The organism is Peribacillus sp. SIMBA_075 (assembly GCF_046534585.1).
On the sequence record NZ_JAWRYN010000020.1, the window covers coordinates 1 to 57,671 of the forward strand.

59 protein-coding genes and 6 pseudogenes are annotated in these 57,671 nt (G+C 35.3%); 45 read left to right on the top strand and 20 right to left on the bottom strand.

Features of this window, described 5'->3' with window-relative positions; all coding sequences use genetic code 11:
* Positions 1 to 344 precede the first annotated feature (344 nt).
* The 8 genes from SB775_RS15340 (at position 345) to SB775_RS15375 (ending at position 7,152) form a co-directional block, all read left to right on the top strand.
* Positions 345 to 1,298 (top strand): terminase TerL endonuclease subunit, encoded by a 954-nt coding sequence (locus SB775_RS15340; RefSeq protein WP_410862087.1) that lies wholly within the window; start codon positions 345 to 347, stop codon positions 1,296 to 1,298.
* A complete protein-coding gene (locus tag SB775_RS15345; protein ID WP_410862088.1) occupies positions 1,298 to 1,480 on the top strand; it encodes a hypothetical protein in 183 nt (60 codons plus the stop codon). The genes SB775_RS15340 and SB775_RS15345 overlap by 1 nt, the downstream gene beginning before the upstream one ends.
* Before the next feature lie 204 nt (positions 1,481 to 1,684).
* A complete protein-coding gene (locus tag SB775_RS15350) occupies positions 1,685 to 2,098 on the top strand; it encodes a hypothetical protein (protein ID WP_410862089.1) in 414 nt (137 codons plus the stop codon).
* A 132-nt stretch (positions 2,099 to 2,230) separates the two neighbouring features.
* The gene (locus SB775_RS15355) at positions 2,231 to 2,752 is read left to right on the top strand and encodes a VanZ family protein (RefSeq protein WP_410862090.1); all 522 of its coding nucleotides are present in this window, start codon (positions 2,231 to 2,233) and stop codon (positions 2,750 to 2,752) included.
* A 321-nt stretch (positions 2,753 to 3,073) separates the two neighbouring features.
* Positions 3,074 to 4,126: a phage portal protein gene (locus tag SB775_RS15360; RefSeq protein WP_410862091.1), complete on the top strand. Its 1,053-nt coding sequence runs from the start codon at positions 3,074 to 3,076 to the stop codon at positions 4,124 to 4,126.
* On the top strand, positions 4,116 to 4,559 hold the full coding sequence (locus SB775_RS15365) for a Clp protease ClpP (protein WP_410862092.1): 444 nt from the start codon (positions 4,116 to 4,118) through the stop codon (positions 4,557 to 4,559). The genes SB775_RS15360 and SB775_RS15365 overlap by 11 nt, the downstream gene beginning before the upstream one ends.
* 452 nt (positions 4,560 to 5,011) lie before the next feature.
* The gene (hemA, locus tag SB775_RS15370) at positions 5,012 to 6,244 is read left to right on the top strand and encodes a 5-aminolevulinate synthase (RefSeq protein WP_410862093.1); all 1,233 of its coding nucleotides are present in this window, start codon (positions 5,012 to 5,014) and stop codon (positions 6,242 to 6,244) included.
* Positions 6,241 to 7,152: a DMT family transporter gene (locus SB775_RS15375; RefSeq protein WP_410862094.1), complete on the top strand. Its 912-nt coding sequence runs from the start codon at positions 6,241 to 6,243 to the stop codon at positions 7,150 to 7,152. The genes hemA and SB775_RS15375 overlap by 4 nt, the downstream gene beginning before the upstream one ends.
* Positions 7,153 to 7,450: 298 nt before the next feature.
* Here SB775_RS15375 and SB775_RS15380 read toward each other — a convergent pair whose 3' ends face one another.
* Positions 7,451 to 7,663 (bottom strand): major tail protein, encoded by a 213-nt coding sequence (locus tag SB775_RS15380; protein WP_410862095.1) that lies wholly within the window; start codon positions 7,661 to 7,663, stop codon positions 7,451 to 7,453.
* 239 nt (positions 7,664 to 7,902) lie between these two features.
* Here SB775_RS15380 and SB775_RS15385 point away from each other — a divergent pair, with 239 nt between their 5' ends.
* From SB775_RS15385 to SB775_RS15405, 5 genes are all read left to right on the top strand, one after another.
* A complete protein-coding gene (locus tag SB775_RS15385) occupies positions 7,903 to 8,463 on the top strand; it encodes a LysM peptidoglycan-binding domain-containing protein (protein WP_410862096.1) in 561 nt (186 codons plus the stop codon).
* A 112-nt stretch (positions 8,464 to 8,575) separates the two neighbouring features.
* Positions 8,576 to 9,157: a cupin domain-containing protein gene (locus tag SB775_RS15390; RefSeq protein ID WP_410862097.1), complete on the top strand. Its 582-nt coding sequence runs from the start codon at positions 8,576 to 8,578 to the stop codon at positions 9,155 to 9,157.
* A gap of 459 nt (positions 9,158 to 9,616) precedes the next feature.
* Positions 9,617 to 10,192 carry an S-Ena type endospore appendage gene (locus tag SB775_RS15395; protein ID WP_410862098.1) on the top strand — a complete coding sequence of 192 codons (576 nt, stop codon included), beginning with the start codon at positions 9,617 to 9,619 and terminating at the stop codon, positions 10,190 to 10,192.
* Positions 10,193 to 10,466: 274 nt separating this feature from the next.
* A complete protein-coding gene (locus tag SB775_RS15400; protein ID WP_289337819.1) occupies positions 10,467 to 10,796 on the top strand; it encodes an S-Ena type endospore appendage in 330 nt (109 codons plus the stop codon).
* Positions 10,797 to 10,824: 28 nt separating this feature from the next.
* On the top strand, positions 10,825 to 11,166 hold the full coding sequence (locus SB775_RS15405; RefSeq protein ID WP_289320638.1) for an S-Ena type endospore appendage: 342 nt from the start codon (positions 10,825 to 10,827) through the stop codon (positions 11,164 to 11,166).
* A 154-nt stretch (positions 11,167 to 11,320) separates the two neighbouring features.
* Here SB775_RS15405 and SB775_RS15410 read toward each other — a convergent pair whose 3' ends face one another.
* The 5 genes from SB775_RS15410 to SB775_RS15430 all read right to left on the bottom strand — a co-directional run bounded on the left by SB775_RS15410 (position 11,321) and on the right by SB775_RS15430 (position 13,540).
* Positions 11,321 to 11,575, bottom strand: a complete 255-nt coding sequence (locus SB775_RS15410; protein WP_410862099.1) for a hypothetical protein — start codon at positions 11,573 to 11,575, stop codon at positions 11,321 to 11,323.
* A gap of 116 nt (positions 11,576 to 11,691) precedes the next feature.
* Entirely contained in the window at positions 11,692 to 11,943 is a 252-nt protein-coding gene (locus SB775_RS15415; RefSeq protein WP_289320636.1) for a hypothetical protein, read from the bottom strand.
* Positions 11,944 to 11,995: 52 nt separating this feature from the next.
* A complete protein-coding gene (locus SB775_RS15420; RefSeq protein WP_377387462.1) occupies positions 11,996 to 12,541 on the bottom strand; it encodes a hypothetical protein in 546 nt (181 codons plus the stop codon).
* 544 nt (positions 12,542 to 13,085) lie between these two features.
* Complete coding sequence (locus tag SB775_RS15425) at positions 13,086 to 13,322, bottom strand: hypothetical protein (RefSeq protein ID WP_410862100.1); 237 nt, start codon at positions 13,320 to 13,322, stop codon at positions 13,086 to 13,088.
* Positions 13,323 to 13,327: 5 nt separating this feature from the next.
* Positions 13,328 to 13,540, bottom strand: coding sequence for a hypothetical protein (locus SB775_RS15430; protein WP_410862101.1), 213 nt, complete (start codon positions 13,538 to 13,540; stop codon positions 13,328 to 13,330).
* A gap of 721 nt (positions 13,541 to 14,261) precedes the next feature.
* Here SB775_RS15430 and SB775_RS15435 point away from each other — a divergent pair.
* Positions 14,262 to 15,779 (top strand): COG4705 family protein, encoded by a 1,518-nt coding sequence (locus SB775_RS15435; RefSeq protein ID WP_410862102.1) that lies wholly within the window; start codon positions 14,262 to 14,264, stop codon positions 15,777 to 15,779.
* A 125-nt stretch (positions 15,780 to 15,904) separates the two neighbouring features.
* On the opposite strand, the pseudogene SB775_RS15440 reads toward SB775_RS15435, so the two are convergent.
* Positions 15,905 to 16,240: pseudogene (locus SB775_RS15440) on the bottom strand (helix-turn-helix domain-containing protein); the annotation flags it as partial.
* A gap of 1,227 nt (positions 16,241 to 17,467) precedes the next feature.
* Between SB775_RS15440 and SB775_RS15445 the strand changes: the two are divergent.
* The 3 genes and pseudogenes from SB775_RS15445 to SB775_RS15455 all read left to right on the top strand — a co-directional run bounded on the left by SB775_RS15445 (position 17,468) and on the right by SB775_RS15455 (position 19,591).
* Positions 17,468 to 18,012: pseudogene (locus tag SB775_RS15445) on the top strand (ETX/MTX2 family pore-forming toxin).
* Between the two features lie 263 nt (positions 18,013 to 18,275).
* Complete coding sequence (locus SB775_RS15450) at positions 18,276 to 18,731, top strand: hypothetical protein (protein WP_410862103.1); 456 nt, start codon at positions 18,276 to 18,278, stop codon at positions 18,729 to 18,731.
* An 86-nt stretch (positions 18,732 to 18,817) separates the two neighbouring features.
* Positions 18,818 to 19,591, top strand: coding sequence for a TraX family protein (locus SB775_RS15455; protein WP_318687969.1), 774 nt, complete (start codon positions 18,818 to 18,820; stop codon positions 19,589 to 19,591).
* A gap of 662 nt (positions 19,592 to 20,253) precedes the next feature.
* Here the strand turns inward: SB775_RS15455 and SB775_RS15460 are convergent.
* From SB775_RS15460 to SB775_RS15470, 3 genes are all read right to left on the bottom strand, one after another.
* A complete protein-coding gene (locus SB775_RS15460) occupies positions 20,254 to 20,439 on the bottom strand; it encodes a hypothetical protein (protein WP_410862104.1) in 186 nt (61 codons plus the stop codon).
* Positions 20,440 to 20,508: 69 nt separating this feature from the next.
* Positions 20,509 to 20,769, bottom strand: coding sequence for a hypothetical protein (locus SB775_RS15465; protein WP_410862105.1), 261 nt, complete (start codon positions 20,767 to 20,769; stop codon positions 20,509 to 20,511).
* 13 nt (positions 20,770 to 20,782) lie between these two features.
* Positions 20,783 to 21,409 carry a hypothetical protein gene (locus SB775_RS15470; RefSeq protein ID WP_410862140.1) on the bottom strand — a complete coding sequence of 209 codons (627 nt, stop codon included), beginning with the start codon at positions 21,407 to 21,409 and terminating at the stop codon, positions 20,783 to 20,785.
* A 1,086-nt stretch (positions 21,410 to 22,495) separates the two neighbouring features.
* Between SB775_RS15470 and SB775_RS15475 the strand changes: the two genes are divergently transcribed.
* The 6 genes and pseudogenes from SB775_RS15475 to ppsA all read left to right on the top strand — a co-directional run bounded on the left by SB775_RS15475 (position 22,496) and on the right by ppsA (position 29,130).
* The gene (locus tag SB775_RS15475) at positions 22,496 to 22,900 is read left to right on the top strand and encodes a DUF1259 domain-containing protein (protein ID WP_318687964.1); all 405 of its coding nucleotides are present in this window, start codon (positions 22,496 to 22,498) and stop codon (positions 22,898 to 22,900) included.
* 281 nt (positions 22,901 to 23,181) lie between these two features.
* Positions 23,182 to 23,337: a hypothetical protein gene (locus SB775_RS15485; RefSeq protein WP_318687962.1), complete on the top strand. Its 156-nt coding sequence runs from the start codon at positions 23,182 to 23,184 to the stop codon at positions 23,335 to 23,337.
* 195 nt (positions 23,338 to 23,532) lie between these two features.
* Positions 23,533 to 23,956: pseudogene (locus SB775_RS15490) on the top strand (terminase large subunit); the annotation flags it as partial.
* A 129-nt stretch (positions 23,957 to 24,085) separates the two neighbouring features.
* Positions 24,086 to 24,223, top strand: a complete 138-nt coding sequence (locus tag SB775_RS15495) for a hypothetical protein (protein WP_167555975.1) — start codon at positions 24,086 to 24,088, stop codon at positions 24,221 to 24,223.
* 150 nt (positions 24,224 to 24,373) lie between these two features.
* The gene (locus SB775_RS15500) at positions 24,374 to 25,717 is read left to right on the top strand and encodes an FAD-binding oxidoreductase (RefSeq protein WP_410862141.1); all 1,344 of its coding nucleotides are present in this window, start codon (positions 24,374 to 24,376) and stop codon (positions 25,715 to 25,717) included.
* Positions 25,718 to 26,514: 797 nt separating this feature from the next.
* Positions 26,515 to 29,130 carry a phosphoenolpyruvate synthase gene (gene ppsA / locus SB775_RS15510; protein WP_410862107.1) on the top strand — a complete coding sequence of 872 codons (2,616 nt, stop codon included), beginning with the start codon at positions 26,515 to 26,517 and terminating at the stop codon, positions 29,128 to 29,130.
* Positions 29,131 to 29,958: 828 nt separating this feature from the next.
* Here ppsA and SB775_RS15515 read toward each other — a convergent pair.
* Positions 29,959 to 30,450, bottom strand: coding sequence for an FUSC family protein (locus SB775_RS15515; RefSeq protein ID WP_410862108.1), 492 nt, complete (start codon positions 30,448 to 30,450; stop codon positions 29,959 to 29,961).
* A gap of 417 nt (positions 30,451 to 30,867) precedes the next feature.
* Between SB775_RS15515 and SB775_RS15520 the strand changes: the two genes are divergently transcribed.
* Positions 30,868 to 31,011, top strand: coding sequence for a hypothetical protein (locus SB775_RS15520; RefSeq protein ID WP_410862109.1), 144 nt, complete (start codon positions 30,868 to 30,870; stop codon positions 31,009 to 31,011).
* Between the two features lie 285 nt (positions 31,012 to 31,296).
* Here SB775_RS15520 and SB775_RS15525 read toward each other — a convergent pair whose 3' ends face one another.
* A complete protein-coding gene (locus SB775_RS15525; protein ID WP_176432034.1) occupies positions 31,297 to 31,440 on the bottom strand; it encodes a hypothetical protein in 144 nt (47 codons plus the stop codon).
* A 379-nt stretch (positions 31,441 to 31,819) separates the two neighbouring features.
* Between SB775_RS15525 and SB775_RS15530 the strand changes: the two genes are divergently transcribed.
* Positions 31,820 to 32,122, top strand: a complete 303-nt coding sequence (locus SB775_RS15530; protein WP_089364540.1) for a hypothetical protein — start codon at positions 31,820 to 31,822, stop codon at positions 32,120 to 32,122.
* 119 nt (positions 32,123 to 32,241) lie between these two features.
* Here SB775_RS15530 and SB775_RS15535 read toward each other — a convergent pair.
* From SB775_RS15535 to SB775_RS15555, 5 genes and pseudogenes are all read right to left on the bottom strand, one after another.
* A pseudogene (locus SB775_RS15535) lies at positions 32,242 to 33,102 on the bottom strand (amidohydrolase family protein); the annotation flags it as partial.
* Between the two features lie 13 nt (positions 33,103 to 33,115).
* Positions 33,116 to 33,709, bottom strand: a complete 594-nt coding sequence (locus tag SB775_RS15540) for an antibiotic biosynthesis monooxygenase (RefSeq protein ID WP_410862110.1) — start codon at positions 33,707 to 33,709, stop codon at positions 33,116 to 33,118.
* Positions 33,706 to 34,350 carry a hydrolase gene (locus SB775_RS15545; RefSeq protein ID WP_410862111.1) on the bottom strand — a complete coding sequence of 215 codons (645 nt, stop codon included), beginning with the start codon at positions 34,348 to 34,350 and terminating at the stop codon, positions 33,706 to 33,708. Before SB775_RS15545 ends, SB775_RS15540 begins: the two co-directional genes overlap by 4 nt.
* 194 nt (positions 34,351 to 34,544) lie before the next feature.
* Positions 34,545 to 35,189 carry an isochorismate family cysteine hydrolase YcaC gene (gene ycaC, locus SB775_RS15550; protein ID WP_410862112.1) on the bottom strand — a complete coding sequence of 215 codons (645 nt, stop codon included), beginning with the start codon at positions 35,187 to 35,189 and terminating at the stop codon, positions 34,545 to 34,547.
* 185 nt (positions 35,190 to 35,374) lie between these two features.
* Positions 35,375 to 35,935: an NADPH-dependent FMN reductase gene (locus SB775_RS15555; RefSeq protein WP_284471171.1), complete on the bottom strand. Its 561-nt coding sequence runs from the start codon at positions 35,933 to 35,935 to the stop codon at positions 35,375 to 35,377.
* A gap of 708 nt (positions 35,936 to 36,643) precedes the next feature.
* Here SB775_RS15555 and SB775_RS15560 point away from each other — a divergent pair.
* The 4 genes from SB775_RS15560 to SB775_RS15575 all read left to right on the top strand — a co-directional run bounded on the left by SB775_RS15560 (position 36,644) and on the right by SB775_RS15575 (position 40,415).
* A complete protein-coding gene (locus tag SB775_RS15560) occupies positions 36,644 to 37,585 on the top strand; it encodes a ring-cleaving dioxygenase (RefSeq protein WP_410862113.1) in 942 nt (313 codons plus the stop codon).
* A gap of 96 nt (positions 37,586 to 37,681) precedes the next feature.
* Positions 37,682 to 38,638, top strand: a complete 957-nt coding sequence (locus SB775_RS15565) for a ring-cleaving dioxygenase (RefSeq protein WP_410862142.1) — start codon at positions 37,682 to 37,684, stop codon at positions 38,636 to 38,638.
* Positions 38,635 to 39,240 carry an alpha/beta hydrolase gene (locus tag SB775_RS15570; protein ID WP_410862114.1) on the top strand — a complete coding sequence of 202 codons (606 nt, stop codon included), beginning with the start codon at positions 38,635 to 38,637 and terminating at the stop codon, positions 39,238 to 39,240. The genes SB775_RS15565 and SB775_RS15570 overlap by 4 nt, the downstream gene beginning before the upstream one ends.
* A gap of 338 nt (positions 39,241 to 39,578) precedes the next feature.
* On the top strand, positions 39,579 to 40,415 hold the full coding sequence (locus tag SB775_RS15575) for an alpha/beta fold hydrolase (protein WP_410862115.1): 837 nt from the start codon (positions 39,579 to 39,581) through the stop codon (positions 40,413 to 40,415).
* Between the two features lie 409 nt (positions 40,416 to 40,824).
* On the opposite strand, the gene SB775_RS15580 is transcribed toward SB775_RS15575, so the two are convergent.
* Positions 40,825 to 41,046 (bottom strand): hypothetical protein, encoded by a 222-nt coding sequence (locus SB775_RS15580; protein ID WP_061462561.1) that lies wholly within the window; start codon positions 41,044 to 41,046, stop codon positions 40,825 to 40,827.
* A gap of 201 nt (positions 41,047 to 41,247) precedes the next feature.
* Between SB775_RS15580 and SB775_RS15585 the strand changes: the two genes are divergently transcribed.
* From SB775_RS15585 to SB775_RS15605, 5 genes are all read left to right on the top strand, one after another.
* Entirely contained in the window at positions 41,248 to 41,616 is a 369-nt protein-coding gene (locus tag SB775_RS15585; protein ID WP_410862116.1) for a PadR family transcriptional regulator, read from the top strand.
* Entirely contained in the window at positions 41,570 to 41,884 is a 315-nt protein-coding gene (locus tag SB775_RS15590; RefSeq protein ID WP_410862117.1) for a DUF1048 domain-containing protein, read from the top strand. Before SB775_RS15585 ends, SB775_RS15590 begins: the two co-directional genes overlap by 47 nt.
* 13 nt (positions 41,885 to 41,897) lie before the next feature.
* Positions 41,898 to 42,815: an ABC transporter ATP-binding protein gene (locus SB775_RS15595; protein WP_061462564.1), complete on the top strand. Its 918-nt coding sequence runs from the start codon at positions 41,898 to 41,900 to the stop codon at positions 42,813 to 42,815.
* A gap of 5 nt (positions 42,816 to 42,820) precedes the next feature.
* Positions 42,821 to 43,588 (top strand): ABC transporter permease, encoded by a 768-nt coding sequence (locus SB775_RS15600; protein WP_410862118.1) that lies wholly within the window; start codon positions 42,821 to 42,823, stop codon positions 43,586 to 43,588.
* A gap of 519 nt (positions 43,589 to 44,107) precedes the next feature.
* Positions 44,108 to 45,775, top strand: coding sequence for a M4 family metallopeptidase (locus tag SB775_RS15605; RefSeq protein ID WP_410862119.1), 1,668 nt, complete (start codon positions 44,108 to 44,110; stop codon positions 45,773 to 45,775).
* A gap of 490 nt (positions 45,776 to 46,265) precedes the next feature.
* On the opposite strand, the gene brnQ is transcribed toward SB775_RS15605, so the two are convergent.
* Positions 46,266 to 47,615 carry a branched-chain amino acid transport system II carrier protein gene (brnQ, locus tag SB775_RS15610; RefSeq protein ID WP_410862120.1) on the bottom strand — a complete coding sequence of 450 codons (1,350 nt, stop codon included), beginning with the start codon at positions 47,613 to 47,615 and terminating at the stop codon, positions 46,266 to 46,268.
* Positions 47,616 to 48,466: 851 nt separating this feature from the next.
* Between brnQ and SB775_RS15615 the strand changes: the two genes are divergently transcribed.
* The 11 genes and pseudogenes from SB775_RS15615 to SB775_RS15665 all read left to right on the top strand — a co-directional run.
* Entirely contained in the window at positions 48,467 to 49,663 is a 1,197-nt protein-coding gene (locus SB775_RS15615) for an FAD-dependent monooxygenase (protein ID WP_410862121.1), read from the top strand.
* Positions 49,664 to 50,168: 505 nt separating this feature from the next.
* Positions 50,169 to 50,588, top strand: a complete 420-nt coding sequence (locus tag SB775_RS15620; RefSeq protein WP_410862122.1) for a sigma-70 family RNA polymerase sigma factor — start codon at positions 50,169 to 50,171, stop codon at positions 50,586 to 50,588.
* Positions 50,578 to 50,895: a DUF4179 domain-containing protein gene (locus tag SB775_RS15625; protein ID WP_410862123.1), complete on the top strand. Its 318-nt coding sequence runs from the start codon at positions 50,578 to 50,580 to the stop codon at positions 50,893 to 50,895. The genes SB775_RS15620 and SB775_RS15625 overlap by 11 nt, the downstream gene beginning before the upstream one ends.
* A 122-nt stretch (positions 50,896 to 51,017) precedes the next feature.
* Positions 51,018 to 51,620 carry a DUF4030 domain-containing protein gene (locus tag SB775_RS15630; protein ID WP_410862124.1) on the top strand — a complete coding sequence of 201 codons (603 nt, stop codon included), beginning with the start codon at positions 51,018 to 51,020 and terminating at the stop codon, positions 51,618 to 51,620.
* A 51-nt stretch (positions 51,621 to 51,671) separates the two neighbouring features.
* Positions 51,672 to 51,818, top strand: coding sequence for a hypothetical protein (locus tag SB775_RS15635; protein ID WP_167555976.1), 147 nt, complete (start codon positions 51,672 to 51,674; stop codon positions 51,816 to 51,818).
* Positions 51,819 to 52,793: 975 nt separating this feature from the next.
* On the top strand, positions 52,794 to 53,279 hold the full coding sequence (locus SB775_RS15640) for a hypothetical protein (RefSeq protein ID WP_208857050.1): 486 nt from the start codon (positions 52,794 to 52,796) through the stop codon (positions 53,277 to 53,279).
* A 758-nt stretch (positions 53,280 to 54,037) separates the two neighbouring features.
* Positions 54,038 to 54,301 (top strand): annotated as a pseudogene (locus SB775_RS15645) (SDR family oxidoreductase); the annotation flags it as partial.
* Between the two features lie 475 nt (positions 54,302 to 54,776).
* Positions 54,777 to 55,298 (top strand): GrpB family protein, encoded by a 522-nt coding sequence (locus SB775_RS15650; RefSeq protein WP_289337793.1) that lies wholly within the window; start codon positions 54,777 to 54,779, stop codon positions 55,296 to 55,298.
* Positions 55,299 to 55,422: 124 nt separating this feature from the next.
* Positions 55,423 to 55,611 (top strand): hypothetical protein, encoded by a 189-nt coding sequence (locus tag SB775_RS15655; RefSeq protein WP_410862125.1) that lies wholly within the window; start codon positions 55,423 to 55,425, stop codon positions 55,609 to 55,611.
* 9 nt (positions 55,612 to 55,620) lie between these two features.
* Positions 55,621 to 56,388: an MBL fold metallo-hydrolase gene (locus SB775_RS15660; RefSeq protein WP_410862143.1), complete on the top strand. Its 768-nt coding sequence runs from the start codon at positions 55,621 to 55,623 to the stop codon at positions 56,386 to 56,388.
* 104 nt (positions 56,389 to 56,492) lie between these two features.
* Positions 56,493 to 56,834 (top strand): annotated as a pseudogene (locus SB775_RS15665) (dihydrofolate reductase); the annotation flags it as partial.
* A 270-nt stretch (positions 56,835 to 57,104) separates the two neighbouring features.
* On the opposite strand, the gene SB775_RS15670 reads toward SB775_RS15665, so the two are convergent.
* Positions 57,105 to 57,569 carry a hypothetical protein gene (locus SB775_RS15670; RefSeq protein WP_061462576.1) on the bottom strand — a complete coding sequence of 155 codons (465 nt, stop codon included), beginning with the start codon at positions 57,567 to 57,569 and terminating at the stop codon, positions 57,105 to 57,107.
* Positions 57,570 to 57,671 lie beyond the last annotated feature (102 nt).

A 57,671-nucleotide genomic window follows, 5' to 3' on the forward strand; every position in this document is an offset into this window, starting at 1 on the left:
AACTGAACCGCCGTATACCGAACGGTACGTACGGTGGTGTGAGAGGTCGGAGGCTAGGCGCCTCCTCCTACTCGATTTATGGAACAAAAGGGGCAGGTTAGTTGAATAAGTTTTGGGGGATTTTTCTTGAAGAATAAGTTTAGAGTTCATGCTAAGATTCTCTGTAAAAGAGGTGTTTTTTTTGAACATACAAAAGTGTGAAATTTGCGGGAGTACATGGAGAGAAGTGGGAAGGAGTACTACTGCTGGTTTTGGTTATCAGCCACTTATATGCAAGAAATGCGGAACTAAACATGAAGTTACTATGTAGGTGCTTGTGATTAAAATCTACTCTAGCTGAGTTTATGTTTCGTACCTCGAACGCTGATACAAAAGATGGAGGTCGCCCTGGGTGTTTGATTTTTGATGAATGGCATATTTATGAAGATACAAAACTAATAAATAGGCTAAGCTCTGGTTTAGGGAAAGTAAAGCATAGAAGAAGAATCTATATATCCACTAACGGTTATGTCCGAAGTGGTTTTTTTGATAGATTTATTGAACAGTGTTTAGAAGTCTTAAGAGGCGGAAGTAGACGTGAAAACCGTTTTGTTTTCATTTTCAAAATGGACAGTAAGGATGAAGTTGAAAGATCAGAATTATGGGAAAAGGCAAATCCAATGTTTAGTCAGCCAAGGAGCCCATATGCTGAAGAACTGTTCGACACAATTATGGATGAATATTTGGATCTTGAAGATGACCCTTCCGGGCTACCTGAATTCATGGCCAAAAGGATGAATCTTCCTCAAGAAGATAATACGGTTAAGGTAGCATCCTGGGAAGATATCCAAGCGACTAATAAGCCTATTCCATATGATCGACTAGAAAATAAAACATGTGTAGGTGCAATTGATTTCTCATTCATAAAAGACTTTACAGCATGCGGTGTTTTATTTAAGGATGGTGAAAATTATTCATGGGAAAGCCATCAGTTTGCAAGACGTGATTTTATCAAAGAGGCAAAATTAAAACCTCCAATATTTGAGTGGGAAGAGGATGGGTTGATTACATTATTGGATGAACCCGTTATTGATATCAGTTATATGGTCAATTACTTTTGTGAAATGAGAGAGAAATACGGGTTAAATACTATTGTTGGAGATACTTTTCGTCTGGATATTGTAAAACAAGCATTAGAAGAAGCGGGTTTCAAAGTTTTATATATATACAAAACCCTCATGCAATCTATGCAAAACTTGCACCTAGAATTGAAATGCTCTTTGCCCAAAAACGTATTATTTTTGGAGATAATCCATTGATGAGGTGGAACACGAATAACATTGTTGTAAAAGTTAAAAATGATGGAAATAAAGACTTTGTCAAAAAAGATGAAGTTAGGAGAAAGACAGGTGGATTTTCAGCTTTTGTCTACGCTCTGTGGCAAGCTGATCAAATACTAATCGATGATGTGGACTTTTTCTTAGATGATATAGAATTTTAATAGGCTCTGTAAAAGGATGTTGTTGATTATATTACGGGACTATCGGGGCAGTGTAGTTGAAGAAATATAATTGTTTATATATATATATATTAAAATAGTCCTACATAAATGTTGTAATTTGTGATATGATACAAAAGTTAACAATTTTGTTAGTCTGTGGCCATATACTAATCTATTTTACTTGACAAAGGAATGGTATTATTTATGAAAACAAAAATTTTTTCGTTTGGTATAGTCGCTTTATTATCTTTTGTAATGGCAGTTCCAACATTAGCCGCCAGTAATTCGTATGGTTTCTCAATGTCAGCATCGGTTGTAGATGGAAGTAAAAATGGAGAATATCATACATTAAATAAGGGAACAGCAAAAATAGATGGGTCTCATTATATATCTTCTAGTCGCCCTGGTGCACTTACTCCCAGCAAAGTAACTTATCAATTATGGAATAAAACATCAGGTAATAGTTTTGGTAAAGTAACAGCTACACCTGATGCTAGTGGATCAAAAAACTTTTCCGGTTCATATTCCGGGCTTGGTGGTGGCTCAAAGTATTATCTACTCATTATGAAAGGTGACGATGGAAGAACAGTTAAAGGTTCAGGAAAAATATCTAATTAACCTTCAAATTTTAAAAAACAAAGAACTTATAATTAGTTTATAAGTTCTTTGTTCGTTATTTTTACGTTAGGGGAGAAAAAGAATGGCTATTTATTTTGAGGGATTGGTACTTACTGTTTAATGATTTTATTTGTGATTTTAGCGCTTATTTTAAAATTTAAGTTGAAAAAAACTTATACTTATTTGTTGTTTTTTACCATTATGTACATCTATCTGTGTAACGTTATCGACATAACCCAATTCCCAATTTACAAAGACGATGATCAAAGAGAAATATTTGGCGGGCAAAACGTTTTTAGAACTATGAATCTCATACCCTTTCAATATGGATTTACAAAAGACAGTTTTTTAAATATTTTAATGACTGTACCACTTGGTTTAGGGCTGCCTTTCTTAATTAAAGCCTCTTTCAAGAAAATCTTTGGAGCAGGTTTATTAATGGGATTATCAATAGAATGCACTCAACTGTTAGTTGCTTTATACGCAGGATATACGCTTAGATATGTCGATATTGATGATATCATTTATAATCTTTTAGGGACACTAATGGGTTATCTAATACTATTTAAACTATTCAAAATTACATTGAAATTCATTGTAAAAAAGTTTGATATGAAATTCAATCCACTATTAAAACACATGTATAATGCTTAAACTCCATTAATAACTAGTCATTCAAGCACCTTATGCTTTCATTACAACACCATTCCCAAGCATATCAACTTTTGATACTAAAGAAGGAATTAACGAATAGGTAATGCATAGCATAATAACATTCATTTGTCTACGATATGTTGCATTCATTAAGAAACACTAGAGGAGACCACAATTTAGTGGTCTCTTTAATTTGTTTAAAATTCGACATTAATGAACAAAGCCTTATTGGGAATATTAGACCTGGTGAAATGCAGAAATAAAGAACTTGAATTTATGTTTGATTTTGATTTAATCTAAGATACTTCCAAGAAAATTCACATGAAGCAATTGGCCATTCAAACATGTATCAATATGATTGGCCGTACTATCAGCCAATCGGAATTTTATGTGAAGAAAGATAAAAAGATTGTGAAGGACGAAATGTACTACCGGTTAAATGTCAGACCGAACCCGAACATGTCAGCCAGCCAATTTTGGGAGACTGTTGTCCATAAGCTGATTTATGACAATGAGTGTTTGATTATCCAGTCAGATACCGAAGATCTATTAATTGCTGACTCATTCACACGAGTCGAATATGCCCTGGTTAATGATTCATTCAAAGATGTAACCATTAAGGACTTTACGTTTTCTCGAACATTTCAAATGAACGATGTTATTTATTTGGAATATAGCAACAAAAAGCTATCAACTTTGTTTGATGGCTTAAATTCCGATTATGGAGAACTATTTGGCAGGATCATAGAATTTCAGAAACGTAAGAATCAAATACGTGGACTTGTTGATGTAGAGGCTATAACTGATAAGTCGGAAAAGGGACAAGAAAAATTACAGAATTATATAAACAAAATATACAATGCATTTACCTACAAGTCAGTAGCTATTGTTCCACAACAAAAGGGATTTAAATTAGAGGAATTAAAGAGCACGTCTCAGCTTCAAAATGTTGATGAAGTCGCCAAGGTAATTGATGGTTTTCTAAACCAAGTTGCCAAAGCCTTAGGTATTCCAGCTTCGTTACTTCATGGTGATATGGCTGATGTAGAAAAGCCTACACGGAATTACATGACATTTTGCATTGATCCGTTTTTGAAAAAAATTAAAGATGAACTGAATGCAAAAATGATTGATAAAAAGGAATACCTGGCAGGAATGAAGATGGAAGTCATGCGCGTCTCTTATAGCAATATGTTTGATGTTGCCACTGCTGTCGATAAGTTAAGATCATCCGGTACTGTAAACGGAAATGAACTGCGTGAGGAACTTGGCTTGGAAAGGGTGGACGATCCTATGATGGATAAATACTTCATCACAAAAAACTATCAAGAAAGTTCAGAAGCACTTAAAGAAGGTGAGAAAAATGAAGCATAAAATCAAGGGTGATATTATCAATTGGAAATCGAGTATTTGGGATTTTAACTATCAAATGAAGTCTATAAAAGAAGAGGAGGATAGTGATTTATCCGTTAATTCTTACGGTGGCGATGCCTTTTTAGGATTTGATATTTGTAATACTCTTAAAGATCATAAAGGTCTTGTTACTGTGACGATAACAGGAATGGCGGCAAGTGCTGCATCCGTTATTTGTATGGGTGCTGATAAAATACGAGCGCATGCAAATACCATGCTGATGGTCCACAACGCTCAAACATTTGTAGGTGGAGACGCTAAAAAACTTCGAAAGGCTGCTGATGATGTCGAAAAGGTTAGCCAAACAGATATGGATATTGTTTTAAGGCTATGGGCGGGCGCATTCGCAGGTCTTAGTGGTACTGGTCTTTATGAAGTATTCAATTATCGATGATGTGGACTTTTTTTGGATAATATAGAATTTTAATAGGCTCTGTAAAATGATGTTGTTGATTTATGAACTAAGGGCATGGTAGTTCTATAATACCTGCCCCTTGTTTAATGATCCTCCTTGTCTCCATTGATTGTACAATTCTACAAACTCTTCTGTTACTTGGGCTTTGGGCCGGACCAAAAAAACATACGTTTTGAAACGCCACAATCAATCGTGGTATTTTCTCGAAGAAATATATGAATAACTCAATAAAAAAAGTCGTAATTCATTATTTATAAATAATATTTTAATATTGACATTATTGTTTAATTTGGTAATATTTTATTGTTGTTCCATTTTTTTCTTTTATTAATTCGTTAATTTAGTTACTTATAAATATTATTATGTAGTTCTATTAATTAATTAATAATTAAATGGATAAAAAAACAAAAATTACTTTAGGTGGTTAAATGATGTATGAGAAGGTCATTAACGAAAAGTTAAATAAACTAAAAGAAAGTGGACAATATCGCAAATTTGTCATTCTTAATCGTATAAGTGGTCAATATCCCTTAGCCCAATTAAACGGTGATGAGAATGGAAAACCTGTAGTTGTATGGTGTAGTAATGATTATTTAGGAATGTCTCAGCACTCTGTAGTAACTGATGCAATGCAAGAAGCAATTAGAATGTTTGGGGCTGGATCAGGAGGGTCTCGTAATATTGGAGGAACTCATTATCAATATGCCCAGTTAGAAAAAACTCTTGCAGAATGGCATGGCAAAGAATCAGCTCTTGTTTTCCCCACAGGTTATGGTTCAAACGATGCAACACTACAATGCTTATTAAAACTTTTTCCAAATTGTATGGTGTTTTCAGATGAACGTAATCATGCTTCTATTATTAATGGAATTCTAAGCACTAAAGTTGAAAAATCTATATTTAAACATAATGATGTGGAACACTTAAAAGAATTACTAGAAAAGCAACCCCTTGATCGTCCAAAAATAATAGTATTTGAATCAGTTTACTCAATGGATGGGGATATTTCACCAATTGAAGACATTATAGCTCTTGCTAAAAAGTATAATGCTCTTACTTTTCTAGATGAAGTCCATGCAATTGGTATGTATGGACCTAGAGGTGCTGGGATTGCTGCAGAGCTTGGAATTGCTCACAAAGTAGATATCATTCAAGGTACAATGGCAAAAGCAATTGGTGTAATAGGTGGTTATATTACTGCTTCTGCTTCATTAATTGATGCTGTTCGTTCTTTTGCATCGGGATTCATTTTCACCACTTCCTTACCTCCAGCCGTTGTAGCTGCTTGTCATGCTAGCATTAAACATTTGATATCGTCGGATAAAGAGAGAATCTCTCTGCAAGAAAAGACAAATACTTTAAGGGATTTTCTTTCTAAAGCAGGTATTCCAATTATGGAATGCAGTGAAACGCATATTCTTCCAGTTTTGATTGGAGATGCAAAGAAATGTAAGGAAGCAGCTCAAAGATTACTTGAGGAACATCAGATATACCTACAACCTATTAATTCTCCTACAGTAGCTGTTGGGACAGAACGTTTTAGAGTTAATGTTACACCTAACCACTCTGAAGACCAGATATCCCAGTTAACAGCTGCTTTAAAAGAAGTGTTCACTTATTTTAATATTCCTTTTTCCAAAAAGTTAGATTTAGTAAACGTATGACAAACTTTATGTACATCTTTTGTTTATTAGTATGGGGGCTTAATTTTATTGCCGTTAAAATTCAAGGTACACCTGTGAGTTTAGAATTATCTTTATCATATCGTTTAAGTATGTCGGCCATCCTATTTTTCATTCTATTGTGTATTCTTAAACCAAAAGGAAAACCTATGAAAAAGGATGTTCCATTTATTATTGTGTTTGGAATATGTAATTTTGCCTTAAGCTATTTATGTCTTTATTACGCGACTATCTTAAGTTCAGCAGCTATGGTGACATTAATATTTTCATTGAAAGTTATTTTAACACCCATTGCTCTTCGTATTTTTTTAAAAGAACAATTACATTCACATATTTTAATAGGTGGGATAATTGGTGTACTAGGGGTTTGTATAGTTATATACCCAAGTTTAAATAATATTCATGGATTTAATGATATAAAAGGTATTCTAATAGCAGTACTTGGTACTATCCTTACTGCAATAGGTGATGCTAGCTCAGCTAGAAACGCGAAGAAGAAAGTAAACCCTATCTATGCAAATGTACTTGGATTTACAGCAGGAGGAATCCTTTTATGGGCAATTGTGTACATTAAAGGACAAGTGGTTAGTCTACCAACATCTATTTCATATTTATCTGCTCTGTTCTATTTAACTATATTTGCCTCCTTTGGAGCTTGGCTATTCTATCTAAAACTTGTAGAGAAAATAGGTGGAGCAAAAAGTGGATACATGGTTGCTCTTTTTCCAGCAATTGGAGGTATAGCTTCAGTAATGATTGGTGATTCAGATCCATCCATTTACTTGGCGGCTGGTTGTTTTTTCAGTTGTTTAGGTGCCGCTATTGCATTAGGATTAGGCAAGCGTTTTGGAAAGACAAACTTGAATGAAGAAAACTCGATTAGCAAATAAGGCTTTTTGCTGTAATACCTTATTATATTCCTAGTTCACGGTGAATCTTAAAAAAATGTTTGTCATTTTAGAAAAATAAAATTGAACAATCTAATTCTAAAAAGATTATTATGCCCACAGACAAATGAAATTTTACAATATACATTATTTTTTGGCGAGATTCTTTTAATAAAAATCGCTTTTCTTCGTAATAAAGCAGACCCCATTAAGTGGTCAGACTGTAGACAAACTCGATGAAAATCGAGTTATCTGCCCCGTAAATGTTAGACACCAAACTAATATTTACGGGGTGTTTTTTTTAATGCCTTGTACAATTTGAACGTTGATTGGAACGTAGTGCACTCGTTTCCACATCCGCCCTCATTGCTTCTAGCGGCATTTCTACCTCAATATTTTGCAGAAGTTTAACCCGGGTAATTTCACCAGCCGTAAATGATTGGTCATCGTCATCTGTTAAAACCGCATAATAAAATTCATTCACACCAGTTGATGCTTTATAACTTTTTTTCATTAATCACTACGATTTTTAAAAATAAGGCTATGTTAAATTTTATTGTTGTTTTATTAAAAGTTAAAAGGTATTAGAGAAAGTTATGTACTGTAGCAGAGGCAACGGCTGAAGCTGCATATTTCTTAGGTTCTATCCGTTCTTTTCGTTTAAATTATCCGTTCTTATCTTGAAGAAAATAAGAAGGTGCAAATAAAAAGATACTAACTGACGCTGCTCTTGCATTTTAGAAGCTATTGAAGATGCAGGATACACAGCTATGCTATTTACAGGGTAAATCCTTTCTTGAAAATCATTTAGATGAATCAAGATTGAAAAAGTATGCTTTGTGGATTGCTCGATACAATAGCACTTTGGGACGCAGTGCAGATATTTGGCAACATTCTGATACAGGAAAAGTAAATGGTATTAGTACTAAGGTGGATTTAAACTTAGCCTATAGGGATTTCACGGACACAGTAAATATTGTTAACCCAAATAATCCATCGGAGAATACATCAACAACTTATATTGTGAAAAAGAACGACTCACTTAGCTTTATTGCAAAAAAATATAATACAACCGTAAAATCTCTTGTTAGTCTTAACGGAATTAAAAACCCGGACAAAATTAATATCGGTATGAAACTGAAAGTCAATGGATCGGTTTCAATAACAAATAGTACCAAAAAGTATCACACTGTTAAAGGTGGCTATACCGTATCAGCTTTAGTTAAAAAATATGGAAGTTCCACATCTAAAACCTGGAATAGTATAAAAAACATCGATAAAATTTATGTCGGTCAAAAATTACGTGTGAAATAAGTAAAAGCCCTTACTCGATTTGAGTAGGGGTATTTTTATAGCGCTGTTTAAAGTACATTCAATTAACAGGTGCATATGATAATTTTATAAACTGTGTGAAGGGTTGAGAAAAATGTACTATGTTCCTTATATCCATACCTATCAATATCAAAATCCTTATTATGTTAATGTACCAATGTATAACTATGTAAGAAATCCTGATTATTGGTGTGTTAATAATGCTAACCAATTGGGTTTTTTACAATCATCAAACGGAAGAAATAATATTGAGGTAAAAGATTATGGTTCAAAACCATTTGTAGTGAATATCAATGAGGCTACGAAACAAAACAATACCTACCGTACCTCTTTATGGACAGGAAAACATTTGCAAGTTACATTGATGAGTCTTAAAGTTGGTGAAGATATTGGTTTAGAAATTCACCCCAACGTTGACCAGTTTTTACGTATTGAACAAGGTCAAGGGGTTGTTCAAATGGGGAATAGACAGGATAATTTAAACTTTGTAAGAAACGTCTATGATGATTATGCAATAATGATACCTGCTGGCACATGGCATAATGTAACCAATACAGGTAATACTCCTCTAAAACTTTATTCGATATATGCTCCTCCTAACCATCCATTTGGTACTGTTCATGTTACCAAAGCAGATGCATTGGCTTCGGAAGAAGGGCAACGGTTATGGCAATAGAACCACCCTTAAAAAAATCATCAAACCCTTCTCCTTAACTTGGAAGGGATTTTTTTCTGACTTTAATAGGAACGTTTGTTTGTGTATAATGGATGTAATGGAGGGATTTTTCTGATGGGGACAATTCGTGATAGATACATTCATCCTGTCACGAAAGAGTTACGTATTCAAAAGAAAGATAGTTCCTTTGAATATATTCATTTGGAGAAATAATTAGTGCAATCGTTAAGGATAATGAAAGCCCTTCTCTATATTGAGAGGGGCCTGCTTTTTGTTTTAAATAGGCCTAACCTTCTTTCCTAACTCATTAATATCATTGCCTTCGTTATAAACCACTTTCCAATCCGTTTTCCCATTCGGAACAATGGCGCTTCAAAGCCCATTTCATAAGTATTTGTCCAATCCAATACATTCTAAATTCATAAGATAAAGTAATGTTTATGAAAAGGAGGATCAAAGTTGGGCAAGGATAAAAAAGATAAAAAATGTAAAGATTGCGGACATAGAAAATGCAAGTGCGTTTATAAAAAATGTAAAGATTGCGGCTATAGAAAATGCAAATGCATTCATAAAAAATGTAAAGATTGCAGCTATAGAAAATGCAAGTGCATTCATAAAAAATGTAAAGATTGTGGGCACAGTACATGCAAATGTAAAGCTGAGGTAAAAGTGAAAGTAAATGTACCTGCAGGACCGGAACCAATAGGACCAGTTGTATGCAATAGTACATGTGGGAATCTTTTATTAAGCGATCAGGTTCCGAATTTAAAGATTTGGAAAGAGAGAATGTTGATGAAGACCACCGTAACAATCTCTGTATTTAATAGTGCCATGAGTGCTACATCGATTAAGATTCTCGTAATTTCAAATGTAGGATGTCCAGTTGAATTCACCGTTCCTCCTGGTAATACACTTTCGGCAACAGTTTATGATGCCGAATCGATTATTGCATTTCGGATAAATAAGGGGATAGCTGAAGGGAAATTTAACTTGGAAGTATGTTTTCCTGTTTTTTACGATAAAAAACATAAATAGAAAAATGTAATAGAATGCTGAAAAAAAAAAGTTACTGAAAACGTTAATTTTTTTACAACAATCAATAATTAAATCCAGTAGTTTAAAGTATTCCTCATAACTATGGAAACTGTCTTCCATTTCAGTTCTAGTTTGAACGGAATATAAATTCTATTAAAAATAACAATATTTTTTTACATGTTCCACTCATGACCGTTGCAAGATTACAAAATTTACATTCTATAATATGAATGGCTAATACAAGCTATTTAATATTAAACTGGAGGAATTCATAATGTGTGGATTAAATGGAGACGGAGGTTGTAGTCCTCCCGCGCAAATGTTCCAAGAAAGCATTTGTGGTAATTTTAATGGGCCTTTAGCAGCTGAGACAGTGTGGTCTGCACCAGCAGGCGCTTACTTTTCAGGAACTTTTGAAATTTTCAACTCAGCTTCCAGTACGACTACAGTAACTGCAACGGTTACTCCAGCTGGTGCTTTAAGTGCTACTCCTGGAAATTCTCACTCTGTATCAGTTAATCAGCCTACTGGTTTTGCTATTACAGCAGGGGCTGGAGCTAGTGGGAAGTTTTGTATTACCCTATTTAAGCGTGTTCTAGCGTAAAAATATCAATTGAAAGGAGAATCATATAATGTGTTTTAATGACAATTGTAGTCCTCAGGCACAAATATTTCAAGAAAGCATTAGTGGTAATTTTAATAACGCTACTGCTGCAGCTACTACAACAACAGTATGGTCTGCACCGGCTGGCGCTTATTTTTCAGGAACTTTTGAAATTTTCAACTCAGCTTCTAGTCCAGCAGCTACACCAGTAACTGCGACGATGACATCTACCCCAGCAGGCGCTTTAAGTGCTACTGCAGGAAATTCCGATACTCAGTCTGTTGATCAACCTACTGATTTTGCTATTACAGTACCAGCTGGAGCGAGTGGGAAATTTTGTATAAATCTATACAAACGTGTACTTGCTTAGTTTAGAGTTCAATATCCTAGAACTAGATGCATAGATTTTTTAGAGATTTGTATAAAACGTCAAAAAGGTATCATCATAATTTAGATACCTTTTTTTTATTTACAAATAGAAAAGACCTTTATAAATTCTCTTTTTTTATGTGACATAAAGTATATTACACTGCTGTCGAATAATAAAAAACGGTTATTGTATTTTCATGATTGGAAAAAGCATAGATATTTTCTCCAAAAGTTATATTCCCTAAATCTATCAGGTTATCATGACCATGGATGGAAATTCCGTTGTTCGAATTGACATCCGATCCACCTAAATAAAATGAGTTACCTTGTATCCATACTCTTTGGCCAGTGCCATTTACAAGTAAAGTACTTGTATTGGCTGAAAGTGTTATTGTTTGAATCTCTGCCATTATCTTCTCCACTCTTTCTTATAAAAAATAAGGATTCATAAAAAAAGTAAACTAAAATGAAAAGGTAGCTTTTAATTCTCTACCTTTTCGAATAAAGGAAAATAGATAGTTTTTTATTATACTGTTGTATAATAAAAAACTGTTACAGTGTTGCTATCATTGGAATAAGCATAGATGGTTTCACCAAAAGCTACATTCCCTAAGTCTACGACCTCATGACCACCTGAAAGAAAAATTCCATGGTCTGAATCGACATCGGATCCTCCTATAAAATACAAACCGCCTTGAAGTAACACTCTACGTCCGTCACCTTCGACAAGAACTGTTGCTGTATTAGCTGGAAGTGTTATTGTTTGAATTGTTGCCAATTTTAATCATTCCTTTCTTTAATACTTAATTCCCGTTATACCTTTAAAAGTATTAATGAGTTGTCTCCCAAAAACTAAAATCAATAGATATAACATTATTACCACCAGAATTGTTGAGTGTACGTATAACAAACGTTGTTCCAGGAGGCATAACAACGTCACCTTCATATTCAACTGCTACCATTCCTCCAGTAGCAAGTTGAATAAGATCTTGGAAAATAACGCCTCCTACTGTAGGATCAGCTGCCTGGTTTATGAATTTAGCTGTAGCGATACTTGTATTCGTTGAAGCAAAATTGGCGTTGACTGGCGTGAGAGGAGTTCCTCCTGCAAATGAACCATTACGATTAAGAGTAATAACTAAGTTTGAATTTGATGTTCCAGCTATTCTCCCCATATGAAGAATTTTACCTGATCCAACTGGGTTAGTAATCTGTAAAAAGAGTGAAGAGTTATTTGTGACTGATTGTCGTTGAGTCGTTAAAAAGAAATTGCGTCCACTCACGGCAGCTCTAGGTTGGGAGGCTTCTGTTACTACTGGGTCCTCAAAAGTGTTGATTACTTCCACTTCTTCAGGGCATATATTACAATTGCTCATTATCATCTCCCCTTCTTGAAAATTTAGGTAATTTACTTAATTAAGGTTAAAGGGAATCAATAGAAGACTACCGAAATTTTTTTAAAATACGGTACTCAATAGAGTATGTGAGCGTATTTAAAATGCTTGTTTTATTGTCCAACAATGAAAAATATTTAACTATTTTTCATAATTTGATGCAGGGGTTTATGTAGCAGTGAAAAAATAACGGATTCAAAAACAAGAAAAAGGTTCTTTCAAAGATCGTTCTTTTTGCACCATTCAGTACTATGTTGGGAATTGCATCAATAAATAATTAAAAAGAAGCGTTCATGCCAAGGTCTTCAATTTTTCCGGATTTTCCCTTATAGATGAAAAAGAATGAATGTATTTCAATGAAAAAATGACCACATTCTGACCACCAAATAAAAATTAAAAGTGCTTTAAAGCATTAGTATTACTGAGATAGTTGCTTTGAGTATATTCAGTTTGATGAGATAATTAGTGCAATCGTTGATGATAATGAAAGCCCTTCTCAAAATTGAGATAGGGCCTGTTTTTTGTTTTAATTAGGTCTAACCTTCTTAACTAACTCCGTAATATCAATATCATCATATACAACTTGATCAATACGAACGCTAGACCCCATATTCTTATTAATTTGTTGAATCCATTCATATGCAGCAATAGCAGATGTCCAATCTGGATCTTTCTTGAAATCTGAAATTAGAACCGAAAAAATTCCACTCTGAAAGAAATTAGTTCCCTTGGTGTGTAAGTATACTTTGATATTAATGTTCATTCTTACTACCTTAGAGAAGGATCATACCAACGTTCACCGATGATCATATTCTCACCTTTTCTTTTATAAGTGAATTTCGCTATATTTTTGCCTTCTAAATGAGAAGGTACTTCCCAGAAAACTGTTATCTCACTGATAGCGTCCTCTTTGGCGAGATTAGCTGCTAAATCCTCACTATACATTTCAATTAAATTTTTAGTCCTCTTTGCATTGTTCATAGCGTCCCATTTCAAATATGGTAAAACTATATAACTCCCATCATTTAGACCTAAGTTTTCGCTAACAGTTGTGTGGCTATAGTTTTTATCAATAATGCTGTTAACTGTTTCTTCTAGTTCTTCTTCCCTGGTTGATTCGGTCTGTGTCTTCCCATCAGTTGAAATAGAACTTTTTTCAACTACAGGATCATCTTCAATAGAAAACCCGAAAAAAATAAAAAATAAAACAAATGACCCAAGCGCATTAATCTTTTCTTAACTTTTCTCGTTTTTCTAAAAGCCTATATGACTGTGGCAATACCGTATGTAAAATAAGAAAATGCCCTTATACTTAATAGACACTTAAGTTAATTTTAATCAGTTTTTAATAAATTGCCCCCCCCATTTCTAATATAATAGAGACTAACATCATTTCTAATGAAAATAAGAGATGGAAATTGCTTTGTAACAATGACTACTTCCAAAAAGGAGATGAGTTCCTTTAAAGAAAACTTAGCATTATCTGAACAAACTGAAATGGTCCAACCTTCAAGTCGGTAAATGATAAGCAAAGAATCACAAGTCACCATATTTTTTGGAATCGTCAAGATTATGGCAACCACTGTGGGAGAAACAGCGCAGACTTCCTTTATGAATAACTTGGATTTGAATGGGAATCCTTATTTAGAGAGAGAAATAAAATTAAGTTGTGGGAAACCACTTTAATGAAAGGAAATTATATATGCAAGAAAACCAAAATGAAATGAAAATTTCACTTAACAAAGTGCCACAAGTGACGATTTTCTTTTGGATCATCAAAGTTTTGTGTACAACTGTTGGTGAAACATTTGCTGATTACATCAATTTCACCATTGGACTGGGTTTAACTCTTACTACCATTATTATGGGTGTTGCGTTTTTTATTGCATTGTTTGTTCAATTTAAAGCAAACAAATATGTTCCAGCCATTTACTGGGTAACGGTTGTTCTTATAAGCGTATTTGGAACACTGGTAACGGATAATTTGACAGATAATATGGGCGTACCACTTGAGGTTAGTACAGCTGTATTCTCGGTGTTACTAGGACTGACTTTTCTATTTTGGTATCTTAGTGAAAAAACACTATCGATCCACTCGATTTTTACTAGAAAAAGAGAAGTTTTCTACTGGCTTACGGTCCTTTTCACCTTTGCACTTGGAACAGCGGTCGGCGATTTATATTCGGAACAACTTGGTTTTGGTTATCTTAACACAGGAATAGGCGTTGTTATTATTATTGCTCTTGTGTTCTTAGCTTATAAATTTTTGAAACTTGACGGAGTATTAGCTTTCTGGATTGTGTATATTTTAACTCGTCCGCTTGGAGCGTCAATTGGAGATTACCTATCTCAACCAAAAGTAAATGGCGGATTAGGACTCGGTACAACCGTTACGAGTGTGATTTTTCTTATCGCTATTTTAGCAATCATCGTTTTCCTTGCCGTTTCAAAAATTGATACAAATGCTAAAAGTGATATGGCTGAAACAAACCAAAGTAATGCAAATAAGAAACATGTGCTAACACAAACGATTGTTGTACTCGTAATTTTCTTAGTTGTGGGTATAGGTGGTTATAACTGGCGCAGTAATAATATTGCATCACAAGGTGCTGCGGAGCAAGCTACATTAGCAGGTCAATTAAATGATTTTGTTAAAATTGAAAATGATATGCTAAACGCTGTAAATAAAAACGACTTTGCTTCAGCAAAAAAAGGCGCGGATAATTTGGAACATCAGTGGGATACACAAGAACCTAAGCTTCGAAAAATTGATAGCACTACATGGACAAAAATTGATGGAACAATTGACTCTGTGCTAGCAGCGGTTCGTTCTTCAAAACCTGATATTAATCAAAGCAAAACAGCACTTACTAATTCACTTAGTGTCTTAAAAGGTGCAAATAAAGCAACATCAAAGTCTGGTGCCTCACAAACTACATTATCTGGACAGTTAAACGATTTTGCAAAAATCGAAAATGATATACGAAACGCTGTAAACAAAAATGACTTTGCTTCAGCGAAACAAGGGGCAGATGAATTAGAACATCAATGGGACACACAGGAACCTAAGCTTCGAAAAATCGATGGCGCTACATGGACAAAAATTGATGGAACAATTGATGTTGTATTAGCAGCAGTTCGTTCATCGAACCCTGATGTAAACAAGTGTAAAACAGCACTTAACAATTCACTTAGTACCATAAACGCAGTAAATAAATAATAATCTTAGGAATCGCCAATCGCGGTTCCTTTTTAAATAGAACCTTTATTAAACTTAACTGCCCCGATAGTACAACAAGAAAATAAAATTGTAAGATCCATGGCCAGGTAAAACCTTATCTGCGATTAATTAAGATTGTCCATAAAATCAGCATCAAAGTAAAGATCGTTCATAAGCTTATTCACAATACCGTTGAAGTAAGCAAATGGTCCTTTACGCATATTCACTCCGCTTTTCACCTTCATCACACATTCCTTGAATGCTTTGGTGCCGATTTCTATTTCCTGTGCCCTTGTGAATGCTCTTTTGTTAGTGGAATAATCAACCACTCTATTACACTGTTTAATTACCTTCCAAAATTCCTGTATAGTTTCAGCTTTTTCGTAGAATGAACTTACTAGATTATTAAATGGACCTGGAACCCAATGAGCAACAAAATTTGCTTGTTTTAAAGGATTTTCGGAGTATCTTTTTTTCTTTTCATGGGTACTTGGCGGATCATGCCGAGGTCTACAAGTTGTACTGATTTTCCCTTATAGATGAAAAAGAATGAATGTATTTCAATGAAAAAATGACCACATTCTGACCACCAAATAAAAATAAAAAGGTGAAATAACCTAAAAGGAAGGTGTATACAGGTTATAGAAAACCTTATTAAATAAGCCTTTATGTATCTTTTTGAAAAAAAACGAAAGTCGAAGATATGTTCCGCACACAAGTTCACCCATGGGAACGCGAACATCAACAACTTATACTGTGAAAAAAGGCGACACACTTAGCTTGATTGCAAAAAATTATAATACAACCGTAAAATCTCTTGTTAGTCTTAGCAGAATTAAAAAACCGGACAAAATTAATATCGGTCTGAAACTTAAAGTCACTGGATCAGCTACCACTTCAACAACAAATGGTACTAAAAAATATTACACTGTTAAAGGTGGCGATACCGTATCAGCTTTAGCTACAAAATATGGAAGCTCCGCATCTCAAATTAAAACTTGGAATAGTTTAACAAACATCGATAAAATATGTCGGTCAAAAATTACGTGTGAAATCAGTAAGAGGGGCTGTCTCATATGTCCTTTTTAAAGTAAAATAAGCAAAATTGAAGAGGGGAAATGTTGTTAAATCAACGTTTCTGCCTTTCACTATTTATTCAATTCCTTAATTACAGCTTTGGGACAGACTCTTAAAACAGGATGTAACGGAAATCGGAAAATTCCAAAGAATATTAAATTATCAGTATAATCTCACAAAACCAACTAAATAATACATCAAAATTTCCGATACAATATTTACGTAATGCATTTTATAGAAAGGATGTTTTATAGAGACAAAAAAACCATTTAAAGGAAGGTTGGTCGTATGAAAAATAATAAAAAAAATTAGGAAGAAAAATTTTAGCTCTTGGTGCAATCGCATCTATTGGAGCGACATTTTCGACAGCCTCTCCAGAATTGGCAGGTGCTGCTCAACCTGATAAAATTCAACAAAATTCAACTAATGAAAAATTTATGGGTGAAGCAAAAGCAATAAAAGACTGGGCAACTCCTTTGACTGAAGCTTAAATAGTTTATGGAAAGCATTTAGATAGTCAGCGAGAATATGAATATTCGGTTGGAAGTAAATAAAATTTTAGTGATATTGAGTTTTATTATAATTCAGGATCGGCAGACGGTACACCTAACATTAGCAATGTAAGTGATCTATTAGTAGGAAAGACAACTTTAACCAACTACTTAGATGAAGAACAAACTTTATCTACAAATAGTTTCTCAAAAACTATTACAGATGTTACTACTTCTACTACACATGGATTTAAAGTAGGAGAAAAAACAACTGGAAAGATATCTATGCCAATAGGGGAATTATCGCAAGAAGTGTCTTTAGAATATAATTTTTCTCAAACAGGTAGTGAGACAAAACAGAAAGTTATACTTATACAGCTACCCCACAAAATATTAAAGTTAAGCCACATTCCTCTATAAAAGTAATTGTAATTTTGAAGAAAGTTAAGGCTTCAGGAAAAGTGAATCTCATGACTAAAATGTCAGGAATGGTTAATTCTTGGAATCACGTCTATGCCCCTTTACCTGGTGAAAAGTATGGAAAGGCTTATATGCATAGCGGTTCTATAGATAGTACAGTTAAGTATGCTAAAAATTTCGAAAAACTTCCAGACTTATCTGTAAACTCAGATAACACAATAAACTTAATCGGCAAAGGTACTTGAAGCAGAAGTAGGTACAGAATTCTCAGTAGATGTAAAGCCAATTGATAAAAAGGGAAGATACATAGATAAAGGTTACACATTTCAAGTTAAGCCAGAAGTTAAAAAAGCAGAAAAATAAGATGCTGTTCGAATTTTCTAGGAGAGTACCTATTTAATAGAAAGAAATTGCAAGTGGATTGTAATATATTGAAATAATTTTAAATAATAGGAAAAATAGGGTAATATGGGTTTTGTTGTCAAGATAAAAATAGGGGGTTTTTGGAATGATTTCAAAACTAGGTTTCTTATCAATTATGTTAGTAGTTTTAATGTTTAGTAGTACTGTTGCGTTTGCGGAAGAAGGAGAAAGTATTGGTTTAACAACTGAATCACCTGTTAATGAAGGCGGGGGAATTACTGTTTTTGGAACTAGTACTCCATCTTCCTCTCATAATTTAGTAAAGAGCGGAAGAATGACATTTTCCGGTTCTGCTCAAGGATCAAATTTATACACAAATAAGTATTTTACAGGGAAATCCCAAGTTAAGGTAAGTGTAAAGAATAACCATTCTTCGAAATTAACCTTAAAAATGTATAAAAACACAAGTATTTTTACTGTATGGTCTTATACTTTAAGTTCAGGATCGACATTAACTGCATTTCCATCTGATTTAGATAAAAATGGACTATACTACATTAAATTTGAAGCTCCAAGTAATTTTAGCGGATATGTAGAATAAATACATATTAAAAACCTGAAAGACTAGAAGTGTCTTTTGTTGATGCTTTTAGTCTTTTTACATCAAGCAAAATGGGGAGTATTCAAATGACTACTACACTACTTAAACTAATTGCATTAGTTTCTATGTTTATTGATCATACCGGGCAATTCATCCCTGATACTCCAGAATATTTTAGATGGATTGGCAGGTTGGCTATCCCAATTTTCATATATTGTGTTGTTTTAGGATACAAACATACATCTAACAGAAAGAAATACATGTTACGTTTGTATTTTTCAGGAGTTGGTATGGCCTTTATTAATTTAGGAATTAACATTGCCTATAGCCATACAGGGGTCATTATCACAAACAATTTCTTTGCAACTTTATTTGTAATTGTTCTAGTAATTTATTTATTGGATAAAAGACAGGTAAAACTATATGTGTACTTTATTTTATGGCAACTGATTAGTACTATCTTATGTGTACTTTTTTCAGAGATTATAGTGATTAATTTTCAAGCAGACCATTTATTTTATGGAGCAATATTAGGAAATATATTCTTTGTTGAGGGTGGTATTTTCTTTGTATTGCTGGGTATTCTACTTTATTTAAGTAGAAGTAAAGTAGGAATTACTATTGTATATATCATTTTTCATTTGATTATCTTTACTGCTTACGCTAAATGGGGAGTAGTCAAGGACGGTATTATAAATCATTTATTTCCGTTTAGTGATTACCAATGGATGATGATTTCTGCACTACCACTATTATTACTCTACAATGGGAAAAAAGGTACTGGATTAAAATATTTCTTTTATTTCTTCTATCCTATTCATATTATAATTCTTTTTTTGATCGGGATAAATCTCCGTTAAAATGTTTATAGATAAAATTTTAGCTAATTAGAAACTATTCTTTATTTTTAAGGAATTTTATAATTTAGGTCTTGAAAACGTATGATATTCACGTTTTGTTGTTGCTACCGATGGTGCGACCCCTTCTATAAGGATGAAGAAAAAGTAATTGAATGGATACTATAATATTATGGTGCTAATCCTCTAGGATACTTTTTAAGCTCAAAGCCTTTCTCGTGTGAGAGGGGCCTGTTTTTTGTTTTAATAGGTCTACCTTCTAACCAACTCAGTAATGTCATTGTCTTCGTTAAAAATCACTTGGTTTTATAAGGAAATCCATACTAGAACCCATTTCCCTATTGCTGGATCCATACATATGCAGCAACTGTGGATGTCCAATCAGGTTCTTTCTTGAAATCTGAATTTAGAATTGAGAAACTTCAACTCTTTAAGAAATTAGTTTCTTTGGTATGTAAGTATACTTTTATTATAATGTTCATAGTTTTATTCCTACATTCTGAGATATATTTGGAAGATGTTAATACTATTTTGGAAACTGGACCATTTCAATATAATCATCTGTAACAAACTCATAATTATGATAATCGAAATCTTCCCAGTTTATATCTTCAAATGAATTTCGAGTTAGTGTAATTTTTAGACATTTTTATCTGATGTGTTTCCTATTGAATCCTAATAGGGAGTTGCCAAAATAGAGCAGCTTCTTCTACGTCTCCATTTTCAAACAAACTTTGAAATACTTGATTGTTATCTTCTAATAATCCATTGGCTGTCATCTTAGCAGTGAGGTTTTCACTACCGGAAAGTGTAAGGATAACAATTTTATCGTCTTTAATATCGGTTCCCATATGCTCGTTGACCACTAAATTGAGGATTAAAGTCATTATCTTCGGTAGGGTGATTTGTTATGTCATCTTCTAAGCTAACTGAAGAGTTTCAACGATTTTCCCGTCTTTACCAGTCCCTACTGGAATACCTGCCTGAATATTCACTGTCCTTGACATTTCTTTCAACTGGGGAATTACTTTCATTAAAGGCTGTTTTTTTAATGAAGTAAATCTTTTTGTTTTTGGTTCAATTTTGTAATTGGTAACCAAATGAAAATATTTGTTTTTATGTGAATAAGTCGAAAATATATAAAGGTGAACAAAACCTTGTATATTTTCGACTTTATGCAAAAGTACCAGTTTATCATTTACAACTGTACTTGAACTTAGGCTCTGTCTGAATATAAAAAGCATTTCTTACTTGTGCACTCCAATTTGCAAAGGCTGATCTCCATTCAGGAGTGCTAAAGAATTGATCTACAGTTTGAGTTTCAGAATGCCAAACTATAAATAGGTTGAGTGGGGCAATTCCTCCTGCCCAAATTCCATTATTTGCGTCAGTATCTTCTTCCCTTACTAATAATAAGGGTAGACCAAATTGAAAAGCCATTGAAGGTTCTACTTGTGAATAAACTGATCCTTCCCAGAACGGAGTGGATGGTGGAAGAGGTCCCTCATTGACGCCAACTGTCTTAATTTGAAAACGACGGAGGTTTACTGCCAACATTCCATAGCTTGATGAAACTAACCGACGAATATCGGTTAAAATGGATTCGGGATAACTTTCGCTTAAAGGTAATGTACGTGGAAAAAGCAAAGCATTCTCAATCTCAAAAATTAGACGGTTTAGAAACTGTTGTTGGTTATCATTTAAATGAGTTGTCGTACTTAAAAATATGGGAATACGATAAGCACGGTCAATACACTCTTGGTGTGCCGATCCTATTTTTGCTTCATCTTTGCGTAAAAAGCTATGCTCATTTTTACTCACTTTCACTTCATCCTTGCGTGAAGAGCTATCCTTTTTTTTGCTCACTTTCACTTCATCCTTGCGTGAAGAGCTATCCTTATTTTTACTCACTTTCTCATCTCCTTTTTTTAATACTATTTAGAAAAGGAATAAGCTAGCTTGGACATAGTTGCCTTGATGGCAACCTTTTAGCCTTTAAGGCTAGTATTTTATCTTTTGGTTCTTTCTTTTTCCCTTTTGTTTTGATTCACCTCGAGATTTCACCTAATTTACCACGCTCTATTTGGATACATTTGGTGCCACTGTTGCCAAGTATTGTGAGGCTAATTATTTATTCTTCATAGTTTATGTATTTTAGTTTTTAAAGAGCTTATCTCTACTAAATATAGGCGGTTTGCTGTTTTACAAATCAATTCTGATGTAGACTCAGAAAGCTTTGACCTATAGAGTTATCCGAAATTAATGATTGAAGAAATTGGAAAAAAAGGGGGGGTTAAAAACCTTCTTCATATCGGGTGCTTAGTTCCATAGGTTGCACTAAAGAAGACCACAATAATAAGTGGTTTCTTTTTATTTGTTCAAAAACAACATTAATGTTTATCAAAGACTAACTTAAAAAATGAAGGGATGTTTTGAAATGGCAAATTTAAAACGTAACATGATCGAATTGGTAAAAGAAGTGAAGGAAGGTGAAATTGAAACGGTAAAGTATCTCACACCTGTAAGGATAATCCCTTCTCATTAGTGAAGGGATTGATTTGATATTTGTACCTTGTTTAAGGTAAAGGGAATTGATACTGATATTATTCGTGAAGACTTGCTGGAAGAGATGGAGTGAAACATAATGCCTTTCATGATGCTACGGTAATTAAGGACTATTATGAGGAAATAAATAATCGGAGCTTAAAAAAAGATGACCCCGGATTACATTGCCGAAGTCATCTTTTAGCAGCAGCCTTGAATCTTTAATTAAGCTGTGGATAACACCACGAGTTCCGCCACCGCCTATATTTTGGTTTAAATTTGCCCAATCTTAAATAATTCACCAGCATACGATAAAACCATGTTCTAAAAAACAAATGATTTTATGATAAGGAGTGGAATATTATGAGCAGGGACTCGAAAAGGGATTTATGCAGTGAGTTTGCAAGGATTCTTGACGGTGATGCAAGTTTAATGAATGGAGTATGTCTGGTTCAAAGATTTAGAGACATCCCCTTTAGAATACTTGGAAGGCGAACTAATTCACCGTTAGTAAACCCTCAATTTTTCAGCTTTGAGAATTTAGATAGTAAAGGAAATGCACTAAATCTAGGGGAAACAGTACTACTCCAAGAAGAGATAAATCCATTGTTAACAGAATTAAGAAAAAGGGATATTATTGTAACAGCAGTTCATAATCACTGGTTGTTTGAAAATCCTAGAGCCATGTATATGCATTTTGAATCAATCGAACCACCACTGGAATTTGCTCGGAAAATTCGAGAAGCATTCAAGGTCTTAAGAGATTAAGTTGAAAAAAATTTAATCAGTAGATGATATAAGTTAATGTCTTATGGAACGGGTGTTTCGGTCTATAAAGATTCAAAAGACCGTTTGAAGTGTACCCTTTGTAAAGGACATTTTTAAAAAAGCTAGGCAACTTGAAGGAGATGCTGTCTGTATTTTGCAGGGGGCATTCTTTTTAGGTTCCAATGCCCTCGATAATCGTTGTAATAGATCATATAACTTTTTACTGATGGAGGATTGAATGAATAATGCCTGGGCACTATAACTTTGAAAGGAGTGTGCTAATGAAAAAACAAAATCGCTCATCTGTTGAACCTACAATTGCAGAAGGAATTAATACAGAAGATGAATTGAAAAGAGATGCTACTAAAGAAGAGATTGACAAAGGCGATTACACGGAAGTAACTACTTTGTCTTTTGATGAGAACGATCCTAGTTAAACACCGTTTCCCGCGGTGTTTTTATTTTGGGTAAGAAAGGTGAGTTCATAAAGAGTCGAAGAGTTAGGACTTTAGATTTATTTAACCAGGCCTCTAAATTAATGTTACTTTCATGGCAAATCCTATGTTTAGTCAGCCAAGGAGCCCATATGCTGAAGAACTGTTCGACACAATTATGGATGAATATTGGATCTGTTATTGGATGAACCCGTTATTGATATCAGTTATATGGTCAATTACTTTTGTGAAATGAGAGAGAAATACGGGCTAAATACTATTGTTGGAGATACGTTCCGTCTGGATATTGTAAAACAAGCATTAGAAGAAGCGGGGTTCAAAGTTTTATATATACAAAACCCTCATGCAATCTATGCAAAACTTGCTCCTAGAATTGAAATCCAGTTTGCCTAAAAACGTATTATTTTTGGAGATAATCCATGAGGTGAACACAAATAACATTGTTGTAAAAGTTAAAAATGATGGAAGTAAAGACTTTGTCAAAAAAGATGAAGTTAGAAGAAAGACAGATGGATTTTCAGCTTTTGTCTGCGCTCTGTGGCAAGCTGATCAAATACTAGTTGATGATGTGGACTTTTTAGTGTTTGATATAGAATATTAATAGGCTCTGTAAAAGGATGATGTTGATTATCTTGTTGAACTTTCGGGGTAGGTTAGTTGCATAATGGATCTGGAAAACTAAAGAAATTATACTCTTAAACATAAACAACGAATTTATCGGAGGAGAAATATGGAATTATTTGTTGGGATAGCTCTTATACTTATTGTATTTTTTTCTTCAAGTATTATTGAAAAAAGATTAAAGAATATAGAAAAACAAAACAATCGTGTAATAGAAATTTTAGAAGAAATTAGAGATAAGAAATAAATGTTCTTTAACTAACAGTTTTCTCTTATGGCACAAACGGGGCAGGTTAGTGGAAGAAGGAAATTCCAATCTCTGAATTTTTCTTCATAGTATTAACTCTCAATTCATACAATTTATAATCTTTAAAATTATGTAATGGGAGTGGAATACATGGGATCTAGAGAGTTAACAGGACGAGTAATTTTCAAAGGAGACCCTGGCTATAAAGAAGCCATTAAGAATTGGAACCCTTATGTTGATACTTTGCCTCTTGTCTTTGTTTTTGCACAAAATACCCTCGATGTAAGTAATGCCATTAAATGGGCTCGTAAGAATAATGTACCCGTGCGTGTTAGAAGTGGTCGACATGCTCTTGATAAGAACCTCTCAGTAGTAAAGGGAGGAATTGTTATTGATGTAAGTGACATGCAAAAAGTTCACTTAAATAAAAAAAAGGCAATTGCAACCGTCCAAACAGGAATTCACGTAGGCCCGCTTGTAAAAGGATTAGCTCGAAAAGGTTTTATGGCTCCGTTTGGAGACAGTCCAACCGTTGGCATCGGAGGAATTACGATGGGCGGTGGATTTGGAGTGCTCTCACGATCGATTGGTCTTATAAGTGATAACCTCCTCGCACTGAAAACGGTGGATGCAAAAGGCAGGATTATTCAAGCAAATAAGGACTTAAATAAGGATTTATTTTGGGCTTCTAGAGGCGGAGGAGGAGGTAATTTTGGATATAATACCGAATACACGTTTAAAGTTCGTCGTGCCCCTAAAACTGCAACCGTCTTCAATATCATTTGGCCGTGGGAACAATTGGAAACGGTATTTAAAGCTTGGCAAAAATGGGCGCCGTTTGTTGACGAACGATTAGGGTGCATACTTGAGATTTTTAGCAAATTAAATGGTTTGTGTCATGCAGAAGGAATTTTCCAGGGTTCAAAAAATGAGCTGATTAAATTATTGGAACCTTTAACAAATGTTGGAACCCCAACACAAATAGTTATAGAAACATTATCCTATCCAGACGCTATAGATTTCTTAGACCCTGACGAACCAATCCCTGGTAGATCTGATCAGAATGTTAAATTCTCCTCGGCTTGGGGACTTAATCTTTGGACGGAAAGACCCATTTTCATCATGAGACAATTTTTGGAAGAAGCCACTGGGACAGAATCCAGTTTCTTTTTTATAAATTGGGGTGGTGCTTTAAGCAGGGTACCTAGCAACAAAACAGCCTTCTTTTGGCGTGATCCATTGTTTTATGTGGAATGGACTGCTAGTTGGGAAAATAAATCACAAGAAGCTATGAATCTTGCATCAGTTGAAAGAGTACGTCAGCTGATAAAACCATATGTAACCGGTTCATATGTTAATGTTCCAGACCAAAATATTGAAAATTTTGGAGAAGCATATTACGGCTCAAACTTTGCAAGGCTTCAAAAAGTAAAGGCAAAATATGATCCCAAAAATTTATTTCATTTTCCACAGAGCATACCACCGTCTTTTTAAATAGTTTATTCGTTGTGTAAAACAAGATAAAATCCCTGCGTCTTGAGCTGCACCTCATTTGTTAGACCCATCTAACAAATGAGGTGCAGTTTTTGTTCTCTTTTTATTCGAAAATCAGCATTTATGGATTAACAAAGCCTTTTTAAAAAGGAGGTGAGATATTGGGAAAGGTGAAATTAAAAGGCATGAGCCCAGTAGATTACCGGGTTCATGCCCTCCATAATAGTGGGTATGGAACCTACAGGACATTACTGGATTAACCTATCAAAATGGCTGGTTAAACACGAGGTATTTAATAAAGAGAATCGTGACAATACTCAATCAAAAAGTGCCAGGGACGGCGTGGAGATGTGCATCAAGTTGGCAAATGTGGAGTGAAAACTGACTCCTTTATTTAACTATGCCTTCACGAAGCCAAAAAGATCTTATCGCATTTCAAATACCCGGAAATCCAATTACAAGGGTTATGAAATCCTGCGAACAAGTGAGCATTCGAGAGATATTTGTATCAAATTGACGGAGTTTAATATGATCTTGAAATCTCATATTAATATAGGGGGTTTTTGTGAAAATAAACAGATTAAATGGAAAAAAGTTGATTTTAAATCATATTGTGGGTTAATAGGTATATGAGCTGCTTTCGAGGGGATGAAGCGGTGCATCAGTTTACTGTATGGTATTTTTTTGTACTCTTCCTATTTTAATTATAGCATATAAAAAATGGATAATATAGACTATTTATTCCCATTTACTACTGGTAAAATCAATAGAACATTAATGGTTAGGAGAGATGTAGAATGAGTTCTTTGGCTCTCGGTTTTCAGGAAATAGAAAAAACACAGCTTTTGCTCGTTGGCGGAAAAGGGTTAAATTTAGGGGAATTGTCAAAAATTGAAGGAATACAAGTACCAGAAGGATTTTGTGTTACAACAGTGGGATATCAAGAAGCCATCGAACAAAACAAAACGTATCATGCTTTGTTGGATCGACTCACAATGTTAAAAGTAGAAGAACGAGAGCAAATTGGTGAAATCAGCAGGAGGATTCGACAAATCATTATGGAAGTAGAAATTCCTTCCGATGTTGTGAAAGCAGTTACTCACTATCTCTCCCAGTTTGGCGAGGAACATGCTTATGCAGTGCGTTCTAGTGCGACTGCTGAAGATCTACCACATGCCTCTTTTGCCGGTCAACAAGACACCTATTTAAATATTATCGGCGTCGATGCCATCATGCAGCATATTAGCAAATGTTGGGCGTCCCTGTTTACGGATCGTGCGGTAATCTACCGTATGCAAAATGGATTTGACCACAGTCAAGTTTATTTATCCGTTATCGTTCAAAGGATGGTTTTCCCACAGGCTTCAGGGATTTTATTTACCGCTGATCCGATTACTTCTAACCGAAAGCTGCTATCGATCGATGCCAGTTTTGGACTTGGAGAAGCACTGGTCTCTGGCTTGGTATCTGCCGATTGTTATAAAGTACAGGAAGATGAAATCGTCGATAAGAGGATCGCAACCAAAAAGTTGGCTATCTATGGACTAAAAAAAGGCGGAACGGAGACCCAGCAGATCGATCCCGATCAGCAAAAGACGCAAACACTTACTGAACAACAAATTTTACAACTGGCACGCATCGGAAGACAGATCGAAGCTTATTTTGGTTGCCCGCAAGATATCGAATGGGGTTTGGTTAATGATACATTTTATATTGTCCAGAGTCGGCCAATCACTACTTTATACCCGATCCCTGAAGCGAATGATCAAGAAAATCACGTTTACGTATCTGTCGGTCATCAACAAATGATGACCGATCCCATGAATCCACTGGGATTGTCTTTTTTCCTGTTAACGACTAATGCACCCATGCGTAAAGCTGGTGGAAGGTTGTTTGTTGATGTCACACATATGCTGGCTTCACCTGGCAGCAGAAAAATGTTATTAGATGGCATGGGACAACACGATCCGCTCATGAAAGACGCACTCATTTCCATAATAGAGCGAGGAGATTTCATAAAATCTTTACCAAATGATAGGCAAGAACAGAGTTCCGGTAAAAGCAATAAAGGGGTGTCGTCTGCGGATTCTAGGGGACAAATCGAAAACGACCCGACCATCGTTTCTGATTTGATTAAGAGCAATCAAACATCGATAGAAGAGTTAAAACAAAACATCCAAACGAAATCAGGATCAGATTTATTTGATTTTATTCTGGAAGATATCCAAGAATTAAAGAAGATTTTATTTGACCCACAAAGTTCAGCTGTGTTTATGGCTGCTATGGATGCTTCATCATGGATCAATGAAAAAATGAACGAGTGGTTAGGTGAAAAAAACGCAGCAGATACGCTTTCTCAGTCTGTGCCAAACAATATTACTTCGGAAATGGGTCTGGCGCTATTGGATGTCGCAGATGTGATTCGTCCTTATCCAGAAGTAATTGATTATTTACAACATGTAAAAGATGATAACTTTTTGGATGAACTGGTTAAGTTTGATGGTGGACAGGAAACCCAAGACGCTATCCATGATTATCTCAGCAAATACGGAATGCGATGTACCGGAGAAATCGATATTACTAAAACTCGTTGGAGCGAAAAACCAACTACACTTGTCCCTGTGATTCTTGGTAATATCAAAAACTTTGAGCCTAATGCCAGCAATCAGAAATTTGAGCAAGGGCAACAGGAAGCTTTGAAAAAAGAACAAGAGTTATTAGATCGATTGAAACAACTACCGGATGGTAAACGAAAAGCCGAAGAGACCAAACGAATGATCAGCCTAATCCGGAATTTCATCGGTTATCGAGAATATCCAAAATACGGCATGGTTAATCGCTACTTCGTTTATAAGCAGGCTTTGATGAAAGAAGCCGAACAGCTCGTACAAGCCAAAGTCATTCGTGAAAAAGAAGATATATACTACCTCACTTTTGAAGAACTTCATGAAGTCATACGCACAAATAAATTGAATTACCAGATCATCAGCAAACGAAGAGAAGAGTACAAATTCTATGAAAAACTAACTCCACCACGTGTTATCACGTCTAATGGTGAAATCATTGTAGGTGAGTACAAACGAGAAAATCTCCCAGCCGAAGCTATAGTAGGTCTGCCTGTTTCTTCCGGAGTTATTGAGGGACGTGCGCGTGTCATCTTAAACATGGAAGATGCTGATCTAGAAGAGGGAGATATATTGGTCACCTCCTTTACTGACCCTAGCTGGACACCATTATTTGTATCCATAAAGGGCTTAGTCACCGAAGTTGGTGGACTGATGACCCATGGAGCAGTTATCGCACGTGAATATGGCTTACCAGCGGTTGTAGGGGTGGAAAATGCCACCAAGATAATAAGAGACGGGCAACGAATTCGCGTGCATGGAACAGAAGGGTATATCGAAATAATATAAGTGGTGAATACTTCCATATTTAATCAGTAGCACCGCACCAGTGGTTACCAGAGTGGTGACTTACAATCTTACCATTGGGACCAAAAGTTGAAGCCAACTTTATCGGTGGTGCATACTTACAAATGATAGTTACCGATCCAACGCCACTCGAAACATCAATATGGCCGATTTTCCAAATGTGGAGATTGGCTTTTTATATATAATTTTGTGAACGCTATAATTTAAACTAAATGGAGTGTTAGTTCCATAGGGCATAAAGGAAGACCACAATAAGTGGTTTCTTTTATTTGTTCAAAAATCAACATTTCTCTAGTCTTATTTAGGAAAGGAATTTTTTTCTGTCTCTTATGAGATTCTGATGAGTACAATTCGTGATAGAGGGCTGGTTAAATGGCAAGCAGCATTAATTATGCCAGAACTATATGACTCGTGAATTACTCAAAAAAGGATTTATCTAACCTGTGAAAGGGTGAAGGCTTATGAACGGACAAAGATATAAAGCTTTCTGTCCATCCTGTACATTTACAGTGTTTTCAGGAAACACTTAGCCTAAATAATTATAAAGTCAAATGTACGTGTGGGTGTCATTTTGTTTTAGATATTAACTTTACAGAAAGGATTAAAAATATGGTCTTACGTTAAAGAGCCGAACTTGAAAAAGATTTTTATAAGAATGAACTGTTTGAAAATGGGATATTTCAAAACGTCCCAAGGAAAGCAACTCTGAGAACTCGTTTTATGACCTTGAGTGCATTTACCATAGAGAAAAAAAGCGAAGTTGATATATGACCAACCAATCAAAAGGAACGCCACTTGAGTATATCTTATCTACTCGCCTTGATGCTTCTTGGAAATTAGACGGAACCAAATTATCTGGACTAAAACCGCAATAACTACACCTACTAGAGTATCCGTCATTCTATCTATGGCATAATGTTTCGTTTGGTGTTCAAGTACAAAAACAAATAATATCGTGAGTGCGACTTGATGAATTACTGTTTTGTCAAATTTTAACCACTTCGTGATAAAACATCCTAAAAGAATTAATAGTCCTAAACTCCATCCATTTATACTCATATGTCTTGCAATGAGCACAATGACGGAAATACCAATCATGGTTCCAATTACACGTTGTATGGATCGTTGGACCGTTTTGTCCATTGTTGATTGAAGGCATAGGATGACCGTGAGTGGAGCTAGGTAAGGATGAGCGGAACCCAATAGTTTTGATAATTCCCAGGACAGTGCTGAACCTATTGCCATTTTCCATATTAGTATTGAAAAGTTCTTATTTGGCACTTCGTGTTTTTTTGTTTTCATATTTACCTCGGGATAATACTCTACTTTTTTATAGAATCCTTCTTATGGTGAATTTCTATGTATATGGATTAATTGTTTTTCTATGTAGTTGAATAAGTAAGGAACTATTGATTATGTTGCTACACAGTTCGTTGATGAAGAACAGGAGGTATAGAAGTTGAGATGCATGGGGAATGAAAGGCTTGTGACGGTGGATTTTTTATCCAGCAATTATAGATGGAAATAAGGTTTGTTCATCATACGCTGCTGAAGAGGAGCAGCAAAGGTTTTAGTTGAAGATGATGAATGAAATGCTGTTAGAAAGCATGTCTAATACTAATGCTATAGTGAGTTAAAATATTAGATATTGCCCAAATGAATTAATTGACAATGAAGAAAATGGAGTTTTAGTTCAATATAGGATTGCAAGCAGAAACGATGATATCTATGTTCAATCACCCGAATACAACCCTAGCGATGGGAACAGCTGGTTTAAAAAAGGTAGTAAAGGAAATTCAACAAGAAATTTATGAAGATTCTTGGGAGGTTTTGTCAGGTCAGCACTTGAAAATCGTCAATTGAAAATTAAAAACCTGCAATTAGTCAAAAGGATTGATACCGAAATTATAAAAAAACAGTCAAGTTCATTCTGAACTGACCCAGGATTCGAATGGCGGGTCTTTTGGTTTATAAGTTCCATAGGGGTGCACTAAAAAAGACCACAATAATGAACTGCACCCCAATTGTTAGGCACCATCGCGGTAAAAAACCGGCTAGCTATCAATTGCTTCGTACGAGCTCTATGCCAATAGCTGAATGTGGACTTATTTTTCATGCTGAAGATCAGCTGCCCTTCAAATATCAAGATCAATGGTTCTCCGTATGGGTAGGGTCTGAACTTCCATCTAATAGAGCAGGATCTATAATGATTCTTGGGTAAATGGCTTCTTTTTTCAAATTGATATGCTTTGATAAAGCGTGATCCAAATGATACATTACCTTCGCTTTCATTTTTCCCCTCGTTTTGAGCAACAAAGTTTTCAATAGTTTTTAAAGCTTTTAGAAGGTCTTCAAAATATTTGGATCTTCTTTGCTTTTTGCAACTAAATTACTAAATCCTTAGATATCTAAAAAGGCACTCAAACAATTCGTATATTGTAGTTGCTGCTCATTTAGGTATCCTTTCTCCATAGAAATCTCCTCGTTTTTCATAAAATTTCATGGGTTGGGAATATATTGTTATCCCCTTTATAAGTATAATCTCAACAACTTGTTACATCTCTTCCTCAATCCTGTATTTAAATAATTTCTCATTGTAAACAAAAAGAACCTTCTCTTGGGAGTTTACATAAGCTAAATCAAATAAAGAATTGAGGGGGAATTACTAAAAATGTATGGTTTAATAAATGATGATATAAATGTAAATGATTTAAGAAGAATTGGTTTTGGTGGAGGGCACTTTGGAGGTTTTGGGAGACCATTTGGATTTGGAAGACCGTTTGGATTTGGAAGGCCATTTGGTTTTGGAAGACCGTTTGGTTTTGGCTTTCCTTTTCTAGGAGGGCTTGCTGCAGGAGCGTTGCTTGCAGGGCCATATTATGGTGGCTATGGATATGGTGGCTATGGGTATGATGGCTATGGATATCCAGGATATGCTCCATACCTATCCCCATATTCATACTACCCTTATTGAGAAAAGAAGTTAGTGGCTAAGAGCAAATATGAGAGAGCGGATATGAAATTGTACAGATACTTCTAATTTTAAAGCCCTTATCTTTAAAGTGGGGCTTAATTTTTATTAAAAAGGTAAACATTTCCTTGACCCGGAGAAACAATTTTTGCCCATGAAGCAAAGTCTTCATATTCATGATCTGGATTTTGCGTAAATAGATTATAAGCAATACGCAAAGTTAATTGATCCTTCTCGGCTAAATGTTCAACAACTTTGTAATCATCAGGATAATTTTGGAATCCGCCACCTGCGTCAATGGCACTTGTAATACCTAATCTATTTAATTCGCGCATAAAATGGCGAGTAGAGTTAATCTGGTCGTCAATATTAAGTACTGGAGCTCTACCCAAACTTGAATATAGAATAGAAGCGTTAGGATTGGCAATTAAAAGACCCGTTGGATTACCTCGTTTATCTCGCTGAATTAAACAGCCCGGAGGATCTGGGGTATCTTTTGTGTATCCCAATGCACGCAACCCTGCACGATTTACAAGTGCTCTATCATAAAGATGTAGCACAAAGACAGGTGTGTCTTCAGAAACAGCATTAATCTCTTCCAAAGTTGGCATCCGTCTTTCTTTAAATTGAAATTCAGACCAACCTCCAACTACTCTTACCCACTGGGGAGCAGGTGTACGCCTTGCCTGCTCTCTAAGCATTTCCAGAGCAATAGCAAGTGATGGCACACCTTCCCAGCGCAATTCCATATTATAATGAAGACCGCCACGAATAACGTGTATATGAGAGTCATTCAAGCCCGGAATAGCTCTCTTTCTTTTAAGGTCTATTTTTTTGGTATTTTCTGTGGCACTATCAAGAAGCTCATCTCCACCTACTGCAGTGATTAAACCATCAGTTATGGCGATAGCCGATACCTCAGGTTGAGATGGGTCAAGGGTAGTGATTTTTCCGTTATATAAGATCATATCCGGTAAATTCATGTTCACACCTCGTCTACTTCCTATTATTCTGTAACCATGGATGAAATATTTTACCGAGAATCGGCATTACTACCCATGATAGCAAGGACACTATACATACTGAAACAAAAAAAGCTGACATAATAGGAATCATATTTTTTATAAAAGGTCCTACCACTTTAGGAACCAACATGCTAAGAGGCCATACACCAAGAACGGTAACAATGGACATTTTCCATTGTTGCGGTGGAACTGGCATTTTCGGAGTAACAAACCAATAAGCCAAACTGCTTTCAGTTTTGTACGTTGGATTAGTAGCTTGAAATAGTTCTGCCTTTTTTAACAAATCTCGACGAATATCTGATTCTTGCCAAGCACGAAGATGCTCATAAATATCAAAGCGAAAAACAACAGTATACTCTCTGGATCCGTTATTGGGGACTATTAGATTTACGCCTAAATGCCCTGGAAATTTAGTAGCGGCAGCTTCGATTTCATGTCTCCACGTTTCAAACTGTTTTTCTCTACCTTCTTGAATTTCCCATGTAACAATCGTTGTTACTGGACCACCAGCATCCATAGTGTTCCCTGTATGAGTTTCTCCGACAATTACTCTTTCCTGATTCATATTTTCCTGCTTGGAGGCGCGCCATGTACCATAGTATATGCGTATTCCACACCTTGACCATAAGCACCAGTGTGTTCTTTTACAATTTCCATAACAGCATCATAAGTGTCTTTGCGTGCCCAGTCACGTTGGTATTCAAGTAAAACTTGAATTGCTGTCACTGGAATTGCTCCAGCTTGTTCTACACGACGCATAGCAGCGTTATGTGCTGTCAAACTAGTACCACCTGAAGCATCATCAACTGCATAAACTTCATAGCCAGCTTTAATTGCTTCAAGCACAGGGAATGCAAGGCAAACTTCAGTCCAAAGTGCTGCAAATATCAATTTTTTTCTATCTGTTGCTTTAACTGCCTCAACAAATTTTAAATCTTCCCAAGAGTTCATTGAACTACGTTCTATAATTTCATGGTTTGGAAATATGTCAAGAATTTGTGGCCAAAAATAACCAGAAAAGCTTTGTGTTTCAACTGTAGTAAGAATAGTAGGTACGTTAAAAGCTTTTGCTGATTTAGCAAGCAGCATAACGTTATTCATTAATGTTTGTCTGTCAATGCTTGCAACTCCAAAAGTCATTTGAGGCTGAAAATCGATCAAAATTAATGCACTGTTCTCCGGAGTTAACAATTCTAAATTACTCATATAAAACACTCCTTTTTTAAAATAAAGTTTTTTGAAACAATATTAATATTTATTTAAAGGCAATTATTAGTTTCAGCTGTAATCGTAAAAATAAAAGCCTTGCTATACTTCTTATTTAAAAAGTAGCGCTAATTAAATCAGCGCTACTTTTATGCTATCCACTTTTAAAAAAAGTGATTTATAGCTAAATAAATTTATGCATTTTGTTTACTAAGATCTCGCTGAGCTCCCATATAGCTTCCAATTACATTTTGATAGCCTGGAAGATTACTAGCAAGCAAATTGCCAAAACCTTCGACATCGTTGCGCCAATCGCGTTGTAGTTCGCATGCTACGCTAAACCAGTTCATAAGTTGCACGCCATTATGTGCCATACGCGTATTGGCAGCTTCTGCAACTTGTTTACTGAAAGTTCCTGAAGCATCAGTAACAGCAAATACTTCATACCCAGCTTTTATAGCGGAAAGTGCCGGGAAAGCAACGCAAACATCCGTAACTACGCCCGCGATAATAAGTTGTTTTTTTCCAGTTTTTTTGATTGCATTTACAAAATCATCATTATCCCATGCGTTAATTTGTCCAGGACGAGCTATTTTTGGTGCATCAGGAAAAAGATCAACCAATTCTTGCATTAGTGGTCCATTAGGTCCGTTTTCAAAGCTTGTTGTTAAAATAACTGGTAAATCAAAAAACTTAGCAGTGTGAGCAAGAGCCAAAACATTGTTCTTAAATTCATCAACACCATAATCACGAACTAGTCCAGCCATAAGGCCAGTTTGATGATCCACTAAAAGAACGACAGCATCATCTTTGGAAATACGAGAATAGAGATCAGACATTATGTATTCCTCCTAAAAATTAAGTAATCGAAGAAAGTTTAAATATTATAATAAATTCCTTCGTTTGTTACAATCGATTTATAACTAAACTGATTGTTAATATTAGTTTATCTATAAACTTATGACAAGTCAATAATTTCATTACAAGTCATAAAAAACCAATTGGATATTTTAAAAAAATGCTTCTATTTATCTAAAGCAGGAGTTTTATCTATCCAATTTATAAATTGTTGTAAATAACGCTGAAGATAACGTTTTGTCTTTTCGTCAGTAAGCACTTTCTGATCGGAATCAATCTTTTCATGTACTTGAGAAATCAGCACTTTTTGAAATGGAAGAACATGAACTTGCATAGTTTCTAGTATTTCTCTGATTTGCATCTGAGCATAAACAGTACCTAACCCCCCAGGAGTTGCTCCAATTAGGCCAACCGGTTTTCTGCTAAGAACAGCGGATTCCCGAGGTCTTGATGCCCAGTCCAATGCATTCTTTAATACGCCTGGAATTCCAGAATTGTACTCTGGACTTACAATAATGATACCGTCAACGTCTTGGATAGCAGATTTAAATGATGTCACTGTTTCTGGAACACTTATTTCTAAGTCTTCATTAAAAAAAGGTAGATTATTTATCTCGATCCAACGAAATTGATGGGAATCATCCATCTCTGTTAATGATTGAGCAATGATTCGATTATAAGAGTTTTTTCGTAAACTACCACAAATAAGGCCAATTGTCTTAGACATATATTTCCTCCCCTGTTAAAATCACCTCATCGTACCATAATATAGCAAAATGAAAAAAGTGGCTTTATGCCTAATCTCAAACTGTTTAATTTAATGAAGTGTTTATTACAAAAAATCTAGGATGTAAGGAATTCTCATTAGTTTTCTTATTATTGGCTAGTGTTTGCAGCTATGGCAAATAGACTATATCTATATTATTTTATTTTCCAATCACTTTATATTTCCAGCATACTAGTAACTATAAAAAAATTGGAGGGAGTGCAGAAATAGAAGAAAAGAAAGTCACCATAAATAGCTATCTGCTTCTCTGATTGAATAAAGGTGAATCTTCTTGCTATTTCAAATAGTAATCGCAAATTCAATATAGCTTCCTGGTGAAAACTTCAATAATGACAACCTTAACTATAACTATTTTCTCCTTCCGACCTATTTCATATGAATCATTGGAAATCATATATCATCAATATCACTTTTATATCAAAAATGTTGGGCGATACCCCTTTATTTAACCAAACTTAATAATGGATATAGTGAATAATTTTCAAGATTCTTTTTTTAATAAAATTAAAGATCAAATATTTATAGACAATAAAAAACTTCGCATAAAGGAAAAAACACCCTTAAAGTCGTATATACAATTATCGACAAATTGGCGATGCTTTTTTAAGGTTAGTGTCTAACCGGAATAAAAAGGGGAGTGAAAATAAAATGAGTAAAAAAACGATGGGTATTCACCACATTACTGCAATTGTTGGTCATCCTCAAGAGAATGTTGATTTCTATGCAGGTGTATTAGGTTTACGTTTAGTGAAAAAAACTGTCAATTTTGATGACCCAGGTACCTACCATCTTTATTTTGGTAATGAGGGTGGAAAACCAGGAACAATCATGACATTTTTTCCATGGGCAGGAGCTAGTCAAGGGAAAATTGGTGATGGTCAAGTAGGCGTTACATCTTATGTTGTTCCAAAAGGAGCTATAAAGTTCTGGAAAAAAAGACTGGAATCTTTCAATATTCCTTTTACTGTAAGGGAGCGCTTTAGCGAGGAATACTTGGAATTTGATGACCCACATGGGCTACACTTGGAAATTGTTGAAAGGGAAGAAGGCGAAGTAAATACATGGACCTTTGGCGGGGTGACATCTGAGGTAGCTATTAAAGGCTTTGGCGGTGCTACTTTATTATCGGCCTATCCTGACCAAACGGCTGTATTGTTAGAAAACATATTGGGACTAGAATTAATCGGCAAGGAAGGCGGCTTTGCACGTTACCGTTCTTCAGCAGAAATTGGCAATGTCATTGACTTAAAATTAACGCCAATTGGACGCGGGACAATGGGTGCTGGAACCGTACATCACATTGCATGGCGGGCAAAGGATGATCAAGACCAATTGGAATGGCAAAAATATGTTGAGGAAAACGGATATGAGGTAACTCCTGTACGAGATCGAAACTATTTTAATGCGATTTACTTTAAAGAACACGGGGAAATTCTCTTTGAGATTGCAACAGATCCTCCTGGATTTTCTCACGATGAATCTGAAGCGACGATGGGAGAAAAATTAATGTTGCCAGAGCAGTATGAACAGTTTAGAGAGCAGATTAAACAAAGTATTTTACCATTTGAGGTAAGAGAATTAAAGTTGTGAGCTGGTTAGCTGGTACAAATTATGCAAAATTAGGTGAGAGTTTTTCCATAGCGAGACTTAATTAATTTCTTAATCAAAGTAATGAAAAGAATGGGAATGGTGAGTTTGCAAAAAACAACAGGGATCCATCATATTACAGCAATGGTGAACGATGCCCAAAGAAGTATTGATTTTTATGCTGGCATACTGGGGTTAAGACTTGTAAAAAAGACGATAAACTTTGATCGTCCAGAGGTCTATCATCTTTATTTTGGAAATGAAACTGGTCAACCTGGGTCTGTTATAACTTTTTTTCCGTGGTCAAACCAGTTAAAAGGTCGAATTGGCACAGGACAGGTTGGAGTAACCAGTTTTATCATCCCAAATCAATCCATTGAATTTTGGGAAAATCGTTTGAAAAAATTTAGAATTAGGTTTATTCAATCCCTACGTTTTGGAGAAAAATATTTACAATTTCAAGATCCGGATGGTCTCGAAATTGAATTAGTGGAACGTAATGAAGGCCCAAAAAATAATTGGAGTTTTGGAGAAGTCGATTCAGAGGTCGCAATTAAAGGGTTTGGTGGGGCTATATTAATTTCAACTCAACCTAATAAAACTGCGGATGTGCTTGAAAACGTATTAGGGCTTGAATGTCTTGGGCAAGAAGCGAGCTTCCTTAGGTTTAAATCGGATGGTCAGTTTGGAAATACAATTGATATTAAGCTAACTCCTTCGGTTCGCGGGTTAAAAGGGGCCGGAACCGTTCACCATATCGCATGGAGGGCAAAGGATGACCAAGATCTTTTGAGATGGAGAACACTTCTTCAAGATAAGGAGTATTATCCGACTGAGATTCGTGATCGAAACTACTTCAATGCTGTGTATTTCCATGAACAAGGTGGTATTCTTTTTGAAATAGCGACCGATCCGCCAGGCTTTTCAGTTGATGAAGCTGTCGCTGAGCTTGGTAATAAACTGATGTTACCATCTTGGCTGGAGCCAAAACGAGAAGAATTAGAAGAAGCCTTACCTACTGTGGAAGTTCGTGTTCTGGAGGGAGACCAATCATGAAACATATATTTAATAAGGGTAAAGATTCAACGAAACCAACGTTATTATTACTGCATGGTACTGGCGGAAATGAATTAGATTTATTACCTATAGCGGGAAGAATTGATGACGGGGCATCAGTGCTAAGTGTCCGCGGAAATGTATTGGAAAATGGAATGCCTCGATTCTTCCGGAGATTAGCTGAAGGTGTATTCGATGAGGAAGATCTGATTTTCCGTACAAAAGAATTAAATGAGTTTCTTGATGAGTCTGCTGCAAAGTATAATTTTGATCGAGACAACATGATAGCTATTGGATACTCAAATGGAGCTAATATAGCTGCTAGTTTATTATTTCACTATCAAAATGCATTAAAGGGAGCCATTCTCCATCACCCGATGGTACCGAGAAAAGGAATTGTTCTTCCTGATTTGTCAGGAAAATCAGTCTTTATTGCTGCAGGTAAAAATGATCCTATATGTTCGCCGATGGAATCTACTGAACTTCAATCCTTATTTGAAAAGGCTAATGCAAAAATTGAAGTTCATTGGGAAAATAGTGGGCATCAATTGACTGTTGATGAAGTTGAAGCTGCGGCTTACTGGTATCGCAGGGCCTTTTAAAATTTGCAAGTGAAATCGACAAATAAGCCTTGATTTTAGGAACGGCTGTGATTCCTAATTCCCTTAATTGTAGATACCCCAATTGGAGTTGCTTAGAAATCACTTATTCGATTTTTCAGTTTTAATTTTTTTCAATGATTTACACACCTTGGTTTAAACAAATAAATTGTAATTAATATATTTTTTTCATAATTTTGCAATTTTAATAGTTGGGAATATAATAATCCCATAAACATTTTGTAAAAAAAGTATTTTAAATGTTTTGGATAAAGAGTTTTTTTGATCAGCTAAGCAAGAATATAGGGTTAATAAAGAAACTTCATGGGAGGAATTTTTATATGGCAAAATTTACTGTAGGTAATGAAAATCATGCTCCAATTGAACTTTATTATGAGGATCAGGGTTCAGGGAAACCCATTGTCTTAATACATGGTTGGCCTTTAAGTGGACGCTCTTGGGAATATCAGGTGCCAGCTCTTATTGAAGCAGGTTACAGAGTCATAACATATGATCGCCGAGGATTTGGAAAATCATCTCAGCCGTGGGAAGGATATGAATATGATACACTTGCTTCTGATTTACATAAACTGTTGGAACATTTAAATCTTCAAAATGCCACACTTGTTGGTTTTTCGATGGGTGGAGGTGAGGTAGCTCGGTACATTAGTTCGTATGGAACAGATCGTGTTGAAAAGGCTGTTTTTGCTGGAGCAGTTCCTCCTTATTTATACAAATCAGAGGATCATCCTGAAGGAGCATTAGATGATGCAACAATTGAAGAATTCAAAAGTGGCGTGATAAATGACCGCCTTGCATTTCTTGACAATTTTACAAAGGGATTTTTCGCGGCTGGTAATCAAACAGATTTAGTTAGTGAGCCATTCCGTTTATATAATCGGGATATTGCAGCTAGTGCCTCTCCTAAGGGAACGCTCGATTGTATAACGGCCTTTAGTAAGACAGATTTTAGAAAGGACTTGGAAAAGATCAATATTCCTACTCTTATTATTCACGGTGACTCTGATGCAACTGTACCTTTTGAGTTAAGTGGAAAACGTACATATGATTCCATTCCTGGTAGTAAACTCGCTCTAATAAAGGGTGGTCCGCATGGATTACACGCAACTCATCCAAAAGAATTTAATGAAGCGTTACTAACATTTTTAAAAGACTAATAAAGTAATGGTAGTTTTACTTAAATGAGAAAAGGCATTCATTGTTAATAATATCGTATGAATCAGGTGTTGAAGAACTCATTATCCGTATGCACTTTAGTTGAAAAAACAGCACAAAAGGATCTTCGTTTGGGGCTGTTGACAAATCCCCCTTTAAACAAAGAAAGATGAACATCTACTGAATGTAGTGTTTATCTTTTTTTTGTTTACTATATCTTGTGTCCGGTTATGAAATTCTTTAGTTTGTCAACAGTCCCGTTTGAAGATCCTTTTTCATTCCCATTTTCTCTTTAATTTTGATTAAATGAATAATCTTGTTTTTTCATTTTATAATTTACTCAATCTGATGTATTTTTATGGATTTGAAATAAAGTCTCGATGTTTTGTCTCTATAAAAAAGTTCCCTTCCTTAGAAAAAATTAAGGGTACTTAAATAAAAATAAGTTTCCAAAAACGAAGGTTTTTCCGGTACTTTTCCCGGCAGACCTTCGGTTTTTTTATGCCAATATCTGAAAAAATCCCAATCGTAAATTAATAAAATTCCGTTCCACACTGGAAAGAACTGAACGAAAACGGAGAGTCCAACTGGGCCAAAAAGATGGGTTGGGACTTTTGATAAAGGTGTGTTCATGTAATTTCCTCTTTCTACCGCCGCCTCTTTAAAATCAGTCAGATGTTTTTTCCCTCCTCTTTCGGGAGGTAAGAATGTTCGGTTTTACTACATAAATATAAAAGAAGTAAATAAAAATAAAAAATGGGTTGCACACAACAGCTACTTTGTAATACTATATAGTAGTACTCGGTAATGCTAAGTAGTTTGTTAGGAGGATATATGAAAGATTTAACTGAAATGCTTAAAGGTGTTCTTGAAGGGGTGGTGCTTCAAAAGATCCATGCTGGAGAAACTTACGGCTATGAAATTACCAAGTATCTAAACGATTTAGGATTTGGCGATATTGTGGAAGGAACTGTCTACACCATTCTTGTTCGAATCGAGAAAAAAGGGCTCGTCGAGATTGAGAAGATAAAGTCAGAGCTTGGACTTGCGAGAAAATTTTACACGCTAAACGCTAAAGGAGAACAAGAGTTAAAGGAATTTTGGGAGCGTTGGACATTCTTAGAAGAAAAAATGAATGAAATAAAGGAGAAAAGAAATGTTAAAAAAAATGATGCAAGAAAAAAGAGAATATCGTGCCTATAAAAAACGAGTGAATAAATTACCAGAAGAATACAGAAAGGCGATGAAAGCAATTGAAAAATACATGTGGAATTTTGCAAAGGGATCAGGCATGTTTGAGATTTTAAAAAATATTTTAGAGATGTTTGAGAATAGTGCTACGGATGGCTTAAGCGTACGAAAAGTAGTTGGAGATGGTATTGCCGAATTTGCCGACTCATTATTAGCAGAATTTCCAGAAGAAACATGGATGGATAAAATGAAAAAAAAATTAAGGGATTCAATTGAGTAAAGGAGAGAGAGCCATGAATTCAACAGTCCTTAACATCAAAAATGTAAAAAAGAGCTTTAAAGGGAATGAGGTTTTAAAGGATGTCAATATCACTTTGAAGCAAGGTTCCGTATATGCCTTATTAGGGGCGAACGGTGCTGGGAAAAGTACCCTATTAAAAATTGTTACCGGGTTACTAAATAGTGATGGAGGGAAAGTGACAATCCAAGACATAGATGTCGCTAACAATCCGGTGTTGGCACAAAAGTTATTTAGCTTTAGTTCCCAGAATACCACTGTTGACGGAGTACTCACTGGATACGAAAACCTTTATTTAATTGCTAAATTACGACACGAACGCAACCCGAGAAAAGTTGCCGAAAGTTTGTTAGAAAAGTTTGATCTGACTGAAGCCAAAGATAAAGCTGTTTCAAATTATTCAGGAGGAATGTGTCGTCGTCTTGACTTAGCCATGAGTTTAGTTGGGAATCCAGATATCATTTTTCTGGATGAACCTACTACTGGATTGGATCCGAATAGCAGGCAGGAGCTTTGGAATACGATTAAAGAAATGAAGTACCAAGGGAAAACCATCTTTTTAACGACTCAATATTTAGAAGAAGCAGATTATTTAGCCGATCAAATAGGCTTTTTACGAGAAGGGAAAATTGTTGCCAGCGGGACCCCAGATGAAATGAAACGAATTGCTGGAGTAGATAAATTACTTCTTGTATTTAATCGAAATCAAGACGCCGAGAAAGCTTTAAAACTTTTGGAATCTTATTCTCCGATCAAAAATGCAGACTTTGAGATTTCCATAGATTTAGATAAAGAAATTCAAACGACATTGAAAGTATTGAATGCCCTAACAACTGAAAAAATTGACCTCAAAACCTTCAAAATGACTACTCCAACCCTTGATGATGTATTTATGACACTTTCGAAAGGATGAAAATTATGAATGTTTTTCAAAATTTAAGTGATACATTAACGCTTGCAGATCGGATCATTAAACATAATATACGTAGTATCGACACGCTTCTTACGGTTGTCGCGATGCCGGTTATGATGTTATTGGGTATGGTTTTCATATTCGGCGGTGCCATTCAAATTGCTGGGGTGTCTGAAGATGAGTATATTAATTATATTCTTCCCGGAATTCTGTTAATGACGATTGCTACAGGATCTGCTTACACCTCGTTACGGATAAATTTAGACAAAACCTCAGGGATGTTTGACAGATTTAAGTCAATGCCCATAGCCAAATCATCTGTACTGGGGGGGCAGGTAATAGCTTCAGTTATTTTTATGTTAGTTTCAATAATGGTCGTATTAATAGTAGGATTTATAGCTGGATTTAGAAGTGATGCAACATTTGCTGAATGGCTACTTGTGGCACTATTGATCACTCTCTTTTCGCTAACATTAACGTGGATTTCAGTGCCATTTGGATTGGCTGCTAAAGGTATTGAAGGAGCAAGTTCTTTTTCATATATCTTAATAATGCTGCTTTTTGTCAGTTCTGCATTTGTTCCTGTCGAAGGAATGCCGAAGATCATCCGAATCTTTGCGGAAAATCAACCAATGACACCGATTATTCAAACTATTAGAAATCTGTTAGACTCGCAGCCTGTTGGAAATGATCTGTGGGTGTCGTTCGGTTGGATGGTGTTAATAATATTAATTTCATATATTTTTGGATTGAAGGTTTATAGAAGAGTTTAAAGAGTTGTTGCTGTAAAAAAGTAGTTATCTATTATAATTATTTTGTATCAAAGCAGCAAAAGAATATTCTGGAGGAACAAATGATTTTAAGGAAGAAAAAATGAACCCTTTGCTAGCATATATAGCAAAGGGCTTTCAAATTTATTGATTTAGTATCTTCTTCTTCTTTTATCTTGGCTTCTCAAGAATAAAGAAAACGAGACAGTATAGACAGGCCGTCGAGAAATGCAATAAAGGGGGAATATCACTATTTTATCCCCCCTTATTAATGACCCCATATGTTATTAATCAACCTTTTATAATTAGTTTAAATTAACTACAAAAAAAGTATAGAAAATCCAATAAATTTAAAGGTATTTTTAATTTCATCACCATGTCAAGTGGTTAATTGTACCTAACATAAGATGTCATCCGGGTTTTAATAGTTTTTATAAAATTAAGATAATTCCAAATATTCATGTAAATTAACTTTTATTAATCTATAATGAAGTCGATGGAAAAAATTGGGGGGGTATCGTATTGAAGAAAAAGTTTATTGTTCCTGCAGTTCTATCGTCAGCGTTGTTGGTAGGTTCTATCCCAGCCGGTAATGTATTTGCGAAGCCGGTTGATTCGATGGTGGCTAGTAGTGTACAAGCTTCTAAGTGGAATGAGAAGGCAAACGTTCCTGTTTTTGTGAAGGAGCGATTTGCTGAGAAATTCTCTTCTAGCAACACTTCCAATGCACTAAATTATTTAAAGAAGAACGAAGGTAAAACCGGAATTAAAAATCCAGATAAAAACCTAAAAGTAAAAGATTCACAAAAAGATAAACTCGGTATGACCCACGTTCGCTTTAATCAATCAATAAATGGTGTGAACGTAGAAGGATCCGAAGTTATTGTTCATTTTAATAAGAATAATGAAGTCGTATCCGTCAACGGAAGAGTAAATCAGACGATTGCCGATGATGCGGTGGACACGACTGCCTCCTTAAGCAGTGATGCAGCACTTAAGCAGGCACTATCATCTGTCAATGCCCCTGAAGAGCTAACGTATGAGCCAACTTCTGAGCTTGTAGTCTATCCTTTTGAAGGAAAGAATCATACAGCTTATAAAGTGAATGTTAACTTCATGGGAGATGAGCCTGGCAACTGGTTTGTCTTTGTGGATGCAAACACGGGAGAAATCATCGATAAGTATAATGGTTTAATGCATGCTGATGAAATGAAAACACAAAAAGGTGCTGGAAAAGGGGTACATGGTGCTCACAGGGAATTACATATTACCCAAGTGAAGGAACCTAAATCTGGAACTCAGTTTGCGTTAGCTGATTACTCTCATAATGGTCTTGATGGAATACTTACGTATGATGCTAAAAATGATAATAGTTCCAGTAATGATACTCTATATGTGGGGAATTCTGCTGCATTTATCGGCGATTATGATCGGGCTCTTGTCGATGCACACTATAATTCGGAAAAGGTATATGATTATTACCTTAATGAGCATGGCCGAAATTCTCTTGATGGTGAAGGAATGGCCATCATTTCTAAGGTACACTATGGCAATAATTACAACAATGCATCCTGGAATGGGCGTTGGATGACCTATGGGGATGGTGACGGTGAGTACTTTATTTCACTATCAGCCGGTCTTGACGTTGCTGCCCACGAAATGACTCATGGCGTCATCACTCATACAGCAAATTTAGTTTACCGCAATCAATCTGGAGCACTAAACGAATCATTTGCTGACGTCTTTGGTGCACTTGTTGACGATGATGATTGGGAAATGGGTGAGGATATTATGGCACCAGCTGCTAAAGCTGACGGTGTAACGAGATTGCGCAGCTTAAGTAATCCCAACAGTGTTGTAGTAAGTAATGCGGAAAGAGCTGCATATGGCAGTGGAGTCTATCCGGCTCATATGGATGAATTTTATCACATGCCAACTTCGGTAGATGGCGGCGGTGTCCATGTTAATTCCTCGATTACAAACCACGCTGCATATTTGATTGGTCAAGAAATTGGAAGGCACAAGTTAGGACAAATCTACTATCGTTCAATAAGCGTTTATTTAACGCCAAATTCCGATTTTAGTGACGCTCGTAAGGCTATTGTTCAGTCTGCAATTGATATTTATGGTGAAGGCAGCAAGGAAGAGGCTGCAGCTGCTGCCGGATTTGATTCGGTGGGAATTTACTAAGTATATAATTGGATCCGCCCGCAGGAATCAATATTTTTAGCGGATTTTAGAAGGATATTGAAGTGCGTTTTATGTTCCCCCAGAATAAGAGTTTGGGGGGATTTTTTGTTATGGTCTCACCATCCCCCCATGTGTTGCCACATACACTCTGGACACATGGAGTGCTGTTCACTACTTGTAAGGAAAGATAAATAAGAGATGTAACAGTGATTAAAGAGCCTTTTGTAAGGCTCTTTAATTTTATTAAGTATAGAGGGTTTTAAATAGATTGAGGACTATGGAGAAAAGGTTATTACATGATGAATCACATTATATTGAAAATGGAGCCCGGTTTATGCTAATAGGTACTTTACTTTATAAGGGAGTTGCTTCGGCAGCGCTTTTTCTTTAAGGGCATGTTCACCTTTTCAAGGCAGCTAACAGGTGCTGTTCCTATTATAAAGTCAACCAGTAAAAAATTACTAGTTGACCTTTTTTTAATATGTATTATTTATTTAACTATTCTAGTTGGAGGATTAAGACCGAATTTTCCTCGTAGTATGCTACTGCTAAACCCTATAACTCCTCCAACAATTGCTGGGATAATCCATCCTAGTCCTACATCGTACATAGGAAGAATTTTATTAAAAAAATTATTAATGGATGAAAAGTGTATACCAGCTCGATTTAATCCATCAAATAAACTAATTATAAATGTTAAAATTAAGCTTCCTTGATACACTTCAGCTTTCCCTTTAATTAAAGAATGAAAAAATGTTAAGAAAATTAATACAATAGCTAATGGATAAATAGCTGTTAAGAGAGGAACAGAAACAGTAATTAACTGTGTTAGTCCAATATTAGCAACTATTGCACTAAAAATAGATAAACTAATAGCAATTGTTTTGTAAGGTACCTTTGGAAATAGTTTATGGAAGAATGAAGAACAAGATGTAACAAGTCCTACGCTTGTTGTTAAACAAGCTACTGTAATCATTAATCCTAATAATATCCCGCCATAAGCTCCAAAATAATAATCCGAGACTTTTGCTAATATAGTACCTCCATTTTCCAGGTGCCCAAGTTTTTCTACACTTGAAGCCCCCATATAAGAAAGAGCTGAATACATGGTTGCCAGGAAAAAGGCAGCAATTCCAGTTGCTTTTGCACAAACAACCATAATTTGTTTTTTTGTTCTAGCACCTTTTTCTTTAATGGCATTAATGATGATGATGCCAAAAACAAAAGATGCAAGCGTATCCATTGTTAAATAACCTTCTCTAAACCCATTAAAAAATGGTTGAACTGAATAATTTTTAATAGGTGCTTGAAAATCTCCGATTGGATGATTAAAAGCAACTACTACTAGGATTCCAATGAACGTTATCTTGATTGGTGTTAATATTTTCCCGACAATTCCGACAACTTTCGCGGGATTGATCGAAAAAAGGCACGTAATGCTAAAAAAGATGATTGTAAAAATAAGTAAAGGAACTGGGCCTGAATTTTCGGATAAAAAAGGTTTTACACCGATTTCAAAAGAAACGTTGCCTGATCTAGGCAAAGCAAATAAAGGACCAATGGCTAAATAAAGAATGGTTGTGAATACAATACCAAATACAGGATGTACACGACTTGCTAACGACTGTAAATCATCTTTCCCCGAAAAACCAAGTGCTAACACACCAAGTAACGGTAAGCCAACTCCTGTTATTAAAAACCCTGCATTTGCTGACCAGATATTCATTCCTGCTGATTGCCCAAGCATTGGTGGGAAAATTAAATTTCCTGCCCCAAAAAATAGAGCAAATAACATTAAACCAATAACTACTATAAATGAAAATGGTACTTTATTAGCCAAATTAAAACCTCCATGAATGAATTAAATTTTACTTTTTCGAAAAAAAGAATTTTCAAAAAATTACTCACAAACCTAAATACATAGGATTGTATCGTATTCTGACTGATAAAATTAATTTCAATAAAAATTTAAAGTTTCTCCTTTTTGGGTGGCCTTATTAAATATGCAATAAGGTTCTTTAAAATTTTAACGACAAGCAGAATATTACTATGATTTCGATTCAAATGTTAATCGGTGTGAATTACAGGAAATTCCCATTACTTAGCCCCCTAATAGTGATCAGTAATTATTAACTAAAATACCATTTTATAACTATTGATATATTGTAATACATACTGCTTACTCTTTAAAGGATAAAAAGGAGGAAAAAAACAAGAAATAAATTTGTCATTGGAAGGTATAAAAGTGGATTACGGACTATAGGTTATACTTTTTTACTTTTTTACTTGTGTCATACGTAGCAGCTGTGAAAAGACAATCCTGGTTGTTAGTTGGATTTAATGAAAAAATAATAGCATAGTTGACTATCCTTATGATGTAACGGTTCTTATAATTGCTATGTTGGTTTTATTAACAATTGTGTACGTATCTATCAAATAGAAGGTTACTCGATTAATTCAACTAATAGGTGCTATAGCCTATAATCGGAGCAGTTTTTAAGGCAGTTTTTCTTTATGCGACTATCGGGGCAATTTAGTTGAAGATTGCTGTTTGATCTTTATTCAACAATTGGACAATTTTTTTGAATAATTAAAGTTCTAATATTTTACTGTGGTAAATAAGTTAAATAGGCCGTGAATATACTGTGGATATGTTAAGACATTAATTAGGAAAGGAGTGAATAAGCAATTATGAAACAAACGATGCGCGTTCTTATTTCTGGTGCGAGCATTGCCGGTCCGGCACTTGCTTACTGGCTTCACCGCCACGGATTCGACGTGACTGTAATAGAACGTGCACCAGCATTGCGCACGGGTGGGTACGGGGTTGATATCCGTGGTGCAGCCATTACGGTGCTAGAGGGGATGGGTATACTCGATCAAGTTCGTGCAGCTGACACGAACATGACTGGTGTTTACTTCGTGAATAGCAAAGGGAAAATCGAAGGTCAAATAAGCGAAGCGAGTATGGGAAACCACCAGGGTCTGGACATCGAAATCATGCGTGACGATCTTTGTCACATTTTGTACGATTTAACTAAGGATACGGTCGAATACATTTGGGGCGATTCGATTACCGCAATACATGAGACTGAAGCTGGTGCAGAAGTTCAATTTATTTATTGCAAGCCGCAGACTTTCGATCTGGTAATCGGAGCGGACGGTCTCCATTCTAATGTACGCACCTTGACTTTTGGCGACGAAGCACAGTTTAAACGTACGCTTGGCTGTTATATCTCAATTTTCACCCTTGAGAATTACCTCAACCTCGACCACCGCCAGCTGTTTTATACGATACCAGGCAAAACTGTAGGTATGTATAGCGCCCGTAACAATACCGAAGCAAGGGGTATGTTCTTGTTTCAATCAAAGGCATTGAAATACGACCGCTATGATACAGAATCTCAAAAGAAACTTGTAGAAAATGCATTCATAGGCCACACGGGTTGGGAAACCTCGAATCTACTCAAAACCATGAAAGATGCGACAGACCTTTATTTTGACGAGATTTGCCAGATTCACATGCCGACATGGTCAAAAGGCCGGGTTACATTGTTAGGAGATGCGGCGTATGGCCCATCACCCCTATCGGGTCAAGGGTCTAGCCTGGCGCTTGTCGGAGCTTTTGTATTAGCTGGTGAACTCAAAGCTGCAGATTGCGATTTCACCAGTGCCTTTGTTGCCTACGAACAAAAAATGAGAAGGTTTGTTGAGAAAAATCAAAAAATAGGACTAATGGCTGCCGGGAGTATGATTGAAAGCTCAACCTTCAAAATCTTTCTACGCAATTTAATGTTTCGCGTACCCATCCTTATGATCGTATCGTTTAAGATGATTTCGAAAATGATAGCGAAAGCTGCCAACGGGATTGAACTGAAAGATTATTGATATGCGATATTTTAGAGACGAATTTCAACCAGTCTTTAAAACAATACAAAACCCGAACAATTTTCTGCCTGGCAGCTAAGCGTGAGCAGGCTCTTAAGCCTTTAATATTATTGTTAATCTTCCGCAATCGGGAGCGATTCTTTAATAAGGTGCTTCAGTTTAATAAGAAGTATAAAAAGGATCTTCCTAATCGAAGATTCTTTTTTCATTGCATATAAGGTCGCTTATTTGTTAACTAGCTTACTATTTTTTTCTAAGGTTCTGACTGATAGTAGAACTACTATTCTGTTTTTAAACAAATTTTCATCAAAAATGACTAAGTATTTTTATGGTTTTAAAAAAACTTCGGCCAAAATAGTAAGTTTTTCGTCTAATATGTATACACAAAAAAACAAAAGAAGGTGATCAACATAATTGCGTCTAATCACAGAAATCCGGAGGATAACGATAAAGCTTTTTTAGGGCTATTTCGGCAATACGAACAGGATATTTGGCATATGTTTACGTGAAAAATAAAGATGATGCACTAGACATTGTACAGGAAACAGCATACCGGTCTTTCCTAAAACTTAATACATTGAATGACTTGAAGTTTTTTAAGACTTGGATCATTAAGATTACAATAAATTGTGCAATTGATTTTTTAAGGAAAAAAAAGAAAGTGGTTCATTTAAACATAGAGGATGATGAGTTTATTTCTAACAGCACGGAAGATATCCCTTTGTCACTAACCCTACAGGATTTATTAGAAGCATTAAATGAAGATGAAAAAACTGTACTATTACTAAAATACTATCAAGGATACACCTTTAGCGAGATTTCAGAGATTTTAAATATACCATTAAGCACGGTGAAATCCGTTTTATATCGAGCATTACAAAACCTTCGCAAAAAAACTAGGAGGGTTGATATGTATGAACAATAAGATAAGACAAGAGATGGATAAAATAGAGATCCCAAATGAGTTAAAAAATAGGGTTATATTAGGGATGGAGAATGCAAAAAAAGAATATGAAAAGCCTAATCAACATAAACCTGAAAGCAAGACTGATAGAAAAAGATGGAGTCTTAGAAAAAAAGTAATTCTTTTCAGCAGTGTTGCTGTATTATTACTTGGATTGTTAATAAGTTCTGCTTTTGTTTCTCCTGCAATGGCAAACGTGATTTCACATATTCCATATTTAGGCTCAATATTTCAATCGGAATCAATAAGTGGCTTATTGATGAATTAGAGGAAAAAGGATACAAAATTAGTGGAACAGGAATCAGTTACAAGCCTAAAAAGGAATTAGAAATAAGAGTAGAAGGTTCAGATGATTATTTTAATGATGTAAAAGATGAGATCGAAAAGACCGTGAAAGGAATTTTAAAATCAAAAGGCTATGATGCCTATTCCGTAAAAGTTAGTAAAGAACTAGCACTAAATGATTATGTCCTTAATGAAGAAGAAATAAAACTTGGAAGAGAAATTACAAACAAACTAAAACAATTGGACTATAAATTTGATCCGATACTAATCTTCCCTAGGGCAAAAGTTATTTCTATAAATATAGACGGATCCAGGAAATACTACGATGCCGTTAAAGATGATGTTGAGAAAGCGGCAATAGACGTTACAGAATTGAATAACTATAAAGATTATAGTATTGATGTAAACAGATCGACTGTTAAGATAGCGAAAGCAGATACAGGAGCATTAATTACACCTGCGATTGCTGAAGGGCTGATGTCAAAAAAGGATTTTAAGGTTACTGGTGTAGGTTATAAAGAAAAACCGTTGAGCTTCATAATAAGTACCTCCATCCCAAGTTCTGATCCAGAAGCAAAAGCACTTGGGTCTGAAATCGAATCAATGATTGTTGAATTTCTGAAATCAGAGGAAATATTGTCAATATTAGGTGAGGAATCTTATGAAATTAATGTAAAGAGCAAAGACAAAAAGAAAATAAATAAATGAATGAAGATGGTTCTTCAAGCCAAAATGTTTTTTAAGGAGTCTACTTATTATATGAAGTTATATGATAAAAAGAAAAAGGTACAAATGAAATATAGAAAGAAAATTAAGGAAAAGAAAGAAGATGAAAATAACAGTAAAAAAGTGTTTGTTATTTGTACTTTCATTGTTTTATTTATTCTGGTGACATACTGGGGGTGATTTATTTCAATCTGAAATCCCTAAATAAATAAGGAGTTGAGTTGTTTATATGTTTGATGTTGCATTGTTATTTATTATTGCTTTTGCTGGAGGAATTATTACTATAATCGGTTTCTTCGTTATATTAGGTCGAAGGATTTCAGAACCGAAGAAAGCACTTCAACTAAGAATAGATAATCTCGACTTTATCTACATATCATAATAGCCAATTTATTAATAAAAAGTTATTCCAGATTATGGCCCTTTAATTGAACAAGAAAGGGAAGGTGCCTCAATTTAATCTTCTTGTAGACTTCTGTATACGCTACCTTTAATTGCTCTTTAAGTTGCTTGGTATTATTTTTCAATTTCATAATCTTCCGTTTCAGTGATTCAATAAGGGCATCTTTCCGCCAACATAGTTTTTGAAGGCTCCAACCGAATGGGCAGCCTCGGTTATAGAAGATTTGAGATATTTATTTCCCTTTTGGGCTCTGGTTGATTTCCTTTCCCCCTGTACTTTCATTGTGTCCTGTATGAGGGGGGGGCCATGAACATAATCTGGCTGCACTTTCGAACTATTTTTCAACGCCCGTTCTGATTTTAGTTAGAATCAGTTCGTCCTTTCGAGCGGCAATATCGGTATAGAATCCAATCGTTCTATGTTTTCTTGATATACACTAACTTTTTGTGGCAACCTCTCGATCGAGTTTTCAATCTGTTCAGTCAGAAAATCAATATGAATTAGAGTCGTTTTGACCATCATGCGTTGATGAGGGTTCACATATTAACTCAGGGCAAGGATTAAATCATCTTTTTTCTTCTTTAACGAGCGTCACGCAAAGCTGGCTTCCAATAACCCATGACAAAGAAGTTGAGCAATCCACTCATCATCAATCCGTTATAGAAAAATTTAATTGGATATTTAATCAATCAATCGGGCATCATATTAAAGGACTTTTAAAGGTTTCATTATTAAATATGGAGGGATTTTTTATGGATAATAACACCAAGAAAAAAATTGAATCTGAGGTTAGAAAAAGTGTGGATGTTGAGATTGGACAAGATTTAAGTGACTTTAGAAATCAATTAAATAACCTGCAATCTTCACTATCTAAAATACAACAAGGGCAACAACAATCCGGCCAGCAGCTGGGTCAACAAAATCAACAACAATCACAGGGTCAACAAAATCAATTATCGCAACAGATTCAACAATTAAGTGGTCAAACACAACAACAATTACAACAAACAGATCAACAATTACAGGAATCTATTCAACAAGCAATTCAAACTTTAAATCAAGCTTCCCAATATGTTCAAAGTAATCGAGCATTAACTCAAATGAATCAAGCTGTAAGTCAGGCCCAACAGCAGTTACAACAAATGATCGGGGGGCAGCAACAATCCGGACAGCAAATGGGAAATCAACAAGGTCAGCAACAATATGGCCAAATGGGACAGCAAAACCACCTACAATAATGTATTTCTAATAAACATATAAAAATGTTGGGAAAAGACTACACATAACAGGGAAGCCTTGAAAGGTTCATAATGAACGCACAGTGCGTTGGTTCTAAAAAGATCGTTATTATGAACTATACCCCGGATAAGGGACACAAAAAAAAGTGTCCCTTCTCCATTCAAATTATGGATAATAGAATAATTCTAAAATTTTCTTCCTTCTCAAATAAATCATCCACTCTTAAGGCAGTAAGTTAGAGATGTGGTGATAAGGATTTATTTGTCACCAATAAATTTCGCCCGCTAAATCCCCATAAATCATTTATTCCTAATAGTGCAGAGTCTATTTTCACGAATGTATTAAACAGGCATTTTGTAAAGTTTATTGATGTCTGATTATGCTAAGAAGTATGTTGTACACTGGTTCATCCATGGGACGCAAAAATTTGTGTCAATGTACTTTTTAACTGGGTTTCTCAGTTATCAAGGCTTTTTTTAATTTTATAATGAAAAGGAACTGGTATACTATTTCATCTTGAGCCTTATCCTTGTATTTAGAATAACCATCCACACTTTTTTCTCCGGGTTCCTTTGATACGTGGGCATAGACATTTAAACTCGTCTGCTAGTAAAAACTAACCATAGCCGATTCATTTATTTTCCATAAATCAAATCATGTTTGATATCGTACATAATTGAAGCACCCAAAATTAAAGAATGATCTATATTTAATCTTCTATAAATTTAATCCAAATCTCTTTAATTCAATGAAGATACTTTCGAATCTAGGTCAGACCTTGGCATTAGAACTTGCTCCGATCCGAGTGAATATCGTTTCGCACGGTATCATTGATACACCTTCCCGCAGCAAAATGCCTGAAGAAACTCGCAATAACTTCTATGCTACGTTCGGAAACAAACTTCCTGTGAAACGAATAGGAAGAGCTGAAGTCGTTGGACAAAGTGTGCTATACTAGCTCCAAAATAGTTTCGTGACTGGAACCGTTCTTCATGTGGAAGGCGGTCATATTTTAGCTTAAGCCAGCAGTAAAATTGTTTGTTCAATCAGATTGTAAAGCGGCTTTTCATTGAAAGGCCGTGTTTTGAGGATAAAAAAGTCAAACAGCCGTTATCCCAAGGGATTTCCGGCGTTCAAAAAGAATCTAATGGTATTAGTAATATTAGACGGGAGCCCGCCACGCGTCCATCAAGCCAATCCTCAAAACAAGAAAAACGCTATTCTTTTTGTAGAATCAATACGAGAGGAAGGCGTTTTTTTATTGGCTTCATTAACAACTACAACTCATTACCCAGGAATTATACCGTAATTTATCCCTCGAGCTATTTTGCTAATAATGAACGTGAAACATACGGAAAGAGTGTAAATGACATAGTAAAAGCTAGGAGTTACACGGTATATGCTGAAATTGGGTAGGGGGGGTGCTGTGGCAGCTCTTTTCTCATAGAGCAAGAACAAGATATAATAATTCCTATTAAATGATATGGGTGGGGAATATGGAAAAACCAGTTGTAATCGAAAATTATAATCCAAATTGGTCGAAGGAATACGAGCAGGAAAAAAAGAAGATAATGGGGGTCTTAAAAAAGAACAATATTTGCATTGAACATATTGGGAGTACATCGGTTATTGGATTAGGAGCAAAACCCATTTTGGATATAATGGTTGGTGTTAATAATTTAGAAGAAGCGGACAAATTTATTGAACCCTTAAAACAAATAGGGTATGAATTTGTAGCTCATAAGGAATTTCCAGAAAGGAGGTTTTTTAGAAGAGGACAATGGAGAGCAGGAACACACCATTTACATATATACAAGTTTGAAAGTAGATACTGGAATAATAATATTTTGTTTAGAAATTATTTAAGAACTCATTCTGATGTACTAAAACAATATCATCAATTAAAAAAGGATTTAGCTGTAGAGCATTACCTAGACAGAACTGGATATACTCAAGCAAAAGAACCGTTTATACAAAATGTCCTTGAAAAAGCAAAAGAAGAACAAAAAAATAAATAAAACCTTCTGTCATTAACAATTGCTTTACTTTATTTTTGAAAATAAACTAGTGGAAAGAAATGTATTTGGTTCAGTTCCAGTGACATTAATAAGTAGTAATTTTAGGTAGGAGGAGAGGTAACTCATGAAAAATCGAATGGGTACATTTAAGGGATCAAAGCATTTCCGGCTGAATCAAGTCGCTGAGGGTATATTTGCAGCAATTTCGGTCCCAGGTACCGGATCTTTAGGGAATGCAACAATCATTGATCTAGGTAATTCAACGCTTGTGGTCGATACCTTCACGACAATACAGGCTGCAGAGGATTTGTAGGCGGCTGCAATATACCTTACTGGAAACCCAGTTTCCTATGTAATCAACACACATTGGCACAGTGACCATACAAGCGGGAATCAACTGTTTACCCCCAAGGCACAAATAATTTCTACATCTATTACACGTGAAATTATGGCTGTATTTGGAAAAAACAGGGTAACACAGCAGTTGTCAAACCCGGAACCGATTTATCAGGCTATTGAAGATTTTGAGGTAAAAATACAACAAGAGACAAACGAAAAACTTAAAAAGGAAATACAATGGGAAAATGCTAGTGACCGTGAGTACATGAAAACACTCCCTAATTTGATATATTCACTACCAACGATAACTTTTGATCAACAGATGAGTATTCATGGTAGTGAACGGACCGTACAACTTATCACGTATGGTGGCGGTCACACGCAAAGTGATGCATTCGTGTACATACCTGAAGAAAAAACTGCCGTAATGGGGGATCTAGTACTCTCGAAGCATCATCCTGTAATGATTAATGCAAATCCTCAGGAATGGCTAACTATTTTGGAGCGAGTTGAACTTCTTGGTCTAGAAACTATCATACCGGGGCATGGCGAAATTTGCTCAATGAAAGAACTTCATGAAGTGAAAGGTTACATAAATGATATTCTTACATTGGTGACGGAGTCCGTCCAAAGTAAGAAAAGTATTGATGATATATTAGTACCAAAAGCTTATCAAGACTGGTACTTTACTACATATTTTAAGACTAATTTGAAAAATATTTATGATTTAATCACTAAATCAGCGGATTAAGAAGAGTGTAAAAGAATATTAAAGCTAGCTTTTGTTGAACTCCCCCAGGTAATTCAGTATTTCTTGCGAATGCTCCCTTATTCGGGGTTTCTTGCAAAGAACACATCATATTGGATAGAAAGAACCTTGAGTCAATCGGAAGGGCTTTACCTCACAAAGGAATATTATTTTGACAATAGACATAGATTTTACTTTGACGGTTGTGAAAATGCCCATACAATCGAAGATGTTTTTGAGTTATGTAAAGATGAAGAAGAGATTTTTATTTTTGGGGGAGAACAGATTTATAATATGTTCTTGCCAAATGTTGAGAAGATGTATATTTCAATGGGGATACATTTTTTCCAGATGCTAATTTCAATAAATGGAATGAAGTATCTGTTGGAAAAGGGGTTATGAACGACAAAAATCCTAATTATTACGATTTTCATGTTTATGAAAGAAAAACCACGGGTGTGTTAGCAGATGATCAGAGCTGTCTTGAAGGCATCTTACTTCAACTAGAAGCTGTTGGTTTATGGTGAATAAATGTAATACATGTATTGTTATAATAGCCTTAAAGCCTTGGTATTGCTGAGTTTCTCAGTACCAAGGCTTTTTTGCATAATAAAAGGGAAATAGCAGGCTGAACACAATTTGACAACAATTGTGTAGAGAATCTTATCTCTATATGGCATTTAAAGTGGATCCAATATTTATTCTAGATTCATTGGAACTTATAAACGTTCGCCATAAAGTTCTTTTTCTTCATTTGGATGAAAAAGAGTGAATCCTTTTGAACAAAACACAAACCTTCTATCTATCTCGAATCCAGCTTTATTCAAAATTTTAACTGTCCCCTGTGAACCAGTTCCAGCATACCCGCAACTACAACCAGATAGGTGTAGCTCATTTCCTTTTTTGTCTATAAGGATGAGATCGCTATCGACCAAAATATTGTCTTTATTAATTTCTTTAACAATTTTTGCAATTTTAAAACGGTCAAATTGATCTTTAACTGCTTCGAATAACGCAATACTTTTATTGGTAACACCGCTATCTTCACCGTAATCTTTTATGACCAATACTTCCCGCTCATATGATTTCTTATATAGATGGTACTTTTGATATGTGACGTCATTAATTTTACAAATAAGTGGATTATCACCATTCGGTTTTTTATTCGTGGATTTATTAAACATTGCGCCCCTCCTAAAATAGTTATTTTATTAAGTTTATTAGGAGAAAAAGAGATTAGTACTAAGAACCTGATAAGAGGCAAATTTTTTTATTTTAGCTTCTCG

Bases quoted from the DNA above. Each gene is read 5' to 3' on its own strand.
- SB775_RS15340 (WP_410862087.1), top strand. From the start codon at position 345: ATGTTTCGTACCTCGAACGCTGATACAAAAGATGGAGGTCGCCCTGGG.
- SB775_RS15345 (WP_410862088.1), top strand. From the start codon at position 1,298: ATGAGGTGGAACACGAATAACATTGTTGTAAAAGTTAAAAATGATGGA.
- SB775_RS15350 (WP_410862089.1), top strand. From the start codon at position 1,685: ATGAAAACAAAAATTTTTTCGTTTGGTATAGTCGCTTTATTATCTTTT.
- SB775_RS15360 (WP_410862091.1), top strand. From the start codon at position 3,074: ATGAAGCAATTGGCCATTCAAACATGTATCAATATGATTGGCCGTACT.
- SB775_RS15365 (WP_410862092.1), top strand. From the start codon at position 4,116: ATGAAGCATAAAATCAAGGGTGATATTATCAATTGGAAATCGAGTATT.
- hemA (WP_410862093.1), top strand. From the start codon at position 5,012: ATGTATGAGAAGGTCATTAACGAAAAGTTAAATAAACTAAAAGAAAGT.
- SB775_RS15375 (WP_410862094.1), top strand. From the start codon at position 6,241: ATGACAAACTTTATGTACATCTTTTGTTTATTAGTATGGGGGCTTAAT.
- SB775_RS15380 (WP_410862095.1), bottom strand. From the start codon at position 7,663: ATGAAAAAAAGTTATAAAGCATCAACTGGTGTGAATGAATTTTATTAT.
- SB775_RS15385 (WP_410862096.1), top strand. From the start codon at position 7,903: ATGCAGGATACACAGCTATGCTATTTACAGGGTAAATCCTTTCTTGAA.
- SB775_RS15390 (WP_410862097.1), top strand. From the start codon at position 8,576: ATGTACTATGTTCCTTATATCCATACCTATCAATATCAAAATCCTTAT.
- SB775_RS15400 (WP_289337819.1), top strand. From the start codon at position 10,467: ATGTGTGGATTAAATGGAGACGGAGGTTGTAGTCCTCCCGCGCAAATG.
- SB775_RS15405 (WP_289320638.1), top strand. From the start codon at position 10,825: ATGTGTTTTAATGACAATTGTAGTCCTCAGGCACAAATATTTCAAGAA.
- SB775_RS15410 (WP_410862099.1), bottom strand. From the start codon at position 11,575: ATGGCAGAGATTCAAACAATAACACTTTCAGCCAATACAAGTACTTTA.
- SB775_RS15420 (WP_377387462.1), bottom strand. From the start codon at position 12,541: ATGAGCAATTGTAATATATGCCCTGAAGAAGTGGAAGTAATCAACACT.
- SB775_RS15425 (WP_410862100.1), bottom strand. From the start codon at position 13,322: ATGAACATTAATATCAAAGTATACTTACACACCAAGGGAACTAATTTC.
- SB775_RS15430 (WP_410862101.1), bottom strand. From the start codon at position 13,540: ATGAACAATGCAAAGAGGACTAAAAATTTAATTGAAATGTATAGTGAG.
- SB775_RS15435 (WP_410862102.1), top strand. From the start codon at position 14,262: ATGCAAGAAAACCAAAATGAAATGAAAATTTCACTTAACAAAGTGCCA.
- SB775_RS15450 (WP_410862103.1), top strand. From the start codon at position 18,276: ATGATTTCAAAACTAGGTTTCTTATCAATTATGTTAGTAGTTTTAATG.
- SB775_RS15455 (WP_318687969.1), top strand. From the start codon at position 18,818: ATGACTACTACACTACTTAAACTAATTGCATTAGTTTCTATGTTTATT.
- SB775_RS15460 (WP_410862104.1), bottom strand. From the start codon at position 20,439: ATGGGAACCGATATTAAAGACGATAAAATTGTTATCCTTACACTTTCC.
- SB775_RS15475 (WP_318687964.1), top strand. From the start codon at position 22,496: ATGAGCAGGGACTCGAAAAGGGATTTATGCAGTGAGTTTGCAAGGATT.
- SB775_RS15485 (WP_318687962.1), top strand. From the start codon at position 23,182: ATGAAAAAACAAAATCGCTCATCTGTTGAACCTACAATTGCAGAAGGA.
- SB775_RS15495 (WP_167555975.1), top strand. From the start codon at position 24,086: ATGGAATTATTTGTTGGGATAGCTCTTATACTTATTGTATTTTTTTCT.
- SB775_RS15500 (WP_410862141.1), top strand. From the start codon at position 24,374: ATGGGATCTAGAGAGTTAACAGGACGAGTAATTTTCAAAGGAGACCCT.
- ppsA (WP_410862107.1), top strand. From the start codon at position 26,515: ATGAGTTCTTTGGCTCTCGGTTTTCAGGAAATAGAAAAAACACAGCTT.
- SB775_RS15515 (WP_410862108.1), bottom strand. From the start codon at position 30,450: ATGAAAACAAAAAAACACGAAGTGCCAAATAAGAACTTTTCAATACTA.
- SB775_RS15520 (WP_410862109.1), top strand. From the start codon at position 30,868: ATGATATCTATGTTCAATCACCCGAATACAACCCTAGCGATGGGAACA.
- SB775_RS15525 (WP_176432034.1), bottom strand. From the start codon at position 31,440: ATGAAAGCGAAGGTAATGTATCATTTGGATCACGCTTTATCAAAGCAT.
- SB775_RS15530 (WP_089364540.1), top strand. From the start codon at position 31,820: ATGTATGGTTTAATAAATGATGATATAAATGTAAATGATTTAAGAAGA.
- SB775_RS15540 (WP_410862110.1), bottom strand. From the start codon at position 33,709: ATGAATCAGGAAAGAGTAATTGTCGGAGAAACTCATACAGGGAACACT.
- SB775_RS15545 (WP_410862111.1), bottom strand. From the start codon at position 34,350: ATGAGTAATTTAGAATTGTTAACTCCGGAGAACAGTGCATTAATTTTG.
- ycaC (WP_410862112.1), bottom strand. From the start codon at position 35,189: ATGTCTGATCTCTATTCTCGTATTTCCAAAGATGATGCTGTCGTTCTT.
- SB775_RS15555 (WP_284471171.1), bottom strand. From the start codon at position 35,935: ATGTCTAAGACAATTGGCCTTATTTGTGGTAGTTTACGAAAAAACTCT.
- SB775_RS15560 (WP_410862113.1), top strand. From the start codon at position 36,644: ATGAGTAAAAAAACGATGGGTATTCACCACATTACTGCAATTGTTGGT.
- SB775_RS15565 (WP_410862142.1), top strand. From the start codon at position 37,682: ATGGTGAGTTTGCAAAAAACAACAGGGATCCATCATATTACAGCAATG.
- SB775_RS15570 (WP_410862114.1), top strand. From the start codon at position 38,635: ATGAAACATATATTTAATAAGGGTAAAGATTCAACGAAACCAACGTTA.
- SB775_RS15575 (WP_410862115.1), top strand. From the start codon at position 39,579: ATGGCAAAATTTACTGTAGGTAATGAAAATCATGCTCCAATTGAACTT.
- SB775_RS15580 (WP_061462561.1), bottom strand. From the start codon at position 41,046: ATGAACACACCTTTATCAAAAGTCCCAACCCATCTTTTTGGCCCAGTT.
- SB775_RS15585 (WP_410862116.1), top strand. From the start codon at position 41,248: ATGAAAGATTTAACTGAAATGCTTAAAGGTGTTCTTGAAGGGGTGGTG.
- SB775_RS15590 (WP_410862117.1), top strand. From the start codon at position 41,570: ATGTTAAAAAAAATGATGCAAGAAAAAAGAGAATATCGTGCCTATAAA.
- SB775_RS15595 (WP_061462564.1), top strand. From the start codon at position 41,898: ATGAATTCAACAGTCCTTAACATCAAAAATGTAAAAAAGAGCTTTAAA.
- SB775_RS15600 (WP_410862118.1), top strand. From the start codon at position 42,821: ATGAATGTTTTTCAAAATTTAAGTGATACATTAACGCTTGCAGATCGG.
- SB775_RS15615 (WP_410862121.1), top strand. From the start codon at position 48,467: ATGAAACAAACGATGCGCGTTCTTATTTCTGGTGCGAGCATTGCCGGT.
- SB775_RS15625 (WP_410862123.1), top strand. From the start codon at position 50,578: ATGAACAATAAGATAAGACAAGAGATGGATAAAATAGAGATCCCAAAT.
- SB775_RS15635 (WP_167555976.1), top strand. From the start codon at position 51,672: ATGAAGTTATATGATAAAAAGAAAAAGGTACAAATGAAATATAGAAAG.
- SB775_RS15640 (WP_208857050.1), top strand. From the start codon at position 52,794: ATGGATAATAACACCAAGAAAAAAATTGAATCTGAGGTTAGAAAAAGT.
- SB775_RS15650 (WP_289337793.1), top strand. From the start codon at position 54,777: ATGGAAAAACCAGTTGTAATCGAAAATTATAATCCAAATTGGTCGAAG.
- SB775_RS15655 (WP_410862125.1), top strand. From the start codon at position 55,423: ATGAAAAATCGAATGGGTACATTTAAGGGATCAAAGCATTTCCGGCTG.
- SB775_RS15670 (WP_061462576.1), bottom strand. From the start codon at position 57,569: ATGTTTAATAAATCCACGAATAAAAAACCGAATGGTGATAATCCACTT.